Source organism: Nostoc sphaeroides (genome assembly GCF_003443655.1).
GTDB classification, from domain to species: Bacteria; Cyanobacteriota; Cyanobacteriia; order Cyanobacteriales; family Nostocaceae; genus Nostoc; species Nostoc sphaeroides.
Genome location: NZ_CP031941.1, coordinates 6138015 through 6195685, shown reverse-complemented (window position 1 = coordinate 6195685; position 57671 = coordinate 6138015). Strand labels below are relative to the sequence as shown.

Here is a 57671-nt window from a genome sequence, read left to right as displayed (position 1 = left end):
TAGTTTTGACAGCGTGGATATCACCATCTGGGGGTAACAGGCGGTAGATATCCCCTGTTTGAAGCGATCGCACTTCAGTTATTTGTAATTGTGCGTGTCCTTGGGCATCGCCGTTATCTACACGGCGATAGACTGTTTCTTCTTGATTGCCTTTGTATAAACCAATCAATCCCCAGGCTAAATGGTCGTGGACGGGAGTCGTGGAATCTGGGGGAATCACCAAACTAAAGATTGACAGCGAACGGTCTTTGGTGCGAAAAAGTAGCCACTGACCAATACCGCCGCCCATCCTGCTTTCGGGGTTGACTTGGGCAAACTTTTGTGGTAACCATTCCTGTTGGGCAAGCAGTTCTTGAAAATAGGGTTCTAGTCTAGCGAGAGTTTGTGTGCGATCGTCAACAGTGTTAGCGCTAATTTCACGCACTGTTGCCACAAAGGATCGTAGTTCCTGGCTCAGGGTAAACCATTGGTCTTCTGGCAATGGTTCCAAGATGGTGTGGTTTGTCATCTATATTCCTCGTTTGGGAGGCGGCTAAGATTAACTAATTACTCGTAGTCACGAATTACGAATTACGAATTACGAATTACGAATTATTTTAATGCCAGGGTGAATTTTGAAACCAAGTTGCTCAAGTTTTAGATGAGAAAGGGACTCCTTCAGAATTATAGTAAAGGGATATCGCTGAAATACGGTAGCTTTACCTTGTGACAATAGCAGCCTAGCACGGCTGATACGTACTGGATATAACGGTTGTTGGTTGGCATCGAGAATGAATACTTTAGTCATGCATTCTATTCCTTACGAATAAAGTTATTAAGGGACTATCAAAAAATCAATCATCCAATCTGGCTCTAAGGGATTTCCAACAAATAAATTATTCAATCTTGTGGGGTGGGTAAGACGCTCACCCTACAAGAAGTAGTGGAGTATTTTTTATTTGTCAGTCTATTAGCTGGGATGTTAGTTTCTGTTACTACGGCAAGTCGGTCGGATAACCGGTTAATTGGCTACAACCAGAAATTATCACATACAAATTAAAAAAGCAAGTCGATTGTCATAGTTCTGGATGGGAGTAACGGGAATATGACACGATCGCGGCGATCGCAAGATTACTTGCATCAAAAGAAGAGACGTTCTTAAGAACTTCCCCGTAGTAAAATTTCCAAACAATCGATATTAGAGATACTGGAAAGCCACTATAGTTCTTTCAAAAAATCAATTATCGCTTGCATCGTCTACCGAACGAACAACCAACGGTGCATTGGTCACTTCGCTATTGGTAAACACAGTACCCGCAGGTGTTGTAAGCTGTTACGCAAATAAGATTGCACATCAACTGGTGAGGTTTTCCAAAGTCAATTGTCCAAAGTCCAATAGTAAACACTTCTAGACTAATGGCTAATGACTAATGACGGTCTACACGGAGTTTGTGCAATATGTAGGCGCGTTAGCTTATCAGGGGTGAGGGTACTTAAGTAGAGGCATTGAGTAAGACACGCTGAAAATCACAAATCGTATATTTGGATTTTTAGCCTGTCTATGTTATTAAGTATGAATAATAACAAGCTATTGGTACTAATGCTCAGACCTTTCTTTTGCTAAACCTTAAGGGTAATTACATATATAATTTACGATAATATTAAAATTAAGCCATTTAATCTAAATATTTCTACATAAAAACTTCCTTTAGTGTGAAAGGACTTTATTATACTGCCGTGCCCGCTTAATTTTTTGAAGCCATTCAGGCCAATTTCGCAATACACCGATGAAATCAATTCGCAATACCTCGACTTACCTCGGCTTACCTCGGCTTACCTCGGCTTTGCTCGGCACAAGTCGCTCGGCACAAGTCGCTCGGCACAAGTCGCTCGGCACAAGTTCGCAATGGGTAACTCTTGGAGACGCTAAAAGCGAACGCCCCGCTACGAAGAGAGCAATTCGCAATTAAACTAAGCCCGACATTAGGGGTGGGGTTTCAACCTACCTTGCGATACAAGGATTTGCCAGTGCCATCGTTAACGACATTACAGCAATTTTCATGTAAATAGACCACAGTGGTTGAACCAACCGAAGGCATCATCTTCGGTAATATAATTTACAGCGTCAGCCATAGCTTGATCGAGTAATTCCAGTGTGCGGGCTTCACGGGAACGGAGAAATTGCTTCAATTTCGACCAACAAAGTTCTATGGGGGATAAATCAGGAGAATAGGGGGGCAAAAACTTGACTTTTGCACCAACAGACTCGATGGCAATTTTTACACGTTCTGCGTGATGAACCCTCAGATTATCCATAACCACAATCGCCCCTTTCCATAATTGAGGAGCTAAGACCTGAGTTATATATGTGAGAAAAACCTCAGTATTTGTGCTTCCTGGCACAGTCATCGCTGCAACCAGTCCATCGAGGTTCAAAGCACCAATTAAGGAAACGTTTCCACCCTTTGTTCCTGGAATGCTACCAATTGCTCGTTCGCCATCTACTGCTCTAGCAAACAAGCGTGACATTGATAAATTCAATCCGGCTTCATCGACAAATACTAAGTTTCGCACGTCAATTTTATCTAACCAACGGCGATAGTCATGCCGTAATTCCTGTACTCGTGGAGTATCCTGCTCACTTGCATAGAGACTTTTTTTTTACAGCGTAAGTCTAATTTTTCTACTGCACGATGCATTGTCGAAATGCTGATCCTAATTCCTATATCTTTAGCGAAGCGATCGCATAACTCTGAGAGCAACAAATCATTTTTCTCTTCCACCCAAGACTTGATCGTGCTTAGATGTTCATCCTGAATAGTTGGTTTTTGGTATCCCCCACGTTGTTTTGCTTCAATTTGTCCACTTTGACGATAATGGCGCAGTAGGTTTCGCACAAACGACAAGCTAACCTTAAATCTTTCCGCCAACTGGCGTTGAGAGCCTTCCTTAGCTTCCCAAGCTTTAATCACGCGACGACGCAAATCCCCTGAGTAAGATACTGGCATCTAATTAAACAATCACTCCAGATCCAGAGTACAGTAATTTGTGGTTCAATTACCTGAAAACTGCTGTAATATTGTCAAAAGGGTGTAATTGCTTGTAAATGCAGGGTTTTTTCTAATTGCGGATGCTCGAAACGAAGTTCTCTGGCGTGCAGATGTAAGCGACTGGTAACTGCACAGCATCCATAAAGGCGATCGCCTAAAATAGTTACCCCAAGTCCTCGCGCATCAGCCGCATGAACCCTTAATTGATGAGTGCGCCCTGTAAGCGGCGTAAACTCTACGCGGGTATAATCTTGTTCTCTCCCCATTACTTGGAAGTGTGTCAAGCTGGGTTTACCGTGCTGCCAATCGACTTTTTGCTCAGGACGATTTTCAGGATCTCCCCACAATGGCAGGTCAATTTTACCCCGCTCAACTGTCACAGCACCGGAAAGTATCGCTTCATAAACCTTGTGAACCTGGCGCTGCTGAAACTGCTGGCTGAGTTGCCGATGGGTTTGACGATCGCGTGCTAACAACAAAATCCCAGATGTTTCCTGATCTAGGCGATGCACAGATGCAAGCGCCATACCATCCGGTAACAGATGACGTAAGCGACTCAAGACACTATCTTGGCGATCGCTATAACGACCAGGCACCGAAAGTAATCCAGCAGGTTTGTTCACAGCAATCAGCCATTCGTCTTCATAAATAATCGGCATTTCTCCCTTCATTGGGGGGAATTCATTGGACTCAAACACATTAGGTCTAGGTAAATGTGTTAATGTATTTAGTAAGAATGGGGTAGTTTTGTCTAAATCCCTATTAGAGATTGAAATAGGTCTTAAACCAGAGAGCAAAAACCCCATCAATGGCTGACATCGCTCGGCACATGCTCCATAAAATTTTCCCTGGATTTTATTTTGATTTACTGAAGACGCACCCCACCAAAATTCTGCCATTGCCAATGGTTTGAGATTATGAGTTGCCGCATAATGCAGCAACTTTGGGGCACAACAGTCTCCTGTGCCAGTGGGCGAACCTCCTGGCATCAATTGCTGTAATGATAGCGATCGCCCAGAAAAATTAGTCAGGCTGTAGGTAGCTTGCATCTGAGCTTGAAGTTGACGGGATAGCGCTTTACGCTGTTGTTTCAGTTCGCTAATTCGCGCATCCGTTGCTGCAATTAACTCCTGAAGAGGCTGTAATACGGCATTTTGCTGGCGTTTAAGTTGTCGTCGCTCAATTCCCTGCTGACGACTCTCTTCGTCGAGTTGTTCAAGGGCAATCGTGAGTGCTTCGTTTGTAAGTGTATTGCAGATTTGCTGACGTTTTTCTTGTCGTTGATGTTTGCAATGGCGATGGCGATCGCTCATTGCTTGCAACTGTTGTTCAAATTCATCAGACAGAGTTTGGTACTGCTGGCGTTCGGTTAGTTGCTTTAAGGTAATAATTTCTTGCTTAATCGCGTCCAACTGTGCCAAAGTGCGGGCTTCTTCCAAAGCAACTTCGTCTCGTCCGGGAATTGGTGGAACCCAGCCCTCAACCACACTGCAACCATTCAAAAGACCGGAAAAGGCTTTGAGTACCCTTTGTTCGCCATTAGGCAATTCAACTAAAAGTATTCCATACATCTTGCCTTCACGAGAATAACAGTCATTTTTGGCAAGTTGTTGCATAAGTCCGTGAGCGATCGCTTCAGACATTGAGGTGCGGGGTAAGTTCAGGCGATATCTACGACGGGCGTAGCTGCGGCCACTTTCGAGACAAGTCCCTTCGTACCAATAACTCGGAGATAAATCGTTGACAGCAAAATCGCAGTCGAGAAAATCTGAAAGTGCGTGCAGAACTACCATAAACTATATGACGTTGCTAAGTGAAAATAGAAATTTGCCTCATACAGAGACGCACCGTAAAGTCTGAGCAAAATAGAGGCGCAGAGAATAAGAATTTGGAATACTTGATTTTTGAATTTCATATCCAAATTTAGCAACGTTATATATATAATACAAAATCTTATTATTCTCCCCGCCTTAATCTATATTGTTTTGCGGCGTTTCCGAATTAACACATGAACTATTATTTCTAACTTTGCGTTTATGCGTTAGTTTTTTATATTCTTATTCATTTTCAGGGATATAGGACTCCTATCAATACTTTTCGGTTAAGGCAAGAGACGCGATAAATCGCCGTCTCTACAATAATCAGTCTTTTGTAGAGACGACGATTTATCGCGTCTTTGTGATGATTTATCCCATTTTTAGCGATTTAGAATTTTCATCAAAAAACCTTAACCGAACTGTATTGAGAGTGTTGGGTTTCGTTCCTCAACCCAACCTACAAATTTTTTTGCAACAATTTAGCCTCGCTACGCTACTACGAAAGTGTTTTTAAGCAGCGTTTATTCTCTGTAAACCAGTGTAAATATTGAATCGTTCTCCGCGCAGGAATCCAATTAAGGTAATCCCGAATTCCTTGGCGACAGACACCGCTAAACTACTGGGAGCGGAAACAGAACAGACAATGGGAACTCCAGCAGTTGTAGACTTTTGCAAAATCTCAAAACTAGAGCGTCCGCTCACTAAAACAATACAATTATTTAAAGGCAACTCGTCACTGAGCAAAGCTGTACCAATCAATTTATCCAAAGCATTGTGTCGTCCAACATCCTCCCACAAATTTAATAGTTGTCCTTGAGCATTGAAGATAGCCGCAGCGTGCAAACCCCCTGTAGCAGTGAAGATACCTTGAGCAGCCCGGAGCTTATCAGGTAGACTGTAGATGATCTCAGGTGTTACCGTTGGGCCAGAAGGAATCACTGGACATCCCCGCAGACGCAAAGCTTCAAGGCTAGCTTTACCACACACCCCACAGGCGCTACTAGTGTAGAAATGACGCTCCAAAGGCTGTAAGTCTGGAATCAAACCATCCCGCAGTTCTACATTTACGATGTTATGGCGCTGCTCACCATCTACCAATTCATCTACGCAGTAACTAATACGTCGAATATCTTCTCTGCGGTTCACGACACCTTCACTGTAGAGGAAACCAGCAGCTAGTTCAAAATCTGCCCCTGGTGTCCGCATGGTTACAGCTACCGTCTTCTGGAGAGGGACGAGGCGAATTTCTAAAGGTTCTTCGGTGGTGAGTTGGTCTAAACGCGATCGCATTTTACCATTTTCCACTACCCAGACACTAGCTTTAGTCTTGCTTTTAGTTGGCATTTTCATATTAAATCAGTAGCTAGAACAGGTCTAGATATTGTTGAGAATAAATAATATTTAAAAAAAATCAGTTAAATTTGCTTTTCCCTCCCATTGAGTTAAATCGTATCTGGGTCAATGTTCAGTTCTCGCAATTTGGCTGCTAGGCGTTCAGCACGTTGCTTTTCTTGTTCAGCGCGTTGTTGTTCTTGTTCAGCGCGTTGCTTTTCTTGTTGGGCGCGTTGTCGTTCTTGTTGGGCGACTTCTTCCGGTGTAGGAACTAGATTCCCTTCCGCAGTGAAATAGCGCAATTTATGTTCATAAACACCCAAGTACAAATTTAACTGCTGACTCCACAGCCATCCTTGAGGATTAGGTTCTATCGGTTCATAAGTACCGCCAATCAAGATAAAGCCAGCAAATTCTAAATTATTGGGATCGAACCAAAAATATTCTGGTGTGCGAAAGATATCTTGAAAAATTTGTTTTTTCAAACCCTTGTCAGTTGAGGCTGTAGAATTCGAGAGAAGCTCTACAATTATGTTGGGATATTTCCCATCTTCTTCCCAAACAACCCAACTTTTACGAACTTTGCGTTGACATCCCAGCACTACAAAAAAATCTGGCCCCCGGAATTCTTCTGACCTCTTCTGGCGTTGGCTGTAGTAAATTGTTAGATTACCCGCAGCGTAAAAGTCATTGCGGTTTCGCCACCACAATTCCAAAGATTGCAATAGCAGAATTATTTGGCGTAGATGTAATTCGCTTTCCAATGGTGGTTCGTCACTATATAAATCCCCTAGAGGAAATATTACATCATTTGGGAATTCAAAATCTTTGGCGGCGGACATGGCTGCAAGCTTTGGGGTGATATGGGTGATATAAACTTACTGTAATCTAGGTTTGTTTTTCTAGACGCGCGATCGCATTATAATCAGGACTTACGCAAAAATTGCCGAAAAGCTTAATTTATCGAACCGCCAAGACGCCAAGAACGCCAAGAATTCGTAGAGTGTGCGTAAGTCCTAATAATCAGAAACCCCTTCAAGCGATCGCTTAGTGTCACAGACATTGCTTACCTTTCATATACATTAAAGTAGGCATTTTTGTAACTAGCAACTTAAGTTATTTATATCTGTCTTATGTAGTGATCCTATCCATACCCTAAGTAGGGTTATCCATCTCCATTTGTTCGTTAAGTTATGTAAAGGTACTGAAAACAAATTTTCACAGTAACTGACGAAATCAGGATACCCAAAACAATAGTTGGAGTTTTTTATGACTTACACAATTGATGAAGCAACAAAACCAGCTTTAGAAACTTTTCAACGCTTTGATGTAGATACTCAGCTAGCCCTACTTTGGTTCGGTTATCTCGATCTTAAAGAGCAGCTACAACCAGCACCTCCTCTAAGCGTTGAAGCTCTTGCAAAAGCAGTATTTGATAAATTCCTGGACTTGTCTAAAGAAGAGCAATTGCAAGCACAACGCGATATTATTAATGGTGCAGCTAACGATATCAGCCAAACCTATAATAGTCTAAGTCCCAATGCCAAATTAGACGTTTGGTTTCTGTTGGCACAAGGAATGGAGGATGGAAGCATAATTCAAGTGCCCTCCGACTATCAACTTCCAACTGAAACGGATGAATTTGTCGCATTGATCAAAAATCTGGAGTTTGAGCAACGGATTAATTTCATGTTGAGTGCTGTGCAAGCAATGGGTTAGTCAAGTCCAACAACTCTCAAGCTTTCTAGAATTGGAGATAACTCAAAGTACCAAATTAAGCTAGACTTGGCTGTTTTGCTTTACTTTAATAGTTGTTAACTTAGAACTACCGCAGAGATGCTAATCTTTGCGGTAGTCTTGGTGCAAGTTAATATCTGTGGTTCGCTCATTTTAAGATAATATTATCCAGAAGAAAAACGCGCTCCAGTTGTAAATTAAAGGTAATAATATGGATGTAGATGAAATTCTCAAACGTTATGCTGCTGGAGAAAAAAGCTTTCAGCGAGTAAATCTGCAAGAAGCAGAGCTAACAAATTTAAACCTCAGAGGTGCAGATTTTAGCAATGCCGATTTACGCCAGACACGGCTAGGTAAAACCAACTTTAACCAAGCATGTCTACGGGAGGCAAACCTGAGTGAAGCGATTTTGTGGGGAATAGACTTAAGTGAAGCTGATTTGTATTGCGCCATTCTGCGGGAGGCTGATTTGACTGGCGCAAAACTGGTTCAGACACGCCTAGAAAAAGCCAACTTAATCAAAGCTAGTTTATGTGGTGCTAATTTGAATGGTGCAAACCTCTCTGGTTCTCTGCTAATTCAAGCAGATTTCCGTCCTAGTTCCAATCAACGCACAGACTTGGGATATGCGATTTTAACTGGAGCAGACTTGAGCTACGCTGACCTGAAAGCCGCTTGTATGCATCACGCCAACTTAGATGCAGCGAAGTTATGTCGGGCAGACCTGAGTCGAAGAATCCAGTGGGGAGATTTGGCAACTGATCTTAGTGAAGCCAGTTTGCAAGGAGCAGACTTGAGCTATGCAGACTTTACTGGTGCTATTCTGAGAAAGGCTAATCTGCAAGGAGCAGACTTAACCGGATCAATTCTCACTGACGTTGATTTTCAGGGAGCGATTATGCCCGATGGTACGGTTCATGATTGAAGATAAGCGATCGCAAAGCATCCCTTTCTCTGCCTACAACAGGTTACATCTACGCTAATTAACAATTAGTTATACTACTAATTAGTTATTGAGCAACTATTGTGCTGACTATTAAATCTCCCTATGGCAAAAACTAAGCCACCCAATGCCGATCCAGCTGTTCTCGTGGCGGTTGGTGACTACTTCAAAGTTTTATCAGAGGTAAGTAGATTACAGATTTTGACCTGTCTTAAATCAGGTTCAATGAATGTGATGGAAATTGCCGAGGCGACTGGTTTAGGGCAGGCAAATCTATCTAAGCATCTGAAAGTATTAACTCAGGCAGGGATTTTATCTCGTCAGCCCAAAGGCACTAGTGCCTATTACGAGATTGCCGATCCCATGATTTTTGAGCTTTGTGAGTTAGCGTGCGATCGCATTAGTGAGCGCATACAACAGCAAGCTGAAAGCCTAAAAACTCTTCGGAGCAAAACAGCAGTTTTTTGAACAAAAATATCTACTACCCTCAACAGAAAAACACCCTCATTCGAGTGATCGTGCCCGATGGTACAGTTCATGATTGCAGATGAGCGATCGCACTCGTCACAGATTCAGGTTTATATTACAATACAGTTCAGATAAGACCAAAACACTTGTAGAGACGGCGATTTATCGCGTCTCGAAAACCCACAATTTTGTACAATTAGCCCTTAACTGAACCGTATTGGTTTATATTAGGTTTCGTTCCTGAACCTAAGCTAACTATTATTGTTAGCTAAATAAACTTAGGGGAGTCCATCCACTACGTAAAGATATTGAGGAATTTCTAGAAAAAAAGGAAAAGACCTGCTGCTAAAAAGACACATGGCTGAAAAGCAATCTTATGCAGTAACTATAATTGCAACAGCTCTAGTTGCAGTAGCAGGTGAAGCATTCCTCCCTGGTAGCGCAGCTTGGATAACAGCAACACAGGGAGTTGCTATAGCGTCTCTTTCCTATCTGTATACTGGTAAAATATTATCCACAAATGCAGCAATTGCTATTCTACCGACATTCTTTGCTGAGACTGCTGGCTCTAGCATCTTTTTATTTGTAAAATCATTTCTTCCACCAACAGGAATTATTGATGTTGCTGCTGCTGGTGTGTCCGTAATAATCACACTTGCTATATTAGCAACCGTCAATAATATATTGTCTGATGGCGCTCAACTTGAACAAAAAGAACTTCTGAGTTCTAAATTCAGGACATACCACAAACAAGCTAAAGAAGTAATCAAAAATTTAGCGTTAACAGATATAAGCAATTTGCCTGCTATATCAACTATTGTAACTAAGTTTTTAGGTAGCTATTAGCTTTAGCCTGTAGGCTGAGTTAGGCAAAGCATAACCCTTGTAGAGACGTAGCAATGCTACGTCTCTACATCATTTATAATAACTAACAAACCGTTCCCCGCAGGGCTTCAGTATCAATTGGTTTAATCAGGAAAACTAACAGCAGATTCCAAACAATTGCTGCAATCAAAGGTAGTTTGCGAATTAACTTGACAACTTTCGGCGCAGAACTGCTCTCAATCTCTGCAATTTTTAAGTTATAACCTGCACAGCGTTGTAGGCGTGAGAAAAACTTGGGATGTTCGGTATTCAACATCACCGGAAAAGCTCGTCCCGCAGTTTCATTGGTGTTGCGGATAACTTGGCGATCAAATTCTGTCGCATCAAGTCCCAGTGATTTGTAGAACCCGGAACGTTCATGAACTGTCAAGGTGTGGGTAGCAAATACCGATAGCAAGAAAAAGCGACTCCACAGCCTAGCTTTCCAGTTGTTCCATAGTTGCGGTTGCGATCGCAATAATGCCTTAAATATATCTCCGTGGCGGTTTTCATCCTGACACCAACTCTCAAAGTAGCGGAAAATGGGATAAAATTCGTTTTCCGGGTGCTTTTCGAGATGTCTGAAAATAATAATGTAACGCCAGTAACCTATTTTCTCTGATAGATAAACGGTGTAAAGTACCCACTCAATCGGGAAAAAGGTATAAGTGCGGGTTTTAGTAACAGTACCTAAATCAAGGGAGAGTTTAAAATCGCCCATTGCTTTGTTGAGAAATCCGGCGTGGCGGGCTTCATCACGCGCCATCAGTTGAAATATTTCCGCTAGTACTGGACTGCGATTTTTGAGCTTGCGGGATAATTCTTTGAATAGCAAGAAGCCGGAAAACTCAGAAATGCAAGAACGTTCCAAATACTCAATAAACGCTTGCCTTGCTTCACCGTCAATGTGTTCCCAAGACTGTGCAAACGCTTCATCACGAACAAAATGGTGGCGGTTGTAGTCTGTCCGCATTTCTGCCAACATCGCCTGCAACTCCGTTTCCTGAGCAGACAAATCCAGGCTGGCTGCGGTTTCAAAATCTGTAGTATAAAACCGGGGGGTGAGTACAGTTTCTTTGCTGGGGGTTTTAATTTCTGGCTTGGATAGGGTGTTAACCATGAGTAATGTGGCGTTCCGATCAATAGTTCTATAACTATTAAGCTATGATAAGTATGATTATTTAGCTAGACCTCTTTACAATCCTTTAATAAAGCAGAAAAGCGAAAATATAAACGGAAAACCTTTGAGGACTTGGGTTTTCACGTTATGTGGAAAAGTCCACGAAAACCTAACCCCCTAACCCCCTTCCCGACACTCTAAGGGGGAAAATTCAAAGTCTCTCTCCTTAAAGGATGAGAGATTTAGAGAGAGGTTTTTCATGATTTTGCATAAGTCCTGAATTTATTAAGTTTTGAAACTTTTCCCGAATAACAAACTATATAACTATAAAGTTGTTAAGTAGTAATCATCCTTACTCAAAGTTTCAGAGGTTTTAAGATGGGTCGTCATTGGGATAATTCTCTGCAAGAATCTAGAAATAATACAACATTGCTGGCATCAGCTACCAACACAATACCCAAGGATTCACGGGTGCGATCGCAGCAATTCATGCAGAACTTACAGGATGAAATTTGCACAGCCTTAGAGCAACTTGATGGAGAAGCCCGCTTTCAACAAGACCACTGGGAACGAGCAGAAGGTGGAGAAGGACGTACCCGTGTGATTCGAGAAGGGCGGGTATTTGAACAGGGTGGCGTGAACTTTTCGGCAGTTTGGGGAAATAGCCTACCGCCGGCAATTTTGGCTCAACGCCCAGAAGCCGCAGGACATGAGTTTTTTGCCACGGGAACCTCAATGGTATTGCATCCCCGTAATCCCTACGTACCAACAGTACATCTCAACTATCGCTACTTTGAGGCAGGCGCGATTTGGTGGTTTGGTGGCGGGGCTGATTTAACGCCATACTACCCCTTTGCAGAGGATGCAATTCACTTTCATCAAACGCTAAAAAATGCCTGTGATGCTCACCATGAAGAGTATTATCCAGCCTTTAAACTTTGGTGTGATGAATACTTCTACTTAAAACATCGCCAAGAACAGCGAGGGATTGGCGGCATTTTCTTCGACTATCAGGATGCTAGTGGCAAGCTTTATGTTGGTTCTCAAACAGATAGTCCAGCAGCACTTTATAGTCAGCAAGTAGGAACGGTATCTCATAACTGGGAAGATATCTTTTCCTTTGTGCAGTCTTGCGGTCAAGCATTTCTACCCGCTTATTTGCCCATTGTAGAACGACGGCAGGAAATAGAGTATGGCGATCGCCAGCGTCAGTTTCATCTGTATCGTCGGGGTCGTTATGCAGAATTTAATCTGGTGTACGACCGGGGAACGGTTTTCGGTCTGCAAACCAATGGTAGAACAGAATCTATTCTAATGTCTCTACCACCACTGGCACGTTGGGAATATTGCTACGAGCCAGAACCAGGCACACCAGAAGCACAACTCACCGAAATCTTTCTCCAGCCTCACGATTGGACGAATGTGACTTTTGTCCAAAAATAACAACAGGTTCGTAGTACAATACGCTTGGGTTAAGGCTAAAACTCTGTTATCCAAGTCAATTTTTTAACGAACCGCCAAGGCGCAGAGGACGCAGAGAGAAGAAAGAGAAGGAAAAAATTGCTTAACTGAACTGTATTGGTTTGTAGTAAGCACAAAGCCCACTTAAAAAATCAAGGACTAAATTCCTTCGTTGATTTAGATTTTTTCCAACCGCACGATCGCATTATAATCAGGAACTCCTTCGAGCGATCGCTTGCCTTTATCTAATAACACATTCCCTTCTGGCCAATGTACTTGTAAGTTTCCTGACTGAATTGGCGCAATGTAGACTTGACATAACAACTCGCCTAAATCATTCTTAAGAATAACGCGATCGCTATCTTTTAAACCTAACTGTACAGCATCAGCAGCATTCATTAGCACCGCCTCTCGCATCGCCCCAGTAATCGCATCCTTGCGTTCCTGCACCATACTATTAAATTGTTTGCCTCGGCGCGTTGCTAATAAAAAATAACCTTCTGGTAATTCTCTTTGGCGTGGCAATAATACGCCAAAGTGTGCTTTACCATCTGCTGTAGGAAAGTTCCAACCAAAGCATAAATGTGAGCCACCATATTGAAACTGATCGCCAGCTTGCTGTAAGTGTTGAATACCAGCATATTGGGGGACAACTTGAGCAATTTCTTGACGGATAGCAGCTGTGTCAGCAAAAGCCAGCTTATCTGCCAAATCTGGTTTTACCCGCCTTGCCAATTCTAAAAACACTTCCCACTCAGGACGCGCTTCTCCAATGCGCGGCCCCGGAATTTCTGGACTGAAAATTACCCGGCGTTCGGTGTTAGTTTCTGTAACTCCCCCTGGTATTTCGTAGCGAGTCGTCGCAGGTAAAAGCACCACAGTATCAGCAGGTTCCACCAACATTTGGCTGGAGAGAACAATATCTATATGTACCCGCAGGGGTATTTGCTTCAGCGCCGCTTCCACATAATCTGGTTCTGGTAGCACTTCTAAAAAATTCCCACCCACAGAAACCAACACTTCTATTTCTTTCTGATGTGCGGCGTTAATCATTTCTGGAGCGATTAAACCTTTACTTGTTGGCACATCAAAGCCCCAATGTTGACTCAATTGGGCAGCATTTTCTGGAGTGATAGGTTTACCACCAGGAAATACTGTGGCGTAACATCCCATCTCTGCACCACCCTGCACCCCAGAATGGCCGCGAATTGGCATTAAACCGCAGCCTTCCCGACCGACAAAACCTTTGGTGAGAGCTAAGTTAATGATACTTCGCACATTATCTTCACCGCATTCATGTTGAGTAATGCCCATACTCCAAACAAATACGGCTTTATTCGCTTCTTTGACCATTTTGGCAAAGGCGTACATTGACTCACGAGATGTTCCAGAAAGCCGCTCTAATTCTTCCCAAGATTGATTTTCTAACGATGCTTTGAGTTGGGCAAAGCCATCTGTGTATAAATCTATAAATGACTGGTCTACCCAGTTATTAGCAATTATATGTTTAATAGTACCATTCAAAAATGCGATATCCCCGCCCATGTTGATTAAGAAGAAGTCTTCGGCAAACTTTGTACCGAAAACGGCACTTTCTACAATTGAGGGAACCCAGTAGCGCTCCATTCCTGGCTCGCGGTAAGTATTAATGACTACAATCTTTGTGCCAGCTTTTTTAGCATAATGGAGATACTTAACAGTAACAGGCTGATTGTTAGCAACATTAGAGCCAATGAAGACTAATAAATCAGTACCAATCCAGTCTTTATAAGAACAAGTGGTGGCCCCAGCACCCAAAGCAGCTTTTAGTCCTGCTGTACTGGGAGAATGGCAAATGCGGGCAGCATTATCAATATTATTGCTTCCCATTGCTCGGACAGCTTTTTGGGTGGCATAATAAGTTTCGTTGACAGTACCGCGACTGGTAACATAAAAACTGAGGCGGTCTGGTGTAGTGGAACGGATGCGATCGCTAATTACCCCTAAAGCTTCATCCCAACTCACACGGCGAAAGCCTTTTTCCCCCCGTTGACGAATCATCGGGTACGGGAGTCTTCCCAAGTCACGTAATTGGGCACTTTTTTGCTTTTGTAACTGCGAAACATCTTCCAATATTACAGGGTCAAAAGCTGGCATAGTATTCATCCGCAACAGCCGCAACCGGACATTACAGAGATGGATACCATCTAAAGTCCAATCCTTCATCCCGGTTGTTCCGAGAGCGCAACCATCGCAAACACCTTTATTTAGGATATTCCACGTGTATGGTAGTTTGTCACGAGATAGCCAGATTGCCCGAAATACCTCCCAAAAATTGTTGGGATACTGTTCGCCAATGCCAAAAGGTTTCCAACTTGCCCAATTTGAAGGTGTCCAGTGCTTTTTGGGTTTAGGTAACATGATGTAATGTGTGAGTTGCTGGATTCTCTTAGGCTATCGTTTTGATTAGGAAATGAGTAGCAGACAGTTAAAAATCGTTCTATTTGCTGAATATGCCAAAATGAGAAAGAAAAAGCTGCTTTTATTTGCTGAATATACCAAAATGAGAAAAAAATAGTTGCTTTTGCTTGCTGAATATACCGAAATGAGAAAGAAATAGTTGCTTTTGCTTGCTGAATATACCAAAATGAGAAAAAAATAGCTGCTTTTGAAAAAGAAATAGCTGCTTTTGCTTGCTGAATATACTGAAATGAGAAAGAAATAGCTGCTTTTGAAAAAGAAAAAGCAGCTTTTGAGAAAGCAATTGCAGATTTTGCGTATTAAATTTAGTCAAAAGATGAAGTTCAGGTAAGTTATTGAAAGCATTCCTTATAATTTCGATGCCTAAGTTAGGTTTTATCCTTGAACACAAGCTACGAATAAATACTTTTAACTTTTTTTCAGCCGGGGTTAGTATAGCGGTTCCCATTCAGATGGGGTACAACATTACATCACCAGGTGTAGGGGCACGGCAGTGCCGTGCCCCTACGCGTGTACCTCACGTAAACGAGAATCGCTATAAGCATAAAATTATACTTCAATATGAAAAAAAGAAAGGCGATAGGCAAGCAATAGGCAATAGGGTTATAGAACAATACGATTCAGTCAAGCCTAAAAACTAAAACTGGCGTAGGCGTAGGTTGGGTTGAGGAACGAAACCCAACATTATCAAGGCTTTATCGGGTAACGCTTAAGCTTAACCCAATCTGCTATTCTTCTTAACCCAAGAGTATTGGATTATAAAAGATTAAGGTTTACAGTATTTTTTCACGCAATAAAATAAGAGCCTTTTCAATACTGCTCGGTTAAGAAGATTTGTAGGTTGGGTTGAACGGAGTGAAACCCAACAAAGCCCTGAAAATGTTGGGTTTCGTTCCTCAACCCAACCTACCTCAGAGTGCTTTTTTAGGCTTAACCGAGCAGTATTGAGAGCCTTTTCTATATTTTCTAAATTATGAAAGCAGTAGTTAAAATAAAAATCCCTGCCATAATTGGCAGGGACAGTAGTTTTTAGATATAGCTTGTGCTAACTGCTAACAAAATCTTTGTGGGCAGTGACAAGCATCTGAGCCTGTCTTAAAACGTTGCCGAATAAATAAAAAGGAATCTGCCAAGCTGCAACTGTAACTTCTTTGACAATATCCTGTACACTAACTGCGATTAATTCATGCTCTGGCGGCTCACCCTCAACTGTACCAGACCAAGTAAAAGCTAATAAGAAATCATCGTCTCCAGGCAAAGATGCAATTAAGCATTCTTCTGGTGTTTGTTGACAAATAATACCATAATCATTTGCAAGTTCTACTAGTCTTTGAAAGTTTTTTCTGTTTGTCATTTTTCCTTTGGGTGTAATTGAATCTCAGTTTTAGAAGAAATCATATTTTGAACTCCAAAACTCAAGTGAGTTGCTCTATAGCAGAAATTACGAATTATTAATTATTCGTTGAGAATTATGAGTTATTGGAGTTGGATCACGCTTAAGTCCAAAATCTTACCGCGATCGCCTGGTTGTATCAGCAACAATTGCTACTGTTTGAAAAAATCTAGACTACCTACTTTTAAGGAAAAGCCGACAAAATATAGAGATGGTTTAATCCATTTCATATTGATAATGCCTGGGTCGTAGACTAGTAATGTCAATAGATAAAGTATTCCCAAAAGCAGAATCAGATTCTACACTCAACTACAAAACTATTGAGCATTGAGTATTTGTACTGGGCTTTGTCGAAGTGCAGCCTAACAAGAGAAGTATTGCTAATACGGTTCGGTTAGTATGTTTGGCTCTCGGAGATCCCCCTAACCCCCCTTTTTTAAGGGGGGTTTTTGCTGCTATTTACCCCTTTTTTAAGGGGGTCGCCGTAGGCGGGGGAATCTTAACCGAACCGGATTGGAAATATTGGGCACAATACTACTCGGTTAAGCATTTTGAACTCAGAATTTGGTTTGGGGAAAAGGTTAAAGGGGAAGGGTTAAAGGTTTTTTCTTTCCCTTTTCCCCTTCCCCTTTTCCCCTTAACCGAGAAGTATTGATATTGGGCATGGTTATTCTTCTTGCCCCCTTATTCCCCTCTGCCCCTTTTGGCCACAATATGGCAATAATAAAGTTGTACCTAACCGCCTACGTAGAGGTTTAACGTGGATACCATTGAAATTCCTGCTCTAAATCGGCCAGTGGATGCCACAGTAGAAATTCCTGGTTCTAAAAGTCTTACCAATCGGGCGTTGCTTGTCGCTGCTTTGGCACAAGGTGACTCCATTTTAGAAAATGCCTTATTTAGTGAAGACAGCGAGTATTTTGCCAAATGCGTAGAGCAATTGGGTATTCCCATTACGCTGAATCCTAATCTGGCTCAGATTCAGGTTGCAGGAAGAGGAGGGGACATTCCAGCGAAACAGGCAGATTTATTTGTGGGTTTGGCAGGTACAGCAGCACGGTTTATCTCGGCGCTGGTGGCATTGGGTATGGCGAATATCGCCTAGATGGCGTTCCCAGGATGCGAGAACGGCCGATGGGCGACATGCTGACGGTGCTGCAAGCGGGTGGAGCAACCGTTAACTTTGAGGGAAACTCCGGGTTTATGCCCTACACCGTCTATAGCCAGGGATTCGCTGGCGGAAATTTTCGGTTGAAAGCTAACCAAACAAGTCAGCAACTTTCGGCATTGCTGATGATTGCGCCTTATGCTCAACAAGATACAAATATTGAGGTTGAGGGGACATTAGTTTCTCAATCTTACGTCAAAATGACCTGTCGTCTGATGGCAGATTTTGGCGTAGAGGTGATTCAAATCGGCGATAATCAATTTCAGATTAAAGCGGGTCAACGTTACCAAGCTCGACATTATACAGTAGAACCTGACGCTTCAAATGCTTCTTACTTTTTTGCCGCCGCCGCCGTCACAGGTGGACGGGTGCGCGTCAAACATTTGACCAAACAATCTTGTCAGGGTGATATTCTGTGGCTGAATGTTTTAGAACAGATGGGTTGCCAAATTAAGGATTCGGATGATTACACCGAAGTGACGGGGCCAAAGCAATTGCAAGGCATCGACATTGATATGAATGATATATCAGATTTGGTGCAAACATTGGGAGCGATCGCGCCCTTTGCCAGTTCACCAATTACGATTCGGAACGTGGAACATATTCGATATAAGGAAACCGATCGGATTAAAGCTGTTGTCACAGAGTTGCGTCGGTTAGGAGTCCAGGTTGAAGAATTTCCAGATAGACTGAAAATTGAGCCTGGCCCCATTACTCCGGCGACGATTGAAACCTATCACGATCATCGAATGGCGATGGCTTTTGCTGTCACTGGCTTGAAGGTTCCAGGAATTGTAATTAAAGATCCTGGGTGTACAGCGAAAACTTTTCCAGATTATTTTACCCGATTTTTCCAGATGTTAGAACAATAAAAAAGTAGTGCCGCAAGGCGAAAGTTGACCCTGAGCGCAGTCGAAGGGTCAAAAGTTAAAATTTTTGTATATCAAGGCTTTTGCAAGTTTTAAACTGGTAGCTTGATTTACGCCGCGCTGTACTAGTAGTCTATCGCATTAGTTCTGATTGATTAGTTTGTTACCAAAACCCTGTAGAGACGCGTTAGTGTAGCGGGACGAAGTACAATTTCGCGTCTCTACAACCCCGCTAAAGTTCCTTGGCTTTCAGCTAAGGGACTTCCAAGTAAAAAAATATTCCATTGCTATTGTTCACTGTTGACCGTTGACGGTTCACGAGTTTTCAGTCAACAGTCAACAGTCAACAGTCAACGACTTGAATGTGGAATAATTTATTTTTTGGAGTTCCCTAAAGTCTACTGAAGTAGGCTAAAGATTTTTGGCTATATTTAGTCTTCAAGAGATAACTTTGTTCCTTGCGGGACATGACTCTGGTTTAACGCCAAAAAATTCATAGAATGCGATCGCCTACGGCGGGTACGCGATCGCAACTTTTGATCCCTGTAATCTCGACAATTGATTTTATTTTTACCTCTAATTAAAGTCTGCTTAAACTCCTCATTCTAAGATGCAGTAGTTTCTATTACTTGGAAACTTGTTTCTTTTTCTTAAAAAGGTAAAAATCATTGATTTAGATCGCTATTCTAATCAGTCATTTCTCTAGAACTTCTCCAAATGCTGAACCTATATCAGGTAGAGTTTCGTATACACAAATACCTGAGCCTGCACCTTTAGTTGGCGCTATTTTTGCTTGCAGCCTTGGCTGGATGATGAAGAGAAAGGTTAAAGTCTAACTTTAGTTAAGTTGATATTAACGCTCTCTTTGCCAAGGATTAATCTCTTATTAGTAGGCTTTTATGTGGCAAAACAACATCTAACACAATGATACTACGATAAAAATTGGGAATTAAAACCTGATTTTGGTAAGGAAATTATTTACGAAGTTTGTCTACAATTACCCTGCCTTCTTCGTGTTAGCTGTTGCTGTGCTTTAACTTACCTGTTAGCCAGGAGTAAAAAATGGTAGATTACCGGAATTTTGAGCAGTTCCTGCACAGTCGAATGAAACGACGCAACTTAATTATCGGGGCAGGAGCATTGTCTGGTTTAGCGATCGCTAACCAATTTTCACCTCAAAGAGCGATCGCTATAAGCAGATTTTCCAATTATCCTTTTACTTTAGGTGTAGCGTCAGGTGAACCATATCCTACCAGCGTAGTGATCTGGACTCGTCTCGCTCCTGAACCCTTAGACGGAGGTGGAATGCCACCTGTAAATGTGCCAATTCGGTGGGAAGTAGCAACTGATCCCGACATGAGGCGCATTGTCTCCAGAGGTACGGTACTTGCAACTCCAGAACTAGCTCACTCAGTACGAGTTGTGGTAGAAGGATTGCAATCTGATACTTTGTACTGGTATCGATTTCTTGTCGGTCAAGATGCTAGCCCCATAGGTCGCACTCGTACAGCGCCTTTAGCAAATAGCTACTTAAGTAAATTTAACTTTGCCCTTGTCTCTTGTCAGCACTATGAGCAGGGGTATTACACTGCTTACAAATATCTCGCCAAAGACGACCTTAATTTAGTAGTGCATGTTGGCGATTACATCTACGAAGGCGGAATCACAGAAGATCGCCCTAGAAAACACAATGGTTCAGAAATTTTTACTTTAGAAGATTACCGCAACCGTCACGCCCTCTATAAAACCGATACTAACCTGCAAGCAGCTCATGCAGCCTTTCCCTGGATTGTCACCTGGGATGACCATGAAGTAGAAAACAACTACGCCAACGACATCTCCCAAGTTGATACTGAACCAGATCAGGATCGGGCAATATTCCTCCAACGGCGGGCTGTTGCTTATCAAGCTTACTACGAACACATGCCACTGCGCCCCTTCTCGCGTCCCGTTGGCCCCGATATGCAACTTTACCGTCGGCTCTCCTTTGGCAACTTAGCCACCTTCCATGTCCTAGATACCCGTCAATATCGCACCGATCAGCCCTGTGATGATGGCACTAAAGAACGTTGCGCGGAAAATTTAGATCCGAATGCAACGATTACCGGCAAGGCGCAGGAGAATTGGTTATTTGATGGTTTAAATAGTTCACAGTCCAAGTGGAATGTTTTGGCACAGCAGGTTCCCATTGCTCAAAGAGATATGACACCAGGAGAAGGCGGAACTTACAGCATGGATAAATGGGATGGTTATGTGGCTTCGCGCGATCGCCTCATGGCTTTCCTCAGACAGCGCCAGCCCTCTAATCCAGTATCCTTGGCAGGCGATGTGCATTCTCACTGGGCGATGAATCTCAAGGCTAACTTTGATAATCCACAATCCGCCACAGTTGGAAGTGAATTCGTCTGTTCCTCAATTAGCTCCGGTGGCGATGGAGCAGATACTAATCCCACCGTTGAAGCTTACTTACCAGATAACCCACACATTAAATTTTTCAACGGTCAACGGGGATATGTTCGCTGTGCGCTGACTCCTACAACTTGGAAGACAGATTATCTAGTTATGTCAAACGTCACAACCCCATCTGGCACCATTAGTAAACGGGCTTCATTTGTGGTTGAAGATGGCCGTCCAGAAATACAACAAGCTTAGGGAACTCCAAAAAATAAATTATTCCACATTCAAGTCGTTGACTGTTGACTGTTGACTGTTGACTGAAAACTCGTGAACCGTCAACGGTCAACAGTGAACAATAGCAATGGAATATTTTTTTACTTGGAAGTCCCTTAATCGTTTAATTCCCAGGTATTGAAACCAGACCATCACAGATAGAAACAGGTAAGTAGTCAGACAGAATTAATTACACAATGTCATTGCGAATGGAGCGAAGCGGAATGAAGCAATCGCAAGGGCTGGGATTGCTTCGCTTCTCTACGAGACGCTGCGCGAACGCTCGCAATGACTGTAAATATTTTTGTCCGACTACTTAAATCATCAGCGCTTATCTGCATCTATCTGTGTTTTCATTTTCAGAATTTTGTTGAGAGCGATCGCGGGTAAGTTTCAGAAATTACGTACATTTGCCCTGCATTTGGAACCCTAATAAAATAATTATTAATTCATAATTCATAAATTTTAGAATGGGTACAGCAGCCCACAATGAATTTTTAATAAGCTTAGTATCTGATTTAGGAATTACGCAAAACTAGACGCAGTAGGGGCAATTCATGAATTGCCCCTACCTATTGTTTAATGTCGAGTAGATTTTTCTTCAGCTTTTCTTTATTAACTCAATGTTGCATCTTTTTAAACATCTGTTACATTACTTTACAGACAGTTACAACTGCTACAACACTTGAACTTTGGAGTTTTACTGATGACAGGTTTTAAGAATCCTGCGCCTATTGTTTCAGAAGATCCTAATGCCGTGCGTTTTGGCTTCACTCCTCAGAGTGAAAACTGGAACGGTCGTCTTGCGATGATTGGTTTTCTATCTGCCATTTTGATTGAAGCTTTTTCTGGTCAAGGCTTACTCCATTTCTGGGGCATCCTCTAAATTGATGCAGTAAGGTAGCACAGGTCTGCTACCTTACTGTCAGTCCACGCAAGTAATTCGTTTCTAACCTATGGTGGTTGTTGGAATTGGTGCAAAATATCAGATTTTTCCGGTTGAGCCAAAATATAAGTGAATAATTACTTTACATTGAATATGTATAGCTAAAACTCATGGAAATACCCCAACGCGTATCAGTCCGCTACAAAGACGCGTCCTTCAACAGTAATGAAATCCGTTTGAGAACTTTTCGGCTTGGGTTACAAATATGGGAAGAACAAACCAAACCTAGAAAAACAGAGCTTTATCAGTTTATATCGTCTTGCTTGAAACAAGTTGACCGCCAAGATCGTTTTATGTTTTCTCTGCTGTTCATAGAATTAACAGACCTCATCCGCAATTCTTCCCTAGAAAGGGGAACGAAAGAGGTTTTGATTAAAACAGCTTTTAGGGAGTTTGCTTGTGCCATAACAGACTTTGAAGACGTTGCCAAGTAAGGTTGATCAGCCAACCTAATCAAGTAGGATATTTATAAGTAAGCAGCTTTTCCATTAGATTAGTTTTTTCGCTGTATGCGCGGATGGGTAGGTGTTCAAGAAGGAGTGACCACAAAAATGGCTGAATTGCCCTATATGCAAGAACTTGAGAGCGTTAGCATTTCTAAACCATCCGCGCACCTTATGGGGACTAGTTTTCAGCCATTTGCCTCTAGCCAATTCACAACTCCTCGTGTTATGATTTTTGCATTCGCGCAACCGAACCTTGAAAACCAAATAGAGCAACACTTTCACAAGCCAGCGATTGCAATTACCTAAAATCCCTATTAGGGATTGAAACTCCTGATCCATTGATTATAAATCCTAATTGAAGGTACCATTGCAATTACCTAAAATCCCTATTAGGGATTGAAACTCAAGCCAGATTCAATCCAATTCTCCCAAGGGAAATTGCAATTACCTAAAATCCCTATTAGGGATTGAAACAAGAAGACTGGCACAAAGACCGTACAAAGTAGAATATTGCAATTACCTAAAATCCCTATTAGGGATTGAAACTGATGAGCTTGCCAGTTTTCAATACAACACTGCGATTGCAATTACCTAAAATCCCTATTAGGGATTGAAACGGCACAGTTTGTATTCAGAAATGGCAGATGGGTGTATTGCAATTACCTAAAATCCCTATTAGGGATTGAAACTAAACTTGAACGACTGAGAATTCACCCCGACAAATTGCAATTACCTAAAATCCCTATTAGGGATTGAAACGCATCATTTTGCGCTTTGAGGAGGGTAAGCCAAAAATTGCAATTACCTAAAATCCCTATTAGGGATTGAAACCTTGACAATGCCATTTTCTAGAATTTGGAGGTTGCATTGCAATTACCTAAAATCCCTATTAGGGATTGAAACCATAATCTGCATACCACTTCACCAATAAATGAAAATTGCAATTACCTAAAATCCCTATTAGGGATTGAAACGCTGTGGAAAAATCCGTTGGAACTGCAATTACAAAATTGCAATTACCTAAAATCCCTATTAGGGATTGAAACCTTTTCACTGCTCGCTGCGCGAGCAGTGAAACCCAACCATTGCAATTACCTAAAATCCCTATTAGGGATTGAAACAACTAGAGCGCAGTAAGTAGAGTGCATATTAAATTGCAATTACCTAAAATCCCTATTAGGGATTGAAACAGGTGTAACTGGATTAGATGACTGAACAAACTAAAATTGCAATTACCTAAAATCCCTATTAGGGATTGAAACTCAGATGGATATACGTAGTCATTTGCAGATAGATTGCAATTACCTAAAATCCCTATTAGGGATTGAAACAAGTACAAAATAAATTTTGATGACACGACGATTGAATTGCAATTACCTAAAATCCCTATTAGGGATTGAAACTAGTTTCTCCCACCAATTCCCGAATAATCTTTTTAATTGCAATTACCTAAAATCCCTATTAGGGATTGAAACGCAACACTGGAATTAAACTATACTTGATTCAGGTTACATTGCAATTACCTAAAATCCCTATTAGGGATTGAAACTTACCCCAGGATAACTGCCAATTTTTCAGAATAATTGCAATTACCTAAAATCCCTATTAGGGATTGAAACAGAGGGTTGATGGCTATTCACGTCAGACAAAAAGCGAATTGCAATTACCTAAAATCCCTATTAGGGATTGAAACCTTGCACCTTTTGAGAAGCAATTTGTAATCCAGCATTGCAATTACCTAAAATCCCTATTAGGGATTGAAACAAAGCTGTGATTAATGCTGGCAGCAAAGCAAAATATTGCAATTACCTAAAATCCCTATTAGGGATTGAAACTCACTGGAATACAAACAAATCACAGCCTAGAGAATTGCAATTACCTAAAATCCCTATTAGGGATTGAAACCTTGCACCTTGATGTATTTGAGAGATTTGCTGGACATATTGCAATTACCTAAAATCCCTATTAGGGATTGAAACCTTGACTCCAGCGATAAACGGCGATCGCACTACTAATTGCAATTACCTAAAATCCCTATTAGGGATTGAAACAGCAGCTTACGGGTTGAGGCCGCATGAAATATTATTGCAATTACCTAAAATCCCTATTAGGGATTGAAACCAATGAGTTTTACAAGGGCTGTTGCCATACTCCCTTATTGCAATTACCTAAAATCCCTATTAGGGATTGAAACTCTTGGAGAAGCTACGCGATCGCATCCTATCAACCAATACAGTTCAGTTAAGGATAATCGTAGGTTGGGTTGAACTTTAGTGTTACCCAACAAATTCTCATAAATGTTGGGTTTCGTTCCTCAACCCAACCTACGCAGTTTAAGGTTTTTGGCTCTAACCCAAGCGTATTGTCCTATCAACAAAGTAAAATCCCCACACTTGAGGCAGGGACTATAGGCTGACTCTAAGCAGCTATTAATAGTAATTCATAATTTAAATAGCGTTTAAGATTTATGAATTAAGAATTAATAATTATTTAGTCAACTAAGATACTTTCGGTTGCTGCCATAGGATGAGTTTCAATTCAGAGCAATAGCAACCCCCACCGGTAATTTCTCCTTCGTGGTCAGCTAGCCAATCATAAATTTGTGTAGCTTTAGCTAAAGCCACTTTTTCTGATCGATAAAGTCGAGGAGTAGGGCAGTAGGCTTGGCCATTGATGTGTATAGCTGCAATCTGCCAATAATCGCTCTCTGGTACAACTTCTAAAAACCCGTTACTGTAAGACTCGATTATTCCTATGTTCATCTACAACCATCACACTTTAAAATGAAGACCATAACAAAGTCGATACCAGCCAATTCTTCAAAGTCAAAGCTGGAATCACCAGGGAATGCAGTCGCAACCCCTGCTAATAATTGTGGGTTCGTAGTCAATGAAAATCTGAATGATTAGTAACTTTTTGGCTTGATTCCGTTATTGGCAGCAATAATGGCAAGAGGGCTAATACCCAAAACAAACCACCAGATAGATGAAGAGTGGGCAAACTGATGATAGGTTGAGATGAGCAAAAGTTCCTATCAACCCCTGAAGTAAAAAAGTAGCTATTATGATCGTTGTCCATCATCTTAACAACTCGCGATCGCAGCGTGTGCTATGGCTGCTTGAAGAATTAGGTATCGAATACGAGATTAAGTTCTACGAACGCGATGAAAAAACGATGCTGGCACCAACATCGCTGCGTGAAGTCCATCCGCTCGGCAAGTCCCCAGTAATCACGGATGCAGACGAGACTGTTGCTGAATCCGGCGCTATCATCGAATACATAGTGAGTCGCTACGGCAATGGTCGGCTAATCCCGCCATCCGCTACTAAGGAGTGTCTGCGCTACACCTATTGGCTGCATTACGCTGAAGGCTCTGCAATGCCGCCTCTAGTAATGAACCTCGTCTTCAACCGCTTTGGTGTAGGAGACAGCAGCGTAAACGAAGGATTTATCGCACCCCAGATCAAGCTTCACTTTGACTACATAGAAGGTGAACTTAATAAGAGTACATGGTTTGCAGGCGAAGAATTTACTGCCGCCGATATCCAAATGAGCTTTCCTCTGGAAATAGTCGCTATGCAAGCTGAACTCATTTCAAGCCGACCAAAGATTAAGCAATTTATCGAGCGCATCCATACACGGCCTGCTTACGAACGCGCCCTTGAACGTGGAGGCAGATACGACTTCGCCAACAGCATTTAATAAGGGACTTCCAAGTAAAAAAATATTCCATTGCTATTGTTCACTGTTGACCGTTGACCAAATAATTATTAATCCATAATTCATAAATTTTAAAATGGGTACAGCAGCCCCCACGCTCATTTTTAAATCAGTGGTCAAAAAGACAGTGGAGTATTTCTTCCTCCCACTGATAGCGTTGCGGAAAGCGAGTCCTCGAGCGTCTTTAAATTACGAATTATTAATTATCAATTATGAATTAGTTTGACCGTTCATGAGTTTTCAGTCAACAGTCAACAGTCAACAGTCAACAGTCAACAGTCAACAGTCAACAGTCAACAGTCAACGACTTGAATGTGGAATAATTTATTTTTTTGAGTTCCCTAATTCTCCTACAGTTCTGGATTTGCGGGAGACGTTATTTAGCTTCTAGCAAAGTCCAGAAGTAGCCATCTGGCGCAACGAAGGAAAAACTCGTCTCGCCAAACTCATTAGTAATGATGTCTGTAACTTTTTGTACAGTACTTGCTTTAATGCGATCGCAATATTCCTGTATTCCCTTTACCCGATAGGTATATAAAGACATACCCAAGCTACCTGGTTGGGCTGCTTCAAAGCGCGACTCTAAATTTATCTCTTCTGGGAATCGAATGATGTAAAGTCTACCACTGCGGGCGGCCATCAAGTCAGACTTAGAAGAACGGGGATCATCAAAGGTCGTGACAATAAACTTTTCACCAGGATTAAGGTCAAAAATATCTTTACCTGCTGGTGAAGATTCATAGCTAGTTTCGACATCATCACGCACACGCAGCAAACCCAAAACTTCTTCATAAAACTTCAGCGTTTCTTTGCTGTCATCTTGAACAACGATTCCTATATGGGTAAACTGACTAGTCTTGAGAGCAGCATTCTGGTTAACTTGTCCGTAATGCGGTAGTGTATAGCCAAACCGTTGAAATAAAACCTGTCGAGCTAAGGGTTGCAGTAGCAGCATTTCTCGCACACCAACTGCTGGCTCAATAAAAGGACGGCTTTTCCTCTCTTTGTTGTAGATGACTTCCCAATAAGGGTTAGTGTATCTAATCGGCAAACCTGCCGCTTTTGCATCTTCTATATGATTTAAGATATTTAAAACATCTGCCGTTAAGCTTGTTGCCCAGCGATTTCCTTTAATTTTCATTGACGCTGTTCCCAAACCTTCATGGGTGGGGTTTTGCCAAACCATCAGCCGAATCAAACCATGATCTGCATTTTGGTGGTAGAGGCGGATTGAGCGTAAAGAGGAATTCACGCCATATAATTGATAGGCTACATCTGCGGTTAATTCACCCATTTCACCAATGCGATAGCCAAATTGCTCCCAATACTGAATTGCAGAAATTGGTTCTGGGATACCGATACAGACTTCATAGATACCTTCAATTGCTGTTTCTTGTTTTTGAGTCATATCAATTTTGGATTTTAGATTGGTTCAAAATAAATAAAGCTTTCGGAAAGATATCTCAGAAAGAATCCGAAAAGCAACAACTTTATTTTGTAGCTTAGAGGATGTTTTCAAAGTATTGGGCGAATGGAATTCGCTACTAAGCTAAACCACATCTAGTTTGCATATCTAAAATTTATATAACTTTTGTGGGGTGGGCATCTTGCCCGCCGTAATTATGCAATTTAAATGTGGAACAGCTTACACAAACGAACGCGAGTTGATTGCAACAAATGGACAGAGAAAACCCAGATACAGTAAGCGGTTTCCAATCCAAAATCTAAAATCTAAAATTCAAAATGGTATCACATTGAAAGTCGCTGGCTCACAATAAAAAGTCTAATTCTTATTATAGCGCAATACCGGTCAGTTAAGCCCAAAATCCTCTGTAGAGACGCGAAATTTCGCGTCTCTACATGCTTTTGGATTTACTGAAATTATGCATAAATTGGAGTTCAGATGTGGTGAGGTCGCGCCATTGACCCAATTGTAGATCATCTAATTGTAGGTGGGCTATGCTAACCCTAACCAGTCGCAAAGTCGGAAACCCTACAGCCGCAGTCATCCGCCGTACTTGGCGGTTTTTTCCCTCTGTCAAAGTCATTTCCAGCCAAGCTGTCGGTACATTTTTGCGAAATCTAATTGGCGGAGTGCGTTCAGGTAGTTGTGGCTCTTGTGATAATAGCCTAACTTCTGCTGCTTGAGTGCGGTAATCTTGAATTTCCACACCTGTTTGCAACCTTTTGATAGCATCTGCATCTGGAATTCGCTCTACCTGTACCCAGTAAGTACGTTTATGACCAAAACGCGGATGGGCGAGGCGATGTTGCAATTGCCCATCGTTCGTTAACAGCAGCAACCCTTCACTATCCCAGTCTAAACGTCCCACAGGATACACATCAGGTACATCAATATAATCTTTCAGGGTGCTATGTGTGGGAGCATCTTTTGTAAACTGGCACAGAACGCCATAGGGTTTGTAAAAAATAATATATCGGTAATGATTTGTCATTGGGGATTGGGGATACTTCCAAATTGAAGCACGAAGAAAAGGTTAGCAATTGTTAGCACTGTCACTTCAACTTTTTCTTAAAAGAGGAATAGAAAGAGTTGATGGTAGTATGGTAAATGCCAGTTGAATAGATAACTTTTAGCAAAGTTCGTTAAGCACGTCAAATTTAGGTCGGTTGTTACACACACCAGTCTGATTGTGATTAGTCATAATGTATAGGAATATGATTTGATTTCTGAAAAAATCTAAGTAGTATGTAGGGGAGCCAGTCCGCTCAAGGCGGGTTTCCCGACTTGAGCGGACTGGCGTTGTTTTATGGCGTAGCCTAACGCACCAAAACCTTTGGGTGGTGCGTTAGCCTTTGGCGTGACGCACCCTACGTATATTTCAATAATCAAATATGAGTCCTATAGTGTATTAGTGCAATTAAATATGCGTTATCTATAACCCTTCTAGAGACGTAGCAATGCTATGTCAAAACAATTTTTTTCGGAGATGGCTATTACTTAATCTAGTTTGATTTATTCTCGCCTAATTACTTAGTTTGAAATATATTTTGTACCATTTTTTTGTCTGCATTCGCTGCCGCCCTATCCAACTCTGCAATCTCATTGGCGTCTAATTGCCAACCCAATGCACCAATATTCTCCCTCGCCTGTTCCACGCTCTTTGCTCCAGGGATAGGAATGGTTCCTTTACAGATGCACCAATTAATTGCAACCTGAGACATAGTTTTGTTTCTAGACTGTGCCACCTCTTGTAAACATGCCAAAAGCGATCGCATTCCTGGTAATATCTGCCTAAATAGCAGACCTCGGATGCCTTTGGGCAAAGGGCCTTGCTCAGAGTATTTTCCTGTCAGTAGTCCCAAAGCTAGAGGGCTGTAGGCAATCAGTTTTATTCCCAACTCATCACAAAGGTCTTTGAGCTTTAGTTGGGTGACAGGATATGTAGACAACAAAGAGTATTGAACTTGCACAGTAGTAATAGAAACGCCTCGTTCAGCAAACTTTTTCTGCACTTGCTTAAGCCGTTTAGGCCCATAATTGGATAGTCCCACTCCCTTAACTAGTCCTTGCTCATACAAATCGGCAAGACCATCCAGCAGCCCTCCCTCTTGCCAAGGAGCATAGTTTGCTGTAGACCAGTGCATCTGTACCAAATCTACGTTTCTTCCCAGGCGTTGGGCAGATGACTTGCAAGCCTTTACCATTGATTGACGTGTCCATCTCCACGGGTAAGCAGCAAGCTTAGTCGCAATACAAATATTTTCTTTGCCTGAACTTACATATTCTTGGCTGAATCGTCCCAGGAGTAACTCACTGCGACCATTCAATCTTCCAGTTCCGTAAGAATCACCTGTATCAAATAAAGTCACACCGTTGCTTACACAAAGGTTAAACACCCCTTGCAACTGGTCATCCATACTTTCGTCGTATCCCCAAAGCAGTTGGTTGCCCCAGGCCCAAGTCCCGCAGCCCATACTTGGGAGGGAGAGTTTTTGGAGAGTCTGCATCTTTGCTCTCTGTAGATTGCCTTATTAATTATCAGGCATATAGTCAGTAGACCGAAAAGTTTTACGGCGTTGCTAAATTCAGGTATGAAAAAATGATTTTGCGTGATTTCAAAACTTTTGTAGAGACGTTGCAACGCAACGTCTCTACACCCAGATTCATACATTTAATCAGCAACGCCAGTTTTACGATATCAACTCTTGGAGACGCTCCGTGTAGATACAGCACTTTCGGCAGCTATGAGGTACATCCTCAAAAATGAAAGCTATGCTAGGAGGGGGCAAGGATAAAAACTGTATTCCATAATAGCGGGAAGCGCTGTATCGCTCTGTGATAGATACCTATAAATTTGATTGTTGTCTAAAAAACCGTATTTTTTGATATAGTTTCCCGAAAACTAGTTAAGAAAATTGAATGCCGATTATATTTCCGATAAGTCTATTGGGGAATTTGCAAGGAGCCAAGCTTTCTGAGTCCATGCGTTATTAAATAACCCGACTTCTGGCACTTCTAATTCAAATGAATGGGGTGGTGATTGTAGCAACAAGGGCGAACCTTTGTCATGGGACTCAACTAAATTAACTATCCAGGGAAGAAAGTCTAAAATTTCTTTTGGTAGTACAGTTAGCTCAAAGTCCCACATCAAATTAAGACCTCGACAGACTTGTCCCTTTCTGAACGTCGTGATTCTACCAGCACTCTTGTTAATAGCCAGTCGAAGAATGAATGGGCGCAATGGGACAAATTCATCAGGTGCTGTATAAGCGTATACATTTAGATAGTTCAGTCTCTGCCTATGATCCATCCAAGATGCGATCGGTGAATTACTACTATAAGATGTACCAGTTATGCTCACCTGCATATTCATAGCAGCAGCAAAGTTAGAGTAGAACTCACGCCTTAGTTCGCTAACAATATGTTTAGCTTCTGGGTTCATGGTTGCTACACCTATTACAAAAACGAGCGCATGGCTTCATAAGAGATAGTTATTATCAAACCGCAACGCGAAAGTTATTAGTCATTAGTCCAAGAGAAACCTGTCAACCAAAGCACAAAAAAAGACAGACGCCTTGTCTGCCCTCAAGACTTTAGAGTTAAATTCTTAGTTTTTAAATCTTAATAGCGGCGAGAAGAACCACCATCACCTCGTCTACCGCCAGAGGAACCGCCGTCTGTTTTGGGCTTGGCTTTATTAACTTTTAAGCTGCGACCCATCCAGTCAGCAGTATCAAGGGCCTCAATTGCTGCTGTTTCTTGTGCGTCTGATTCCATCTCTACAAAGCCGAAACCTCTCATCCGACCTGTTTCTCGGTCGATAGGCAATTGAACATTTTTTACCGTTCCGTATTCTGCAAAGACTTGCCGGAGGTCATCTTCTTTAACCTCATAAGATAGGTTACCGACGTAAATTGACATAGAATGTCTCCAGAATCAGGGGGTGTAGAGATTTAGATCCGCAGAGGTCTGTAATACAACTATATATAAAAACAAACTACACAGCCGAATTTAATCTTTCATGCATATTTTAACATAAATTGAGAAGTTATGTTCATAAGCAACATTATAGTTATCTGTTGATCTAAATACTCGGACAGTTAGCGAAACTCGTTTAAAATAAATCTACCAGCGATCGCACTGAATTTGAGGTCACTAAAAAAATTCAATTACTGAACTGATTTCTCTTCAAACAGTATTAGTAATTTTTAAATTTTATTCACTCAAAATTTCGAGAAAGTGCAATTAAATAAAATCAGTGCGATCGCTTGTAACGTAAAATTAGTTTCCATCCGGCATTTGCTAACACCTTGACGCCCATGTTTTGCGACTACCTCATCCAAATCTTGACTGCCCGTGTATACGATGTTGCCCAAGAAACACCACTTGAGTATGCCCCAAATTTGTCTGCGCGGCTGAATAATCAATTATTGCTGAAGCGTGAGGATATGCAGTCAGTATTTTCTTTTAAACTGCGTGGTGCTTATAACAAAATGGTGCAACTGCCACCAGATATATTGGCACAGGGTGTAATTGCCGCGTCTGCGGGGAACCATGCTCAGGGTGTCGCCCTTGCAGCCAATCGCTTGGGAACAAAAGCGATTATCGTTATGCCAGTAACCACGCCCCAAGTCAAGGTGGACGCAGTTAGAATGAGGGGCGGAGCAGTCGTCTTACATGGAAACACCTACGACGATGCTTATAGCTATGCGCGTGAATTAGAAATAGAAAAAGGTTTAACGTTTATTCATCCTTTTGATGATCCTCATGTCATTGCTGGACAGGGAACAATTGGGATGGAAATTTTACGACAATATCAGCAACCCATCCATGCAATTTTTGTTGCAATTGGAGGGGGCGGATTAATTTCTGGGATTGGAGCTTATGTAAAACGCTTGCGTCCCGAAATCAAGATTATTGGTGTTGAGCCAGTAGATGCTGATGCGATGTCTCAATCGCTAAAAGCCGGACATCGGGTGCGCTTGTCTCAAGTAGGATTATTTGCTGATGGTGTGGCGGTGCGAGAAGTAGGTGAAGAAACCTTCCGTTTATGTCAGCAGTATGTAGATGAAATTATTTTGGTGGATACAGACGATACTTGTGCTGCGATTAAAGACGTGTTTGAGGATACGCGATCAATTTTAGAACCAGCCGGTGCATTAGCGATCGCAGCTGCCAAAGCCTACACCGAACGAGAGCAAATCGAGGGACAAACCTTAATTGCTGTAGCCTGTGGTGCAAACATGAATTTTGATCGTCTCCGCTTTGTGGCAGAACGGGCAGAGTTGGGCGAACGCCGCGAAGCTATCTTTGCAGTCACAATTCCAGAGGAACGGGGAAGTATTCGCCAGTTTTGTGAATGTATTGGCAATCGTAATCTTACCGAGTTTAATTATCGCATTGCCGATGAAAAAACAGCCCATATTTTTGTCGGTGTGCAAATTCAAAATCGTGCCGATGCTGCCAAGATGGTAGAAACCTTTGAAGCTCAAGGATTTGAAACTCTTGATTTAACGGACGATGAACTAACTAAATTACATCTCCGGCACATGGTGGGTGGGCATTCTCTCTTGGCTCACAATGAATTGCTCTATCGTTTTGAGTTTCCCGAACGTCCTGGTGCATTGATGAAGTTTGTTACTTCCATGAGTCCAAATTGGAATATCAGTCTTTTTCACTACCGCAACAACGGGTCAGACTACGGACGAATCGTTGTTGGTATCCAGGTTCCCCCGCACGAGATGGAAGAGTGGCAAGCTTTTCTCGATAACCTGGGCTATCGCTATTGGGATGAGAATAAGAATCCGGCATACAAGCTGTTTTTGGGATAGGGGGAGGGGAGCAGGGGAAGCAGGGGAAGCAGGGGGAGCAGGGGGAGAAATATTACAATGCCTTACTCCCCACTCCCTACTCCCTACTCCCTACTCCCCAATATCATATTGGAGTCCCAAGTATAGAAGCCGATTTGGTTAGGAACCCTAGAGAATCTGCCTGTCCGATAGCCTCTAGATAATTCGTTCAGCACCTTATTTTTCACCTCTCGAAGTTGCTGAGAATCTAGTTCTCCATAAATTCCGGCGATGACTTCAGCAACGCTGAAAACTTTACCTGGATTTTCTTCAAACAGAGAGGTGAGGGCATCAATTAAGAATTGACCCTCAAAGGCTTTGAGCATTGGTACTGCTTTTGTTGGGGGTACAAAAGGCTTCTTGTTTTTGTTTTTGATGCTCTTAGAAGCACCATTGCGATTACTTGGGGCTACCAAACTTAAATCCAGAGTATAACAACCTGGCTCATCAGGAATAGTTACCCAGTAATTCCTTTCTCTGCCTTGGGTGAGGGAAGATTGAACCCTACCTTTAACTACTTTGAATACGTTGGAATCTAACTCTCCATAAAGCGATCGCACGATAAAATCGATATGACATACAGTACCTATCTGCTCTTGCAATAGCTGTTTTATGGCTTCCATTCGTGACAGAGCGTGATTATACTGTGGCAGCATGGGGATTTCTGCCACCTTCGTTGAACTATCGTTGTTCTCTAGGGCGATCTTTGGATCTGGAGATGTAGTTAGAGGTTGACTCTCTTTTGTATCAACAGCAGAAAAAGAATTATCGATCTCAACCAAGTCTTTGTCTGCAAGTTCTGATACAGACTCCAGCAAGTTTATTTCGTCAATGTCATCAAGAGGTGATAAAAACCGCAGAGGGCCTTCTTGGGAAACATCTGAGGTTTCATCAGCCGCCGTCAGACTTGATATCTGCTTACTGTCATCTGAAAAAGACCAGTTAGATAACAACGCTTCTACATGATCTAGCTGCTCCCGCGCCTGCACAAAGAGGCGTTCATACTCTTCTGTGAGGTGAGCATAATAGTCTCGTAATTCCAACAGTGGTGAGAGAAAAGTGTCTGGGGGTGTTTCTAGTTGTCCATTTTGAGTCATAAGGCTTTAATCAATTTAAATCGATGTCACTTTTGTAAGACATTGCTCTAGGTTTTGCTTTGTGAGATGCTGGCTGGGATTTCTTAGGCGGTTGGGGAGGGCGACATCTCTCACAATATAAGGGTCGAGGCCCGAAAGTCTCGCGCTTTGTCAGATCGTTACACTCTTTACAGACAAACTGGAAAACACGAGTATGAATCTGTCTTTTGTGCGCCCTGACAGTATATTCTCTAACATCAATGAATTTACTTGCCATAATCAGGATTGTGAATTGTTCTCGGATGAATGTGCTATCAATATAGCTATTCAAGCAAATCAAGCTGCATCAGTGTGTGTTTATGTAGAAGTTTTATTCAAATCAGTGAATTTGACACCTATCATAAAGTGCAGATGAGGATCTTGATAGTTAGCTATTGACTATTCTCTCAGCATATAATTGGTGATGAGGAAAGACTACTACCATTTTTTAGGCGCAGGCAATTTTCATCGCCATCATCAGAGAAATTGGGGATGGGGAAGTGCAGGATTATTCACTTACACTGTTTGTCAAATCAAGTTATTGCCAGTGTGTCTGCATTGGTAAGGTTTGCGATATTCCCCATTCAAATGATGGAAATTACCTGCCAAAAAGTTCAACCCCTATTACAGGTGTTACACATTCGACCTAACCCGCAATGCACAGGATGAATCCACCCGTTGGCTAGCAGCACAATCTTTAGAGAAAATCGACCTTGGCAACTCGGATGCGATCGCCTTTGGGTCATCCGCTACAAGCCCTAGCTATCTAATTGGCATACAAAGCAGGTAAGCTGAAACAAGCATCTAGCAGTAGTGAAAAATTAGTGATAGTAAAGTTGCCTCGCCATCGCCCACAACGAAAATTCAATAATGCCAAAAAAATAATTTTAGATGGCATAAGCGTTTTGGGCTACTCGTTTAAATCTTTGTGAGAAATCCGGGACTGACTACCAAAGAACAGAGACAGAAAAACTCAAAACAGCGATCGCGCAAAAACTTCAGGAGATGGTGAGGTTAAATAAAACTCGCATCAACTACCTAGACAAATTCCAGCAGATGATAGCAGAATACAATGCTGACTCACGCAACGTGCAGATATTCTTCAATGATTTGATTAACTTTGCTCAAGAATTGGGTGTTGAAGATAAAAGAGCGATCGCCTGTCTTTGAATTCAACAAATTTATAGTTCTGGCACCTGTAGGTTACGTTTATTACCTGCGTAATGCTTGTAAATAATTTCTGGAGAGTTACCAACCCACCTTCCTACATCCTTCGCATCAATATCAGCTTCCAGGCAAAGAGTAATAAAAGTGTGTCTGCATTGGTAAGGTTTGCGATATTCGGTGATTACACCCTGTTTTACAAGTTGAGTTACGATTCCATCTATATGTGTACCATGATGATTTTTGTAACCTTTCCAGGCATGATTGAGAAAATCTCCAAAGTCTACTATGCCGCCCTTCTTGCTTCTAAAGATAAAGTCATCCGGGTTACAGTTCTCAGGTTTGATAGAGTCTAAAATTTCACGTTGCTGATTATTAATCGGAAAACGTCTTTGGCTTTGGGTTTTTAATCCATCTTTCAGAGCTAACCCTTTAGTACTGATGGTAATTGCTTGCTCAAAAGTAATGTATTTATCACTAATATGCTTCCATTGTAGAGCGATCGCTTCTGATGGTCTGCACCCAGTAAAAAATAATAATTTTACTAAAGGAGCATAGTAGTTGTAGAGTTTGCTCTCTTCAAATGCTTGAATTATGCTATCTCGTTCTTCCTTAGTGAAGGGATTAATCTCATATTCTGCCGATTCTGACTTCGCTATCTGAATATCTTTTGCCATACTTTGGAAGGGATTTGATTCAATCAGCTGACTCTTAAGTGCCCAATCACAGCAAGCATTTATATTTGTCAAAGTACGTTTAGCTGCATTAGCACTGAGATTTGCAAGTAAATAGTCTCGAATTGCGATCGCATCATCTAAAGTTTTAGTTGGTAACTTAGCAATGTGATTGCGATACTTGCGGTAGTCAACCGCATAAGTAGAAGGACTAACCTGTGGTTTTTTAAACTCAGCGTATTTTTCCCATAATTCTCCCAAGTTTGGTTGGGGGTTAGGTGAAGGGGTAATTGGGGTAATTGGGGTAACGGTGCTTAATGATGCTGCTGGTTTGTACTTAACTAAACTGGCATCAAACTCTCCATAGTCAATATCCCTCTGGATTTTTGTCGCCAAAGCCGATGCTTGATGTCTTCCAAAAGGTGTATCGTCGTGCCTTGTTGAAAGATAGAAACGCTTGGTTTTTAGCTCTCCAGTGGGGGTAATAATAGGATGAGAAAAAACTAATTGGAGACTGCCGTTAGAGTTCTTTATCTGCACCGAACCCCGACTGGCAATACTTTGAGATTTTTGAGATTCCATAAGGGTAATTAACTGGGGTAAACATCTTTACCTTTCCACTTTACCCCAGTTTTACCCCAGAAATGTATATTGGGGTAAACACCTTTGCCTTACATTATTACCCCAGTTTTACCCCAGTTGTTTCCCCAAACTACCCAAAATTACCCCGAAAATCTCGGAAGCCTCTTGAAACCAGCCCTAAAACCCCCATTAAAAAAGGGCTTCAAAGCCCTGTAATCCTCATATTTCTTTAAAGGCGGCACCCGGATTTGAACCGGGGGTGGAGGTTTTGCAGACCTCTGCCTTACCACTTGGCTATGCCGCCACAGCACAATTCCCTGAGCTACTTTAATGTTTTTAAGGTATTTTAGTAGCCATAGGACGCTAGTTAAACCATGATAGCATAGGATTCTAAGGTAGAGATAGTGGGTTAACTGGAGTTTCTGGTAGTCTTTAGGCGATCGCTAGATGGACACCATGAACCAAATCCAAAGTTTTTCAGGTAGACATAGTAGGATGGTAGTCTTTAGGCGATCGCTAAAAAGTCCTGATTTCAGAATAAATAAGTTATGAGTTTTAATTCCTAACTCCTAACTCCTAACTCCTAACTCCTAACTCCTAACTCCTAACTCCTAACTCCTAACTCCTAACTCCTAACTCCTAACTCCTAACTCCTGACTTCTTACACCTTGACTTCATCGGCAAAACTACCCCATCGAAGAAAGTGAAATGGGCCGGCGATAGAACCCCAGAGACGTTCATCGGTGTCTAAATCTCTTCCGCGATCGAGGCTGAAAAATTCTTTAGCGTCAATCTCAAATTCGTTATCCAGATAAGTATTTTTGCCGTCACGAACCACAATGCAGCATTTTCCAGGTTCAACTCTGCCTTTAAAGCTATTACCTGTCCACTCTACAATCATGTTGCAACCTGGCATTTTTTCTAATTGGTCAACAGACAACTCTTTGAGGCGTTCGGGTTCACGAGATGCACCGTAAAATTTTTGTTCTTCTTTAACGGTGTAGTGTTCAATAGCAATGTGGTTTTCTGCCGGAATCAACTTCATTACCCGCATCCGGTAGGGTTGATTGAGCATAAAATCATAAGCTTGTTCGAGAAACAAACTTACTCCTGAGAACAGTTCCAACGGAAGGGGACGGATACACACGCGAATGTGGGCATAAAAAGGCGGATTTTCAAAAGCTTGTTCTTGATTGCTAAAGTCAGCTGCCATCCACCGCGCTAAAGTGGCAATATCAGTAGAATGAGTCACGTCGCTTCGCTCCGAATTCAAAATTCAAAATTAATAATCCCCATACTTCGGCTACGCTCAGTAACCATAAATAAATTTAGAGGCTTGGATCATGAGTCTGTTTCGGTCATTACAAGATGAGCAACTAGTTGTTTAAAAATTATCTAGGATTATTTTGACACTTCCCAGACTGAAAAATCCTGGCTGTGATACCTTTGGTGGGGTTTGCCTACGCAATTTTTCAATTAGCTATTACGATCGCATTTAGTTCCAGAGTGCTTAAAATCCCATTGCTTCGGCTACTGCACCCAATTTTGCTGCAATACCCTGTTTAAATTGACTGTGATTGTGTTTAATAGCTGTATCTGGATCTTTTAGACCATTACCTGTAAGAACACAAACCACTGTCGCCCCTGTAGGAACTTGGTCTTTCACCTGCAATAACCCGGCTACAGAAGCGGCGCTAGCAGGTTCGCAGAAGATACCTTCTGATCCTGCCAAAAGTCGATAAGCGTCGAGAATTTCGGCATCGGTAACGGCGTGGAAATGTCCCTGACTTGCGGTTTGGGCTGCAACAGCTAACTCCCAACTCGCTGGGTTACCAATGCGAATTGCTGTCGCTAGGGTTTCGGGATTTGCTACTGGCTGACCGGTCACTAAGGGGGCTGCACCTGCGGCTTGGAATCCCATCATTCGGGGTAAACGATCGCACTTCCCATCTTGATGGTATTGACAAAAGCCCATCCAATATGCTGTGATATTTCCCGCATTGCCCACGGGGATACATAACCAGTCTGGGGCATCACCCAGCGCATCAACAACTTCAAATGCTGCTGTTTTCTGCCCTTCTAGGCGGTAGGGATTGACCGAATTCACCAAAGTCACCGGATAGCTTTCGGACATCTCGCGGACAATTTCTAGCGCTTGGTCAAAATTACCTTTAATTGCCAATACTTCTGCCCCGTACAGTAAAGCTTGAGCTAATTTGCCCAGCGCCACATAACCATCGGGAATCAGTACAAAGGCATTCATCCCCCCACGTCTTGCATAGGCGGCGGCTGAGGCTGAGGTGTTGCCTGTGCTGGCACAAATTACTGCTTTCGCGCCTTCTTCCTTAGCCTTGGAAATTGCCATAGTCATCCCCCGGTCTTTGAAGCTGCCGGTGGGATTAAGACCGTCGTATTTTACAAAAACCCGTACTTGTCTGCCAATGCGTTCTGCGATCGCAGGCGCTGGTATTAGGGGTGTGTTACCCTCTAACAGAGTGACAATCGGAGTTTTTTCGCTAACAGGCAAGTATTGGCGATAGGCTTCTATCAGTCCGGGCCAGGGTTGGCGATGAGATTTAGCAACAGACAGGCTCAAAGTCACGGGATTTAAAATTTATTAATGTATTGGATTGGATATTTAGAAAGGGTGGTATAGGGAAGTGCAGGATGGGGAAGGGGAAGAAAGTGAATTTTTCTTTGTCTTGTCCCAGTAATAGTCCCCTAATTCCAAAATGAATATTATGTAAGAATATTATTTTTTGTGGTGCAGGCGTTTGATTTTTCCCATTTTTATTTTATGTGAATGTCAGTTTATCATAACCGCCAGGGCGACCTGGGGATGCTGACAAAGTGAAAAATGATAGACAAATTTATAGGGCTTACGTAAGTACTCTCTGAAACACTTGTTTCTACTTTGCAAAAAGCTACTTTTGTGCAATGCGCTCCGCGAACGTATTATATGTGTATTTTACCACTTTAATCGTCGCCATTTTTTAACTTAAAATACGCAGTAACCTACTTTTACTTTCTGACTTTTCACGTTATTAAAACTTACGCACTGTACAAATGCATCATGATGTGCATAAACGATTAATAGGTTGTTTTAGGCTTTTCTTAATTATCGTGCGATGCCTACGGCGGTCACTGAGCCTGTCGAAGTGCGGTAAACTACGTAAACAGACCATGCTGTAGGGGCATAGCAATGCTGTGCCCTTACGAAAGATATGGTTTTTAACCTTTATCCATAATATTTGATATTTCTTGTCAATGCGTAAGTTCTAGTTATGTGGAAAAGCTAACGATTGACCTAACCCCCTAACCCCCAACTCGTCGCTCTAAGGGGGAAAATTCAAAGTCTCTCTCCTTAAAGGATGAGAGAAATAGAAGTGAGGTTTTCCAGATAACCTGAATTGTCAGCTTTCCTTTGGGGTAGGTTTATCCTTCTTTTGATAAAGACGTTGCGCGTAGCTTGCTTCCACAAAGTGCTACAAAGACTCTACACTAACGGCAAGTGCATTTTTCCTAATCTGGCGTAATTTAATATAATTTACAGGGAATTATTTACGTAAATTATTCAATCACAGCAAGTATAGCGATTCCCATTCAGATGCGGTACAAGATTATATTGCAAGGTGTAGGGGCACGGCACTGCCGTGCCCTTACGGGTGTACCTCACGTAAACGAGAACCGCTATATAATTAATACAACTAGAATTGGCAGGCTATCAATTAAGTATTGCTAAGTACCATCAAGTGGACAGAAGCTTTGCACACTTGGGGCAATGTTTTCTCAGGAACACAGCCATTACAATCGCTGTCTCTTATGATTTAACCTGAAATCCATTAGAGTAATTGATTGAAAATATATAATAATTTAATAAAGCTTAAAAAAGCAATATTATAATATTTCTAATGGTGTGAGTTAAGTTTTGGATTTAATTAGCGATGCCTACTTGTTTACCTAGTGTTTCCGATCGCGAGTCCCAGGCTAACTGGGTCAGTAAGTTAACCAAGTCTTATTATCAAGACGATCAGCAAGCTAAGTTGATGCATTTACAAGCAGAGGTAGACTCTCTGTTGCAGCAGTTGGAAAACCTGAAACACCAACGTCTAGCCGAAACCAACCAAAAAGAATAATTCAGTTTTGAAGATAGCGATGTCTACGACGGGCTATGACGCTCGATAGCGCAGCGTTAGCGACGCAGGAGCGTCTGACTCGCTACCGCTTCTCTACGAGACGCTGCGCGAACGCTATCGGCCTCGGTTTTCCCCTCTCTAATCTAAATTTAAGTGAGGAGTAAATTTGAGCAAGGGGCGTGCCAATACGGTTCGGATAAGGTTTTTTAATGACACGCCGCTAATCGCAAAGACGCGATAAATCGATGTCTTTACAATAATCAGTCCTCTGTAGAGACGGCGATTTATAGCGTCTCTTGCCTTAACCGAACCGTATTGAGGGGCGTGCTATTCAAAGCCCTGATTTGTCTCTGACCAGCGCCTCAAACTGTAGTTATGAGCATTTTCGACTAATAAAGCTAAGGATTGCACCCCTGAAAGCTTGGCCAAGGCAGATAGTCTTTGTAAGTTATTTCCTGTAAAATCAGTGTAAATAACTTCATTGCTATCAGACAAAATTATAGTCCGGTCACGGCGTTGCTCTGGGTTTTCCCCCTGAATTTCAGGTGTATGCTGATTCAACGATGCTATTGCGCCTGCTGAAATAGTCAGTATTATTTCTGGTTGACCGTTATTTGTTAAATCAATCACTTGAACCGGCCAATCACCCAACTTTTCCTGCATCTGCTCAAAACTAGGAATAGCGCCACCCGGAACTTCATCAGATTGCTGTAAAGATTTCCACACACTCGATAACATTACCTTCACCCCTTGGGGATTTTGTTGATGCAGTTGTTGTAGAGTAATGGGAGATGGTTGTACCCATTCCAGCGCTGCATTTGTTAAAGCTAAAGGTTTGGGTTGGAGAACATCGTTTTGATTCTCTGGGATTTTTGGGCCAGCAGCTAATAGGCGTAAAACTTTACCCCGTAGTTGCACCGCTTTGATAGCGGCTATAGTAATTTGTTGTTCTCCATTTGGCAACCAGACCACAATTTGAATTTCCGGGTCAGAAGTGATTCCCAAAGTTTTCCACAAAAATTTGGCAGCGTCAGTTTTGGGTAAGTTGAAATTCTCAAAGGGGGAATTTAGCCAGCGTTTCCCGTCATTAAATGCACTCACCTCCACCTGATACCATTGGTTATCTGTGAGTTTCAAGTCTGCTGAGGAATTTGGTTGCAGCCATTCTGTGTTAGTAACTTGAGTGATTGGTCGGACTGTACCGACAATTTGACTAGGGTGAGTAGAGGATATTTGCGATGCACCCTCACCATTAAGTCTTGCTAACAAACCTTGAATATAGGCAAGATTATCTTTTGTAATTTTTGGTTGCGCCTTCAACCAAGAATTAGCATGTCCTTCTCCCTGCTGAACTGCTAAAATCAAAGCGAACCAAGCTTGCAACTCTCGTCTATTTGGGTTCACCCGCAACGCCGCCGCCGTGCGATTCCACAACCGTTTTTTATCAGCTTTGAGTAGGGTAGCAATTTCTTGGGCATTGTTTGGCGACGATTCAAACACCTCTAAAGCTTTCTCCCAACGACCATCAATTAAATCTGCTAGCACTTCTTGACTAGGACTTGCCCAATTTTTCTGGGCTTGGGTTTTAGTAAATTGGGAATGCAAGCCAATCAAATCCATTTGGGCTTGCGCCGCCTCTGGTAAAACTCCTTTGTGCTGTTTCTTGATGAAATTCAACCATCCAAAGGCTGGTGTCCACAGTCCATTACGGGCAATTGACAGGGCATTTTGGTATGCATAATCCTTGAGGGCTGGTGATTTGAGGGTAATCGCCTCCAATTGAATTGGTTTGAGGAATAACTTCAGAGGCTTGACTTGGTAAACCTGTAAGTGCGGTTCTAAACCTATAGTTTGATCAATAACTAACTCTTTTGTACCATCACCAGTTACCTGTTGCCATTTGGGTAATTGTCCATTGGGACTAGTCCACGACAACATTTGTAGTAAGTTTGTGCGTTCTGGATTGTAGTATACAACGTGACCGTAGGCGATGGCTGCGCCAACGTCTGCGACGAACGCACCAGTTCCTTGTTGACGTTGACCCCGCAAATTAAACCAAACACCTGGTGATGGTGTCCCGTCTTCAAAGCGTTGCACTTCAGTTAAAGGTAGGGAAATGCTGATATCCTGGGGTTCTGATGTCCCATCAAGTGAGGCAGAAATCACAAAGGATTCATCTGGCCCAGTTACAGGTAATTGAGTTGCTAGATAGTAGTAATTTTCTGACTGAGATTTAAACTCTAACTCTTCTGAGCGTTCATAAACCCTGAGTTCAACGAGTTCTTTACAATCAGATTGACAATTAGCACGCTGTTGAAAAACTGGCAATAAAAAGGAGTCTTCCGCATTTTGATGTAAAGGCAGAGTTTCCCCAAATATTTGGTTTTTTTGACTCAAATCGAGTTGAATTTGTTTGAGAGTTTGGGGGCGTTCGTGCTTACCAAGGGGGATTTGTGCCCATGTAGGTAAAATTTTATTTAGCCAGCTTACCTGGTCAGGATTGAAGATGAAGAGAATACTAATCCAGGCCAAAGCCATAATTAGACTAGCACTACTTAAGAGAATTGCGTAGGCGCAGCCCGTCGTAGACATCGCTAGCATTGACGACGACCAACTTCCCCGTTTTAGCTTTTTCTGGGGTTTTTTTACGATGCGTTTCACCATACCTGCATGAGATTTATTTTGTTTAGAGGTTTTTGGCGTCAGCTTGCGTGAACGATTTAGCATATTAGTTTTCAATCAATCCAGTGGATATTTTTGGGCATTGGACACAAGAACCACAAGAGGCACAAGAAGCAGAGGGGAAACACTTAATGCAACCTCTCCCCTACTCCTTACTCCCCACTCCCCATTCCCCACTCCCTATTCCCTAATACCCTGTTATACTCGCGCTTTGATAAGTTGCCCAGAAAGATTAAGTCTAATTTGGGACAAAATACGTAAATTTTCCCATGTGAACGCTAGACAATAGCGAATACACTTGTCACTTAAGTATGTGAGCAGAGTGTAAAAAGTTGAAAGGTATACTTGTTAACAGCAGTCATAGCAAAACTTGGATGCTCGCATGGTTACTAATTGCGGCAGTAAATGGAGTTGCACAAAAAGCACTAGCACAAGAGTACACAGGAACTACTCAGGCGCAGGACAGTATAGATTTAAATTCTTCTTCCCTCTCCCCAGTAAATCCGATGGCGCAAGTTACATCGGTTTCTCAACTCAAGGACGTACAACCCAACGATTGGGCATTTCAAGCATTACAGTCTTTGGTAGAACGCTATGGTTGTATAGCTGGCTATCCAGATAGCAACTATCGCGGTAATCGCGCCTTAACTCGATATGAATTCGCCGCCGGTGTGAATGCTTGTTTAGATAGAGTCAACGAATTAATCACTACAGCCACCAGCGATTTAGTCACCCGCGAAGATTTAGCAATATTACAAAAATTGCAGTCAGAATTTGCCCCTGAATTAGCAACTTTGCGGGGTCGTGTCGATAGTTTAGAAGCCAGAACTGCCGAAATCGAAGCCAACCAATTCTCAACAACAACCAAACTCAGTGGACTACTAATAGTTGGCATTCAAGGACGGACTAGCAATCGTGGTGATGTGAATCCTAGAGATGGACAAAAAGATACAAATGATGCGGGGACAAACACTAATGTTATGTCCCTGGCGCAACTATATTTAACTAGTCAAATCACTCCCCGTAGTTATTTATTTACAGGTCTTTTAGATGGTAATGGAAAAACTACACCTAGATTTACCAATAGTGTTTCTCGGAATGATGTTTTTCTTGGTTACGAATTTCCTACAGATAGCTTGATTGTAAGTGACCTCAATTTTCATTGGCTGGTAACAGATAAATTAGCAGTAATGGTGGGAACAGAAGGCGTAAGTATGCCAGCTGCTTTCCGAGGCCCCAATCGGGTAGAAAGTGCTGCAACAGGGCCGTTGTCTTATTTTGCCCAAAGAAACCCAATTTTAAATATGGGATACGGTCACGGTGGTATAGCTATTGATTGGCAATTTGCTAAACGCGCTAGTTTGCAGGCAATTTATACTAGTTATCAACCAGGAAATCCCGGTAAAGGTAGCGGTTTATTTGATGGAACCACGACTACAGGTGTGCAATTGCTGTTAACACCAACCGATACTCTAGATTTAAGTTTGTACTACGTTAACAATTACTCTTCGGATGGTTGTTTACTAACCTTTGTTGGCGATGAATGCTTAACTACAGTTAATACCACTACCGGAAAATCAGCACCGTTGCAAACTAACGCCGTGGGTGCGACTGTAACTTGGCAAATTTCATCCCGTATTAGCGCAGGTGCATGGGGTGGTTATACTAAATCTTACATTCCTGGGCAATCGGGAAATGTAGAGACGACCAATTATATGGTGTTTATGAATTTCCCTGATTTATTTGCTAAAGGAAATTTGGGGGGAATTTATGTTGGTCAACCTCCTAAAATCACCAGTAGCAACTTACCTGTAGGGAATAATGTTCCTGATTTTGTCAATACTGGTTTAGGACGTGCAGGTGGACAACCAGGGACGACCACTCAAATCGAGGCATTTTATCGTTTTAAGCTAACAGATAACATCAGTATTACACCAGGAATAATTCATATCTTGGAGCCTGGTCAGACGCCAGATAGTGACTCAGTGACTATCGGCATTCTGCGGAGTACTTTTCTTTTTTAATTCTGCTTATCGATAAATATTATTGAACTTAAATCTTGACAGATACTTATAGCTCAATACAGTTCAGTTAAGGGCGACTGGCAAAAATTTTGGGTTTTCGAGACGCGATAAATCGCCGTCTCTACAAGTGTTTTGGTCTTATCTGAACTGTATTGACTTATAGCTGATTGGGTACAAAACCAATAAAAATATCTTTTTAATCAAAAAGTGGCGTTGCTTATTCCATGTATGAAAATGATTTTGCATAATTAGGACTTACGCACTGTACAAGTGTATCGTGATGTGCATTACCTAAAATAGGCTATTTCAGACTTTTCTTAATTATCCTGCGATGCCTACGGTGGTCACTGAGCCTGTCGAAGTGCGGTAAACTACGTACATAGACCATGCTGTAGGGGCACAGCAATGCTGTGCCCTTACGAAAGATATGGTTTTTAGCCCAATACGGTTCAGTTAGAGCCAAAAACCTTAAACTGCGTAGGTTGGGTTGAGGAACGAAACCCAACATTTATCAGAATTTGTTGGGTAACACTAAAGTTCAACCCAACCTACGTAGAAGTTGAGTTTTAGGCTTAACTGAACTGTATAGCTTCATAACAGCAGGAAGCGCTGTAACTAAAAATTAGCGCTTAAACCCAAACGAAAAGTGAATCCAGGGCTATAGATGCGATTAACTCGCTCATATTGCTCACCGAGTAGATTTTCTAAATAAACTGTCAATCCTAAATTGGTAGTTAAAGGTATACGACCCGTGAAATCTAAATTCATGAAAGATGGTGCAAAATCTGTAGACTTGTCAGTAGAGTTAGCGAAGATGGATCTACGAGCGCCGCTATTGTAGGTAACATACAAGTTAGCCTGCCATCCTGCATTTTCATAACCTACACCAGTTTGAAGTACAGAGTAGGGAATCAAACCTAATTGTAGACCTTTTTCTGAGCCTGTTTTTATTTGGGAATCTGTATAAGTATAGTTGAGGAAAGTTGACCAGCCAGCCGCAATTTTTAATTGCAATGCTGCCTCTAAACCATTGGTATCTACTAATCCAATGTTTTCCCATTTTCCGGCGATAACTCCCAAGCGATCGCCTATACTACTACCAAAGTAAGTAAACTGTCCAATCAGATTTTCCGAAAAATTGACATCTACTCCCGCACTCCAACTAGAGCCAGTTTCCGGGCTTAAATCAGGATTAGGTCTCCAACCATGAACCGTATCATAAACATACAACTGATCTAACCCAGGATTGCGTTGTGCCCCTGCCCAACTTCCCCGCACTGCTACTATTGGTGTGACAGCATAACGTAACCCAACACTAGGGTTGAGATAATTTCCAAACTGGCTATCAAAGGTTTGCCTTAGCCCTAAATCTATCAGAAAATCATCGCCAATATTCCAAGTATTGACAGCAAATAAAGCCGTATTGAACAAACTCCGATCTTCCTTTTCGTTTTCGGCAATCCTAGTAGGATCTGTACTCAAAACATCACCGATTAAATCGGTGTTTTTCAAATCTAATCCCCAACGCAATTTATTCTTGGAAGTAATTTTCCACTCATGATCGACTCTGGCTGTGAGTTGTTGTGTATCTAAAGACCCTCTACGATAAAATGATGCTCCTGTAGGGCCATAAGTGCTAAAATAATCTTGGTTATAACCAATTGAGGTTGTAAGATTAGAGCTTTCCCCATTACCTAGTCGAGTTTTCCAAGATAAGCCAACATTTAAACCATCGTGGTCTAATCTATCTCTTTGGAGAGGAAAACCGAAATAAATTAAACCGCGACGACTGCTGAGTGCAGTAACATCTACATTCAGAGAATTTTTCTTATCTAAATCTACTCCAATGCTACCAAAGTAAGTACTTGTAGCTGTGTCTGCATTTGATAGAAATCCCTGCTCATCACGATTTGCTGCACCTAGAGGGACGCGGTAACGGTTATCTGTAAAGAATCTTTCAAAGCTAAAGTTGTACTTGACATTATCAGATGAACCACCATAAGTTACTTGTTGATTATTTAAACTTAATGAGCCAAATTCTGCACTAGCGCTCAATTTAGGTTTGCCATAACCTTCTTTAGTTATGATATTTACAACTCCCCCAAAGGCTGAAGAACCATATAAAGCGGAGGCTGTACCGCTATATAATTCCACTCGTTCAATAGCCTCTACAGGAATGCTATTTAAATCAGTTCCACCATGATAAGTGTTGACATTATTGTTAATTGGTCTGCCATTAATCAAAAATACAGACTGATTAATTGAGGCTCCCCGGTAGTATGTACCTGTGTGAATGTCTGCACCATGTCCGACATCATTGATTGCAAAACCAGGCATTCTTTTCAAAATATCGGCTAAACTTGTAGCGCCCTGCTTTTGAATTTCTTCTTGATCAATTACGTAAGTTGGAGTAGATTGAGGTAGGTTGTCTGGTTCTGCAATCACTTCTATAGAAATGTCTGCATCATCGCTCGGAGTTTGCTCTGTTTCTAGCTGAGTTTCTGGATTAACTTGATTCGGTGCAGATTGTTGAGTTAATAATTCGGCATTAGTGGCGGGTAGCTCGATTTCACTCAAACTCGAAATATCTGAAATCACTTCGGTTGATTTATCAGTATTTCTCTGCTTAATTTCACTCTCAATTGCAAAGCCAGGAAACGTTATCAGTAAACTCGGTAAAGCTACTGTTAGCAACGAAAAATCCTTTTTCACGTTCTCTTTCACACCAAGTAAAAACAGTCACAAAGTAGTATTCTTGCTGTAATAGTAAAATTATGTCAAAAGACAGGCTGTCAAACCATAGATTTTGACCCCTCTCCAAACCTCTCCCCGAAACGGAGAGAGGCTTTGAAACCCAGTTTTAGTTTTTTCTCTCGTTGTATGAAACCACCCTGCTTTTTAAGGGGGGTTAGGGGGGATCAATAAGTGTCTAAAATCACAGCTAACTACTTTTCAAACAACCTCTAACGAGACGCTGCGCGATTGCGGTTTGTTTTTCTGTCTTGTGACCCCAAATAGCATCTGACTTTTCACGTTATGTGGAAAAGCTAACGATTGACCTAACCTCCTTCCCTACCAGGGAAGGGGGAATAATGAACTACCTCTAGCTAGCTTCGCTTGAGCTAGAGGTTTCTGCATCCTCTAGCTTGTTTTTAGCAAAGTTGCTTTGAGATTTCTGACGCTTCTTCGCCCCTAGTTGCCTCATACTTCCAGCTTGCTTTCGCGCCTTGGTGGATGAAGTAGAGCTAGACGACTCTGCGTCTGCGAGGACAGTTCCTGACCCCGGCAGATTCCCTTTACTCCAATAAAGCATAACCTGGGCAGCAGCAATATCTCTATCCTGACGATAACTACAAACACCGCACTCATGTACTCGGATATCGAGTGTTTTCTTGTGCTGGTGTCCACATTTAGGGCAGGTTTGAGAAGGCTTTACAAGGCGGGTTGGAACCTCGATAAATACACCACCAATTTGTTCTACTTTATATTTGATGGCGTTGCGTAGCATTCCAAATCCAACATCAAGGATAGACTTATTTAGTCCAGCCTTTTGTTTATGCGAAGAGCCTTTTTTAGGTTTACTAGTCATGTTTTTGACAACTAGAGTTTCAGTTGCCACCATGCTATTACTGCGTGTTATTTGTGTGGCAACTTGGTGTACCCAATTTTGGCGTTGGTTAGCAACTTTGCGGTTAAGTTTACTAACCTTTAATTGAGCTTTTTTAAACCGTCTAGAAGCTTTTATTTTTTTCTTTCTATTCGGCGCACGTTTACGTCTTTTATCCTTAGATGCTTTTTTGATTAGATGTTCTGCATTCCTCAAAAACTTGGGAGCATCAATTTGTTGGTGATTTTCACCATCAGTAATTGATAAAGCAGATTTACATCCAAAGTCAATACCAATAGCACCACAGGGTAGAATCTCTGGTTTGAGAGCTTGGTCTAATACATTGACAGTAATTGAGGCGTACCATTTACCATTACGATAAAGAATGGTGCAAGTAGTTGGTTTGCCCCAATATTTAGCCTGTCCACGCATTTGAATACGCCCAATCTTAGACAGACCCAAATACCCATTCTCTCCGTCTGACTCTAGCTTAAAACCTGCACAATCTGGATAAGTCCATCCCGAATAATGCCGAATTGATTTAAATCTAGGTCGTTTACCCAATCCCTTAAACCAACGTTCAAAGGCGTAATCAACACGTTTTAAAGTTGCTTGTAGTGCATGACTTGGAAGCTCTTTATATTCTAACCAAACTTCTTTAAACGCAGGTAAACAGTTTTGCTGCTCAAAATAATCAACTTTGTGATTATAGATTTTGTACTGGTTAAATCTGTTGTTTACTGCGGCATTGTACAAGTCCTTGTGGAGCTTTCGGTGATACCGCAATGTTAATTCAGTTTTTTCATTTGGGTATAAACGAAAGGTCATTCGTCTTGTTGCCACAGTATGTTTTTGTTTCCCTTCGACTACGCTCAGGGTAAACCTCCGAAATCTGGTATATTAGTCAGAATACATCAGACACGGTTACTTGTCAAATGCTTCCTCGCAAAGGGTCACATGCTGTTTTCTCTATTCACTTGCACTTTGTTTTTATTACCAAATATCGCAAACAGGTAATTACTGCACCAATCCTTGAAAGGATGCATGAGATTTTTGCAAATATTTGCATTAAAACTAATTGTATTTTGATAGAATTCTCAGGTGAACAAGACCACGTTCATTTGTTGGTAGACTACCATCCAGATAACAATATTTCTGATTTCACTTCTAGTTTAAAGTCTGCTAGTAGTAGGGTTATTCGCAAAGAATTTAAAGAACATATTGACAAGTTTTACTGGAAACCCCTGTTTTGGTCTAGCTCTTATTATGTTGCGTCAAGTGGAGGCGCACCAATCGACAAATTAAAACAATACATTAAAGATCAAGATGCGCCAATCGAATAAATATGGATTGGTTATTTCCACTTCGTTCCAATAACCCGCTCTGATCCCTACCCTACTAAGAGTTGAGGGTAGGGACTGCCGCGATGCGTTCAAAGTCTCTCTCCTTTTAGGAGAGAGAAATAGAAGTGAGGTTTTCCAGATACCGTGAAAAGTCAGAAATAGCATAAACAACAAAAAGGACGGGGGTTAGCCGTCCTCTGTCTCTCAAAGGTTTGTCTAATCAGATTTCTACTTTATTTAGTATTCTCTCTATTAACCACCGGCGACAGCTGGGACAATACTTACTTCATCGCCATCTTTCAATGCTGTATTAATACCATCTAAATAGCGGATATCTTCGCTATCGACATAAAAATTTACAAATCGGCGTAGCTTCCCTTCTTCATCGCACAACCGCGATTTAATCCCAGGAAAGCTTTGTTCTAAGGAGTCCAACAATTCAGCAATGGTGTTACCGTTGGATTCTAGACTAGCTTGGTTATTAGTCAAATTCTGAAGAGTCGTCGGAACTAAAACTGTTACAGCCATAGAAGTACAAAGTGAAGAGTGAGGAGTGAGGAGTTAGGAGTGAGGAGTTAGGAGTTAGGAGTTAGGAATAAAAAAACTCATAACTCATAACTCATAACTCATAATTAAACGAGGACTTGTTGCCATTCCAAGCGATCCAGAGTACGCGATCGCTCTAGGGCACGTTCAAAGCTATCTAGTTTAGCATCAATAGTCAAGGGTTCGCCAACGTAGCCTTGGATTGCTTCTTGAGTTTTCAGACCATTGCCGGTGATGTAAATCACAGTCGTTTCATCTGGATCAATTTTGCCAGCTTCTACCAGTTTTTTCAGCACGGCCACGGTTGTACCGCCGGCTGTTTCTGTGAAGATGCCTTCGGTTTCTGCCAGCAGCTTGATGCCATCAATAATTTCTGCATCATTGACTGATTCAATGTTACCACCAGTTTTCTTAGCTAACTCCACAGCATAAATGCCATCTGCTGGATTACCGATCGCTAATGATTTAGCAATTGTATTCGGTTTTACTGGCTTAATAAAGTCGCGTCCTTCTTTGAAGGCTTGGGCGATAGGTGAACAACCTTCAGCTTGAGCGCCACTGAAACGGACGCTCTTGTTTTCTACCAAACCAACTTCGATAAATTCTTGGAACCCTTTATATATTTTTGTAAAGAGTGAACCAGAAGCCAAGGGAGCAACAACATGATCCGGTAGTTCCCAACCTAGTTGTTCCGCAACTTCAAAACCTAGCGTCTTGGAACCTTCAGAGTAATAAGGACGCAGATTAATGTTGACAAAACCCCAGCCATGTGTATTAGCAACTTCTGAACAGAGACGATTGACTTGATCGTAGTTGCCCTTGACGGCCATCAGAGTGGGACTATAGATCAGGCTACCGATAATTTTACCGGCTTCTAAATCTGCGGGGATGAATACACAGCAGTCTAAACCGGCATGAGCTGCGATCGCAGCTGTAGAATTTGCCAAGTTACCAGTGCTAGCGCAAGAAACGGTAGTGAAACCCAACTCTCGCGCCCTTGATAGAGCAACTGAAACTACCCGATCCTTAAAACTAAGGGTGGGCATATTAACGGCATCATTTTTTATATAAAGCTTATTTAGACCCAGGCGACGGGCAAGGCGGTGAGAACGAACCAAGGGAGTCATACCCGTTCCCACATCTATTACATTGTCAGTTGCAACAGGCAAAAAGGGACGATAGCGCCAAATTGAATTGGGCCCAGCTTGAATTGTTTCACGAGTGACAGTCAGACGGAGGGCGTTGTAGTCATACTTGACTTCTAAAGGGCCAAAACATAACTCACAAACATTACTGGCTTTGAGTTCATATTCCGCACCACATTCCTTACACTTCAAGGCTTGAAAGTAGGCAGTGCTGGTTTGGGTTTGGGTTTGGGTTTTGATTGCCTGAGTCATAAACTAGCTTTCCCTGTTTGTCTTTCTGGGTTTGTCTGTCTGCTGTCGTTTGATACTAACACGAGCAAAAATACCAGTCAAACATACCCGACTAAAAATGTCGGGTATTGCTAGTATTTGTAAAAATTATTTCTGTAAAATTTTTATATACGTAAACGTTAAAGCTAGTATTTGCACGTAGAATATACTTGTTAAAAAATTAGAAAATAGCTCAATATACTCAGTCTTAACACTGATTATTGATATGATTAAATTGCATTTAATCTATGATGAATTTGCATTTATTGAAATTACTACCCAATTTTGAGTGATCTATATCACTTAAATTAACCTTCTATTTTTGATTTCAATCACTTTACCAAGTAGTAAACACAGATGACAGCAGACGTTCAAAAGTATTGCTATATATAAGTTTTATCCTTTTTAACCTCTGATGAAATCCCTAAAATTGCTATGTGTGTTGCCAAAATGAAGCTGATCTTTCAGCTTTGATGCACTAATTCATCGCTAAAGAAGTTACTTATTTCCACGGAAGTCTTTATTGGCTACAAAAGCTACATTAATATTTATATCGAAGATTCAGCAGAACACAGTAGTAAGTTACCCGTATTTGCGATCGCTAGCTTTGATAATCAACGTTAAGCGTCAAACAAGTAAGCAATGACTTTTCTGCCTATTGCCTCAATCTAGTTTTTCAGGAGTGTCAATAAGTTAACTCCTCAAATAGACATCTCCGAAACATCAACGTTTTGGCTCGTCTAATCGGTAATTCTTTAAAGAATTGCCGAACTTTATCCTGTCTCAAAACCCAAGATACAAGTTCAGCAAATAAACAAACTATTTTTATGGTAAACCGAAACAAATCTGTCAACAAGCAGCGCCAGACCTACCAATCTCTAGTAGCAACTGCATTATTAACTAGTAGCCTTTTCCAATTTCTTGCACCTGTACTAGCTGAAGGTACGGCTGCGGGTAAAGAAATCAGCAACACGGCAACAGCGACCTACGAAGATCCTAACGCACCTGGGACAACTATAAATGCTACCTCTAACACTGTTAAAATAACCGTGGCAGAAGTAGCTGGTATCACTGTGACGGCTGTTGGTAGTCCAACATTTAAGACCGATACCAACACCGATACTAAGATTAATGCAGGCGACGTTCTGTACTACAGCTACAAGGTTACCAACGTTGGTAACGACCCTACCAAATTCCGAGTTCCTGATACAGTCAAGATTACTGGGCCTGGTGCAGTTGAGACAGGAAAACACGTTGAATACTTCGTCGATGGCACAGGCTGGACACCCATTATTGGAGATGTCACAACAGGTTCAATTAAGCCTGGTGAATCTGTACTGGTTCGGGTTCCCATACAAGTGGTTTCAGGTGCACAGGATAAAGAAGTTATTAGCGTTGTACTTGGTGACACTCAAGGCGATGCTCAAAACGTATTACGGGAATCCGGTGGTGGTGACCTTTACACCGTAGACAACACTGGTACAGACAACGGTGATATTCTAGGCGATCCTGTTAATGGTGTACGTGAAGCCAGTGCTACCGTACAGGCGACGGTGAATGCATCCATCAAGACCTATGCTTTAGCTACATTGCTCAAAACCCGTAGTGCCTACGAAAATGCGGGCACAATTGGTAGTATTATTGACGACAAGCTTACTTACGATTTGAGCTTGCGAGTTGAGGACACAGACCCCACAGGTAACGGAATTACTCCCGGAAGCCTGACAGGTACTCAAATCAAACTTGATGGTAATCCTGCCTCTCGCGTCTTGATTTCTGACGCAATTCCTAAAGATACCCAGTTTGATAGTGTTGTTAAGGCTCCTGCGGGTTGGACAGCAGTATACAGCACAATTGCAGCCGAAAATAATAAGGCTAATGATACTACCGTAACGGAATGGTCTACTCTTCAACCCACAACAAACAAAACTACCATCACCCGTATTGGTTTCATTTTTAACGGTAATATTGCTCCTGGTACGACAGTGACAGGCTTCCAGGTGAAAGTTGCTGTTATAGGTACTCCTACTGCACCACTGAAGGTAGCAAATATTGCCCAAGTATTTGGTGCTACCTTGGATAATGACGCTGATTCTACTAACGACTTGCTAGTTTACGACGAATCTGGCGACCAAAGTCCTAGTAACTACAACGGTTCAACTCCTCCTGGGCCTGATGTCAACGGAGATGGTATTCCTCGTTCTATCCCTGCCATTAATATAGATGACGGTTATCTATTAGACCAGAGTCAAATCGACGCTGCGGGTACTGACGCTGGTAACAATAACAGTGGTAGTGGGTCTGGTGGTGAAGTCAACTTATTTACGATTGATATTGTTGGTAACAAATCCGTTCTCAATGGGCCATTAAATGTTCCAAGTGCTATTGGCCCAACTAGCAATGATGATGATTTTACTAACAAATCATCCTTGGTTCCATTAGATAAGTCAGCACCTACTAGCAAATTTGACCCATCAGCAGTGGCCTTCACTAATACATTCCAAAATAACGGTGCTCTGGCAAGCGATATCTCTCTGATTCCCACAGGTACTATTAATGGTACTCCCATTAGTCTAACCTCCGGCACTGTAGTCACCATTACCTATCAAGCCCTATCCCAAAAATATGTATGGGACGAGGCGAATAAGAAATTCTTGTCTGGAACTACTGTTGCAAGTGGTACGAATATTGACGCTACATCTAAATACATAACTCTAGCTGGCATCACACCGGGTGGTAGTGTCACCTACGGTGTGGAAGTGAACCTACCCGATGGTACTCCACTTTCTACGGATACACTAAGCGGCTTCCCTGTACCCATCACCGCCTTTATTGATGATACAACTGGTGGTCTTGGTACTGATGCAACTGTCGAACCCAGAAATACAACCATTAACCGGGTATATACTGGCTTCTTAAAACTGGTCAAAGAATCACGCATCCTTAAAGGAGATGGGCCTGATATCGCGGCTGGTCAAGATACCTTCAGTACTACTGACAAAGCCCCTCGTCCTGGCAATTACATTGAGTACCGAGTTAAGTACACGAATATTTCCGATCCTCAAGGTGGAAGTAACAATAATATCATCCTTAATGCCAACAATGTAAGTATCACTGAAGATGGCACTATCGGTGGTACAGGTAATAACTGGGCTTTGGATAACGATCTCGACCAAAAAATTGATACCCAAAACATTCGGAATTCCGCTCAAGATTCTGGTAATGCGAATATTTCTTTCTTTAGTGGTAGTCCTGCCACAAATGTTGCTGCTGACCAACAAGGTACAACAGTCAATAATGATGTTACAAAATACGTAGTTAAAGCTACAACCGCCGTTACACCGGGAGAGGTAAGAACATTTACTTTCCAACGTAAGGTTTTCCTCAACAACTAACGATAAATGATTTATGAGGGACATCTCCATCAAAAGATGTCCCTTGTTCAATGCAAATATCCAATCAATTTTAGCAGGTAATACAGATGAAACGTTTATCAATGGCAGCTTTAGGAGCGATCGCACTCATTGCTACAGTACCATTTGTCAGTCAAGTGCCGGGAATGGCTTCTCTATGGCATTCTACAAGCGCGATCGCTCAAAATGTCAAACCTCAAGGCCAGTTACAGTTGCGCTTAGAGGCAGAAAAGCAAGTGGTGGCACAGGATCAACAAGGTAAGCAAAGTAAGAAATGGGAACCTTTGAAAGGTCAAGCTGTGGTGCGACCAGGAGATGTGCTTCGCTATACCTTGACCAGTGAGAATAAGAGCGATCGCCCAGTGAAAAATTTGGTTCTTAATCAACCTATTCCCAAAGGAATGGTATACGTACTTAAATCAGTTTTTGCCGCTAATAATACTAAAGTTACTTACAGCATTGATGGCGGGCGCAGCTTTGTCGAAAATCCTACTGTTAAAGTTACTCTTCCTGACGGCAAAGTGGAAACAAAACCAGCACCAGCAAATGTTTACACCCATATCCGTTTGCAAGTTCCTTTAGTTGCAGCTAAGACAACAGTTAAGACGACTTATCAAACCCAAGTGCGCTGATTGAAATTAGGTTTGTCCTTGGTCATTTGTCCTTTGTAATTAGTAAATGACCAAGAACAAATTTTATGCAATATTTCACTAATTAAAATAAAGCATATTTAAATTCGGACAATGTTTAGTAAGTACCATTTAATAATTTATATTTCCCTAAATGAAGCAGTGCTTTTATTAATAACAAGTCTGGCATTCCAGAGGAGATATATCCAGTGAGCCGTTCTCAAAACCAAAACCAAATTACTTCTAGCAGTAGCTGGTATCAAAGGTTAACGGCTACTGTTCTTCTGGCAAGTGTTTTGCATACTACTATACCTCTACCAGCGATCGCGCAACAGACTAAGAATCTGATTGCGTCTGTGCCATTAACAAATCAAGCTACTTATACTTATACAGATTCTACTAGTAATTATAAATATCAAGGAAGTTCTAGTCAGCTTAATGTCAGTCCTAACCCATTAGTTGACCCATTAGGGCGGATTTTAGGTTGCGCTGGACAACTTTTACCTGACTATACAGGTTTTTCAGTTGGAGTATACGAACCTAATCCCAGCGATCCAACAGGGACAGAATTGGCAAGCTTAGTG

At 41.8% G+C, this 57671-nt stretch carries 44 protein-coding genes, 1 tRNA gene, 2 pseudogenes and 1 CRISPR repeat array (2 of these 48 cut by a window edge); of the genes and pseudogenes, 20 read left to right on the top strand and 27 right to left on the bottom strand.

The genetic code is table 11. From position 1 onward, the window contains the following. Both D1367_RS27690 and D1367_RS27685 read right to left on the bottom strand, forming a co-directional pair. Positions 1-508: the 5' portion of a cysteine dioxygenase family protein gene (locus tag D1367_RS27690; RefSeq protein WP_118170057.1), read on the bottom strand. Its footprint begins 164 nt before the window's first position; only the first 508 of its 672 coding nucleotides appear in the window; its start codon is at positions 506-508; its stop codon lies beyond the left edge, outside the window. Positions 509-577: 69 nt separating this feature from the next. Beyond that, entirely contained in the window at positions 578-787 is a 210-nt protein-coding gene (locus tag D1367_RS27685; RefSeq protein WP_118170054.1) for an RRXRR domain-containing protein, read from the bottom strand. A 979-nt stretch (positions 788-1766) separates the two neighbouring features. On the opposite strand from D1367_RS27685, the gene D1367_RS30220 reads away from it, so the two are divergent. After that, positions 1767-1949 (top strand): hypothetical protein, encoded by a 183-nt coding sequence (locus tag D1367_RS30220; RefSeq protein WP_147337401.1) that lies wholly within the window; start codon positions 1767-1769, stop codon positions 1947-1949. An 88-nt stretch (positions 1950-2037) separates the two neighbouring features. On the opposite strand, the pseudogene D1367_RS27680 reads toward D1367_RS30220, so the two are convergent. From D1367_RS27680 to D1367_RS27660, 5 genes and pseudogenes are all read right to left on the bottom strand, one after another. Further along, a pseudogene (locus D1367_RS27680) lies at positions 2038-2568 on the bottom strand (IS630 family transposase); the annotation flags it as partial. Continuing rightward, positions 2565-2987, bottom strand: a complete 423-nt coding sequence (locus D1367_RS27675; protein WP_118169149.1) for a helix-turn-helix domain-containing protein — start codon at positions 2985-2987, stop codon at positions 2565-2567. The pseudogene D1367_RS27680 and the gene D1367_RS27675, both read right to left, overlap by 4 nt. A 74-nt stretch (positions 2988-3061) precedes the next feature. Beyond that, entirely contained in the window at positions 3062-4822 is a 1761-nt protein-coding gene (locus tag D1367_RS27670; protein ID WP_118170052.1) for an RluA family pseudouridine synthase, read from the bottom strand. A gap of 534 nt (positions 4823-5356) precedes the next feature. After that, positions 5357-6196: a formate dehydrogenase accessory sulfurtransferase FdhD gene (gene fdhD, locus D1367_RS27665; protein ID WP_118170049.1), complete on the bottom strand. Its 840-nt coding sequence runs from the start codon at positions 6194-6196 to the stop codon at positions 5357-5359. Between the two features lie 92 nt (positions 6197-6288). Beyond that, a complete protein-coding gene (locus tag D1367_RS27660) occupies positions 6289-7020 on the bottom strand; it encodes a Uma2 family endonuclease (RefSeq protein WP_118170047.1) in 732 nt (243 codons plus the stop codon). 427 nt (positions 7021-7447) lie between these two features. On the opposite strand from D1367_RS27660, the gene D1367_RS27655 reads away from it, so the two are divergent. The 4 genes from D1367_RS27655 (at position 7448) to D1367_RS27640 (ending at position 10172) form a co-directional block, all read left to right on the top strand. Further along, positions 7448-7897, top strand: a complete 450-nt coding sequence (locus D1367_RS27655) for an orange carotenoid protein N-terminal domain-containing protein (protein ID WP_118170044.1) — start codon at positions 7448-7450, stop codon at positions 7895-7897. A gap of 229 nt (positions 7898-8126) precedes the next feature. Next, on the top strand, positions 8127-8840 hold the full coding sequence (hetL, locus tag D1367_RS27650; protein ID WP_118170042.1) for a heterocyst differentiation pentapeptide repeat protein HetL: 714 nt from the start codon (positions 8127-8129) through the stop codon (positions 8838-8840). 123 nt (positions 8841-8963) lie between these two features. Next, positions 8964-9326, top strand: a complete 363-nt coding sequence (locus D1367_RS27645; RefSeq protein ID WP_118170039.1) for an ArsR/SmtB family transcription factor — start codon at positions 8964-8966, stop codon at positions 9324-9326. A gap of 357 nt (positions 9327-9683) precedes the next feature. After that, positions 9684-10172 carry a hypothetical protein gene (locus D1367_RS27640; RefSeq protein ID WP_181984985.1) on the top strand — a complete coding sequence of 163 codons (489 nt, stop codon included), beginning with the start codon at positions 9684-9686 and terminating at the stop codon, positions 10170-10172. A gap of 82 nt (positions 10173-10254) precedes the next feature. Here the strand turns inward: D1367_RS27640 and acsF are convergent, their stop codons facing one another. After that, a complete protein-coding gene (gene acsF / locus D1367_RS27635) occupies positions 10255-11310 on the bottom strand; it encodes a magnesium-protoporphyrin IX monomethyl ester (oxidative) cyclase (protein ID WP_118170036.1) in 1056 nt (351 codons plus the stop codon). A gap of 378 nt (positions 11311-11688) precedes the next feature. Here acsF and hemF point away from each other — a divergent pair, with 378 nt between their 5' ends. Beyond that, positions 11689-12753 carry an oxygen-dependent coproporphyrinogen oxidase gene (hemF, locus tag D1367_RS27630; RefSeq protein ID WP_118170033.1) on the top strand — a complete coding sequence of 355 codons (1065 nt, stop codon included), beginning with the start codon at positions 11689-11691 and terminating at the stop codon, positions 12751-12753. Positions 12754-12948: 195 nt separating this feature from the next. On the opposite strand, the gene D1367_RS27625 is transcribed toward hemF, so the two are convergent. Both D1367_RS27625 and D1367_RS27615 read right to left on the bottom strand, forming a co-directional pair. Beyond that, positions 12949-15171 (bottom strand): FdhF/YdeP family oxidoreductase, encoded by a 2223-nt coding sequence (locus D1367_RS27625; RefSeq protein ID WP_118170031.1) that lies wholly within the window; start codon positions 15169-15171, stop codon positions 12949-12951. A gap of 1105 nt (positions 15172-16276) precedes the next feature. Next, complete coding sequence (locus D1367_RS27615; RefSeq protein ID WP_118170027.1) at positions 16277-16585, bottom strand: hypothetical protein; 309 nt, start codon at positions 16583-16585, stop codon at positions 16277-16279. 799 nt (positions 16586-17384) lie between these two features. Here D1367_RS27615 and aroA point away from each other — a divergent pair. The 4 genes and pseudogenes from aroA to D1367_RS27585 all read left to right on the top strand — a co-directional run bounded on the left by aroA (position 17385) and on the right by D1367_RS27585 (position 22711). After that, positions 17385-18664: pseudogene (aroA, locus tag D1367_RS27605) on the top strand (3-phosphoshikimate 1-carboxyvinyltransferase). Positions 18665-19723: 1059 nt separating this feature from the next. Beyond that, positions 19724-21313: an alkaline phosphatase D family protein gene (locus tag D1367_RS27595; RefSeq protein WP_118170023.1), complete on the top strand. Its 1590-nt coding sequence runs from the start codon at positions 19724-19726 to the stop codon at positions 21311-21313. Between the two features lie 724 nt (positions 21314-22037). After that, positions 22038-22217: a chlorophyll a/b-binding protein gene (locus D1367_RS27590; protein WP_012407782.1), complete on the top strand. Its 180-nt coding sequence runs from the start codon at positions 22038-22040 to the stop codon at positions 22215-22217. Between the two features lie 170 nt (positions 22218-22387). Next, entirely contained in the window at positions 22388-22711 is a 324-nt protein-coding gene (locus D1367_RS27585) for a hypothetical protein (protein ID WP_094328612.1), read from the top strand. 303 nt (positions 22712-23014) lie between these two features. Continuing rightward, positions 23015-24917: direct repeats of the CRISPR family, unit length 37 nt; unit sequence ATTGCAATTACCTAAAATCCCTATTAGGGATTGAAAC. A 304-nt stretch (positions 24918-25221) separates the two neighbouring features. Here D1367_RS27585 and D1367_RS27580 read toward each other — a convergent pair. Continuing rightward, positions 25222-25485, bottom strand: a complete 264-nt coding sequence (locus tag D1367_RS27580; protein ID WP_118170020.1) for a hypothetical protein — start codon at positions 25483-25485, stop codon at positions 25222-25224. 301 nt (positions 25486-25786) lie between these two features. On the opposite strand from D1367_RS27580, the gene D1367_RS27575 reads away from it, so the two are divergent. Both D1367_RS27575 and D1367_RS31380 read left to right on the top strand, forming a co-directional pair. Further along, positions 25787-26425: a glutathione S-transferase family protein gene (locus D1367_RS27575; protein ID WP_118170018.1), complete on the top strand. Its 639-nt coding sequence runs from the start codon at positions 25787-25789 to the stop codon at positions 26423-26425. A 250-nt stretch (positions 26426-26675) separates the two neighbouring features. Continuing rightward, positions 26676-26834, top strand: a complete 159-nt coding sequence (locus tag D1367_RS31380; protein WP_181984984.1) for a hypothetical protein — start codon at positions 26676-26678, stop codon at positions 26832-26834. Here D1367_RS31380 and D1367_RS27570 read toward each other — a convergent pair. The 5 genes from D1367_RS27570 to D1367_RS27550 all read right to left on the bottom strand — a co-directional run bounded on the left by D1367_RS27570 (position 26820) and on the right by D1367_RS27550 (position 31829). Beyond that, positions 26820-27851, bottom strand: coding sequence for a VOC family protein (locus D1367_RS27570; protein WP_118170015.1), 1032 nt, complete (start codon positions 27849-27851; stop codon positions 26820-26822). The two genes, D1367_RS31380 and D1367_RS27570, sit on opposite strands and share 15 nt — an antisense overlap. A 448-nt stretch (positions 27852-28299) precedes the next feature. Further along, positions 28300-28899, bottom strand: a complete 600-nt coding sequence (locus tag D1367_RS27565; protein WP_118170013.1) for an rRNA large subunit pseudouridine synthase E — start codon at positions 28897-28899, stop codon at positions 28300-28302. Positions 28900-29434: 535 nt separating this feature from the next. After that, positions 29435-30415 carry an aldo/keto reductase gene (locus D1367_RS27560; protein WP_118170010.1) on the bottom strand — a complete coding sequence of 327 codons (981 nt, stop codon included), beginning with the start codon at positions 30413-30415 and terminating at the stop codon, positions 29435-29437. A 419-nt stretch (positions 30416-30834) separates the two neighbouring features. Further along, positions 30835-31350: a hypothetical protein gene (locus D1367_RS27555; RefSeq protein ID WP_118170008.1), complete on the bottom strand. Its 516-nt coding sequence runs from the start codon at positions 31348-31350 to the stop codon at positions 30835-30837. A gap of 179 nt (positions 31351-31529) precedes the next feature. Beyond that, positions 31530-31829 carry an RNA recognition motif domain-containing protein gene (locus D1367_RS27550; protein ID WP_118170006.1) on the bottom strand — a complete coding sequence of 100 codons (300 nt, stop codon included), beginning with the start codon at positions 31827-31829 and terminating at the stop codon, positions 31530-31532. 398 nt (positions 31830-32227) lie between these two features. Between D1367_RS27550 and ilvA the strand changes: the two genes are divergently transcribed. After that, positions 32228-33739, top strand: coding sequence for a threonine ammonia-lyase, biosynthetic (gene ilvA / locus D1367_RS27545; RefSeq protein ID WP_118170003.1), 1512 nt, complete (start codon positions 32228-32230; stop codon positions 33737-33739). An 83-nt stretch (positions 33740-33822) separates the two neighbouring features. On the opposite strand, the gene D1367_RS27540 is transcribed toward ilvA, so the two are convergent. Together D1367_RS27540 and D1367_RS32490 are read right to left on the bottom strand one after the other, a co-directional pair. Continuing rightward, on the bottom strand, positions 33823-34854 hold the full coding sequence (locus tag D1367_RS27540; RefSeq protein WP_118170001.1) for a hypothetical protein: 1032 nt from the start codon (positions 34852-34854) through the stop codon (positions 33823-33825). A gap of 10 nt (positions 34855-34864) precedes the next feature. Further along, the gene (locus D1367_RS32490; protein WP_099099597.1) at positions 34865-35110 is read right to left on the bottom strand and encodes a hypothetical protein; all 246 of its coding nucleotides are present in this window, start codon (positions 35108-35110) and stop codon (positions 34865-34867) included. Between the two features lie 767 nt (positions 35111-35877). On the opposite strand from D1367_RS32490, the gene D1367_RS27530 reads away from it, so the two are divergent. After that, entirely contained in the window at positions 35878-36042 is a 165-nt protein-coding gene (locus D1367_RS27530) for a hypothetical protein (RefSeq protein WP_323808657.1), read from the top strand. Positions 36043-36053: 11 nt separating this feature from the next. Here the strand turns inward: D1367_RS27530 and D1367_RS27525 are convergent, their stop codons facing one another. The 4 genes from D1367_RS27525 to thrC (D1367_RS27510) form a co-directional block, all read right to left on the bottom strand. After that, entirely contained in the window at positions 36054-37292 is a 1239-nt protein-coding gene (locus D1367_RS27525; RefSeq protein WP_118169999.1) for a site-specific integrase, read from the bottom strand. Between the two features lie 233 nt (positions 37293-37525). Next, a tRNA-Cys gene (locus tag D1367_RS27520) sits at positions 37526-37596 on the bottom strand. A 357-nt stretch (positions 37597-37953) separates the two neighbouring features. Beyond that, complete coding sequence (locus D1367_RS27515; protein WP_118169996.1) at positions 37954-38544, bottom strand: chromophore lyase CpcT/CpeT; 591 nt, start codon at positions 38542-38544, stop codon at positions 37954-37956. 258 nt (positions 38545-38802) lie between these two features. After that, complete coding sequence (gene thrC, locus D1367_RS27510) at positions 38803-39894, bottom strand: threonine synthase (RefSeq protein WP_118169994.1); 1092 nt, start codon at positions 39892-39894, stop codon at positions 38803-38805. A 1342-nt stretch (positions 39895-41236) separates the two neighbouring features. On the opposite strand from thrC (D1367_RS27510), the gene D1367_RS27505 reads away from it, so the two are divergent. Beyond that, positions 41237-41428, top strand: a complete 192-nt coding sequence (locus D1367_RS27505) for a hypothetical protein (RefSeq protein WP_100898035.1) — start codon at positions 41237-41239, stop codon at positions 41426-41428. 327 nt (positions 41429-41755) lie between these two features. Here the strand turns inward: D1367_RS27505 and D1367_RS27500 are convergent, their stop codons facing one another. Next, positions 41756-44155: a hypothetical protein gene (locus tag D1367_RS27500; RefSeq protein ID WP_181984983.1), complete on the bottom strand. Its 2400-nt coding sequence runs from the start codon at positions 44153-44155 to the stop codon at positions 41756-41758. A 329-nt stretch (positions 44156-44484) separates the two neighbouring features. On the opposite strand from D1367_RS27500, the gene D1367_RS27495 reads away from it, so the two are divergent. Further along, positions 44485-46134 carry an iron uptake porin gene (locus D1367_RS27495; RefSeq protein ID WP_118169988.1) on the top strand — a complete coding sequence of 550 codons (1650 nt, stop codon included), beginning with the start codon at positions 44485-44487 and terminating at the stop codon, positions 46132-46134. Positions 46135-46749: 615 nt separating this feature from the next. On the opposite strand, the gene D1367_RS27490 is transcribed toward D1367_RS27495, so the two are convergent. Together D1367_RS27490 and D1367_RS27485 are read right to left on the bottom strand one after the other, a co-directional pair. After that, positions 46750-48846, bottom strand: coding sequence for a TonB-dependent receptor plug domain-containing protein (locus tag D1367_RS27490; RefSeq protein WP_118169986.1), 2097 nt, complete (start codon positions 48844-48846; stop codon positions 46750-46752). A gap of 391 nt (positions 48847-49237) precedes the next feature. Beyond that, positions 49238-50569 carry an RNA-guided endonuclease InsQ/TnpB family protein gene (locus tag D1367_RS27485; protein WP_118164919.1) on the bottom strand — a complete coding sequence of 444 codons (1332 nt, stop codon included), beginning with the start codon at positions 50567-50569 and terminating at the stop codon, positions 49238-49240. Positions 50570-50676: 107 nt separating this feature from the next. Here D1367_RS27485 and tnpA point away from each other — a divergent pair, with 107 nt between their 5' ends. Further along, positions 50677-51084, top strand: coding sequence for an IS200/IS605 family transposase (tnpA, locus tag D1367_RS27480; RefSeq protein ID WP_118164924.1), 408 nt, complete (start codon positions 50677-50679; stop codon positions 51082-51084). 252 nt (positions 51085-51336) lie between these two features. Here tnpA and D1367_RS27475 read toward each other — a convergent pair whose 3' ends face one another. Both D1367_RS27475 and thrC (D1367_RS27470) read right to left on the bottom strand, forming a co-directional pair. Next, positions 51337-51612 (bottom strand): ubiquitin-like small modifier protein 1, encoded by a 276-nt coding sequence (locus D1367_RS27475; protein WP_118169984.1) that lies wholly within the window; start codon positions 51610-51612, stop codon positions 51337-51339. Positions 51613-51716: 104 nt separating this feature from the next. Next, positions 51717-53027, bottom strand: a complete 1311-nt coding sequence (gene thrC / locus D1367_RS27470) for a threonine synthase (RefSeq protein WP_118169981.1) — start codon at positions 53025-53027, stop codon at positions 51717-51719. An 845-nt stretch (positions 53028-53872) separates the two neighbouring features. Between thrC (D1367_RS27470) and D1367_RS27465 the strand changes: the two genes are divergently transcribed. The 3 genes from D1367_RS27465 to D1367_RS27455 all read left to right on the top strand — a co-directional run. Next, positions 53873-56440 carry a DUF7925 domain-containing protein gene (locus D1367_RS27465; RefSeq protein ID WP_118169979.1) on the top strand — a complete coding sequence of 856 codons (2568 nt, stop codon included), beginning with the start codon at positions 53873-53875 and terminating at the stop codon, positions 56438-56440. An 86-nt stretch (positions 56441-56526) separates the two neighbouring features. Beyond that, positions 56527-57090 (top strand): DUF11 domain-containing protein, encoded by a 564-nt coding sequence (locus D1367_RS27460; protein ID WP_118169976.1) that lies wholly within the window; start codon positions 56527-56529, stop codon positions 57088-57090. 206 nt (positions 57091-57296) lie between these two features. Then, positions 57297-57671, top strand: the beginning of a protein-coding gene (locus D1367_RS27455; protein ID WP_118169974.1) for a DUF11 domain-containing protein. 1167 nt of this gene lie beyond the right edge of the window; 375 of the gene's 1542 nt are visible here — the first part of the coding sequence; the start codon lies at positions 57297-57299; the stop codon falls past the right edge of the window.

Excerpts from the sequence above, each read along its gene's own strand:
- D1367_RS27685 (WP_118170054.1), bottom strand. The coding sequence starts at position 787 with ATGACTAAAGTATTCATTCTCGATGCCAACCAACAACCGTTATATCCA.
- D1367_RS27675 (WP_118169149.1), bottom strand. The coding sequence starts at position 2,987 with ATGCCAGTATCTTACTCAGGGGATTTGCGTCGTCGCGTGATTAAAGCT.
- D1367_RS27495 (WP_118169988.1), top strand. The coding sequence starts at position 44,485 with ATGCTCGCATGGTTACTAATTGCGGCAGTAAATGGAGTTGCACAAAAA.
- D1367_RS27505 (WP_100898035.1), top strand. The coding sequence starts at position 41,237 with ATGCCTACTTGTTTACCTAGTGTTTCCGATCGCGAGTCCCAGGCTAAC.
- D1367_RS27640 (WP_181984985.1), top strand. The coding sequence starts at position 9,684 with ATGGCTGAAAAGCAATCTTATGCAGTAACTATAATTGCAACAGCTCTA.
- D1367_RS27525 (WP_118169999.1), bottom strand. The coding sequence starts at position 37,292 with ATGGAATCTCAAAAATCTCAAAGTATTGCCAGTCGGGGTTCGGTGCAG.
- D1367_RS27460 (WP_118169976.1), top strand. The coding sequence starts at position 56,527 with ATGAAACGTTTATCAATGGCAGCTTTAGGAGCGATCGCACTCATTGCT.
- D1367_RS27595 (WP_118170023.1), top strand. The coding sequence starts at position 19,724 with ATGGTAGATTACCGGAATTTTGAGCAGTTCCTGCACAGTCGAATGAAA.
- D1367_RS27645 (WP_118170039.1), top strand. The coding sequence starts at position 8,964 with ATGGCAAAAACTAAGCCACCCAATGCCGATCCAGCTGTTCTCGTGGCG.
- D1367_RS27555 (WP_118170008.1), bottom strand. The coding sequence starts at position 31,350 with ATGAACCCAGAAGCTAAACATATTGTTAGCGAACTAAGGCGTGAGTTC.
- tnpA (WP_118164924.1), top strand. The coding sequence starts at position 50,677 with ATGCTTCCTCGCAAAGGGTCACATGCTGTTTTCTCTATTCACTTGCAC.
- D1367_RS27540 (WP_118170001.1), bottom strand. The coding sequence starts at position 34,854 with ATGACTCAAAATGGACAACTAGAAACACCCCCAGACACTTTTCTCTCA.
- D1367_RS27465 (WP_118169979.1), top strand. The coding sequence starts at position 53,873 with ATGGTAAACCGAAACAAATCTGTCAACAAGCAGCGCCAGACCTACCAA.
- D1367_RS27670 (WP_118170052.1), bottom strand. The coding sequence starts at position 4,822 with ATGGTAGTTCTGCACGCACTTTCAGATTTTCTCGACTGCGATTTTGCT.
- ilvA (WP_118170003.1), top strand. The coding sequence starts at position 32,228 with ATGTTTTGCGACTACCTCATCCAAATCTTGACTGCCCGTGTATACGAT.
- hetL (WP_118170042.1), top strand. The coding sequence starts at position 8,127 with ATGGATGTAGATGAAATTCTCAAACGTTATGCTGCTGGAGAAAAAAGC.
- D1367_RS27590 (WP_012407782.1), top strand. The coding sequence starts at position 22,038 with ATGACAGGTTTTAAGAATCCTGCGCCTATTGTTTCAGAAGATCCTAAT.
- D1367_RS27530 (WP_323808657.1), top strand. The coding sequence starts at position 35,878 with ATGGTGAGGTTAAATAAAACTCGCATCAACTACCTAGACAAATTCCAG.
- D1367_RS27570 (WP_118170015.1), bottom strand. The coding sequence starts at position 27,851 with ATGACTCAAAAACAAGAAACAGCAATTGAAGGTATCTATGAAGTCTGT.
- D1367_RS31380 (WP_181984984.1), top strand. The coding sequence starts at position 26,676 with ATGAGTTTTCAGTCAACAGTCAACAGTCAACAGTCAACAGTCAACAGT.
- D1367_RS27585 (WP_094328612.1), top strand. The coding sequence starts at position 22,388 with ATGGAAATACCCCAACGCGTATCAGTCCGCTACAAAGACGCGTCCTTC.
- D1367_RS30220 (WP_147337401.1), top strand. The coding sequence starts at position 1,767 with ATGAAATCAATTCGCAATACCTCGACTTACCTCGGCTTACCTCGGCTT.
- D1367_RS27580 (WP_118170020.1), bottom strand. The coding sequence starts at position 25,485 with ATGAACATAGGAATAATCGAGTCTTACAGTAACGGGTTTTTAGAAGTT.
- D1367_RS27565 (WP_118170013.1), bottom strand. The coding sequence starts at position 28,899 with ATGACAAATCATTACCGATATATTATTTTTTACAAACCCTATGGCGTT.
- D1367_RS27550 (WP_118170006.1), bottom strand. The coding sequence starts at position 31,829 with ATGTCAATTTACGTCGGTAACCTATCTTATGAGGTTAAAGAAGATGAC.
- D1367_RS27475 (WP_118169984.1), bottom strand. The coding sequence starts at position 51,612 with ATGGCTGTAACAGTTTTAGTTCCGACGACTCTTCAGAATTTGACTAAT.
- D1367_RS32490 (WP_099099597.1), bottom strand. The coding sequence starts at position 35,110 with ATGGCAAGTAAATTCATTGATGTTAGAGAATATACTGTCAGGGCGCAC.
- D1367_RS27485 (WP_118164919.1), bottom strand. The coding sequence starts at position 50,569 with ATGACCTTTCGTTTATACCCAAATGAAAAAACTGAATTAACATTGCGG.
- D1367_RS27660 (WP_118170047.1), bottom strand. The coding sequence starts at position 7,020 with ATGTCCGCCGCCAAAGATTTTGAATTCCCAAATGATGTAATATTTCCT.
- acsF (WP_118170036.1), bottom strand. The coding sequence starts at position 11,310 with ATGGTTAACACCCTATCCAAGCCAGAAATTAAAACCCCCAGCAAAGAA.
- D1367_RS27625 (WP_118170031.1), bottom strand. The coding sequence starts at position 15,171 with ATGTTACCTAAACCCAAAAAGCACTGGACACCTTCAAATTGGGCAAGT.
- thrC (WP_118169981.1), bottom strand. The coding sequence starts at position 53,027 with ATGACTCAGGCAATCAAAACCCAAACCCAAACCCAAACCAGCACTGCC.
- D1367_RS27655 (WP_118170044.1), top strand. The coding sequence starts at position 7,448 with ATGACTTACACAATTGATGAAGCAACAAAACCAGCTTTAGAAACTTTT.
- hemF (WP_118170033.1), top strand. The coding sequence starts at position 11,689 with ATGGGTCGTCATTGGGATAATTCTCTGCAAGAATCTAGAAATAATACA.
- fdhD (WP_118170049.1), bottom strand. The coding sequence starts at position 6,196 with ATGAAAATGCCAACTAAAAGCAAGACTAAAGCTAGTGTCTGGGTAGTG.
- D1367_RS27615 (WP_118170027.1), bottom strand. The coding sequence starts at position 16,585 with ATGACAAACAGAAAAAACTTTCAAAGACTAGTAGAACTTGCAAATGAT.
- D1367_RS27500 (WP_181984983.1), bottom strand. The coding sequence starts at position 44,155 with ATGCTAAATCGTTCACGCAAGCTGACGCCAAAAACCTCTAAACAAAAT.
- D1367_RS27560 (WP_118170010.1), bottom strand. The coding sequence starts at position 30,415 with ATGCAGACTCTCCAAAAACTCTCCCTCCCAAGTATGGGCTGCGGGACT.
- D1367_RS27575 (WP_118170018.1), top strand. The coding sequence starts at position 25,787 with ATGATCGTTGTCCATCATCTTAACAACTCGCGATCGCAGCGTGTGCTA.